Origin of the sequence: Parapedobacter tibetensis (genome assembly GCF_024704835.1) — a bacterium.
In the GTDB taxonomy this organism is placed as follows: Bacteria; Bacteroidota; Bacteroidia; order Sphingobacteriales; family Sphingobacteriaceae; genus Parapedobacter; species Parapedobacter tibetensis.
In genome coordinates, this window is record NZ_JAMXBE010000017.1 from 57,672 (window position 1) to 115,342 (window position 57,671).

General features: G+C 47.8%; 43 protein-coding genes (2 of these 43 cut by a window edge). 25 read left to right on the forward strand and 18 right to left on the reverse strand.

The genetic code is table 11. The annotated features are described in order from the left end of the window. Both glsB and glsA read right to left on the reverse strand, forming a co-directional pair. On the reverse strand, positions 1-101 hold the start of the coding sequence (gene glsB / locus NF543_RS21430; RefSeq protein ID WP_257670248.1) for a glycine N(alpha)-acyltransferase GlsB. It extends 856 nt beyond the left edge of the window; only the first 101 of its 957 coding nucleotides appear in the window; its start codon is at positions 99-101; the stop codon falls past the left edge of the window. A gap of 5 nt (positions 102-106) precedes the next feature. Continuing rightward, positions 107-931, reverse strand: coding sequence for a lyso-glycine lipid O-acyltransferase GlsA (gene glsA, locus NF543_RS21435; RefSeq protein WP_257670249.1), 825 nt, complete (start codon positions 929-931; stop codon positions 107-109). Positions 932-1,347: 416 nt separating this feature from the next. On the opposite strand from glsA, the gene NF543_RS21440 reads away from it, so the two are divergent. From NF543_RS21440 to NF543_RS21480, 9 genes are all read left to right on the forward strand, one after another. Continuing rightward, complete coding sequence (locus NF543_RS21440) at positions 1,348-2,010, forward strand: CBS domain-containing protein (RefSeq protein ID WP_257670250.1); 663 nt, start codon at positions 1,348-1,350, stop codon at positions 2,008-2,010. A gap of 6 nt (positions 2,011-2,016) precedes the next feature. Beyond that, complete coding sequence (locus tag NF543_RS21445) at positions 2,017-2,901, forward strand: NAD kinase (protein WP_257670251.1); 885 nt, start codon at positions 2,017-2,019, stop codon at positions 2,899-2,901. Between the two features lie 160 nt (positions 2,902-3,061). After that, positions 3,062-3,850: a type IX secretion system protein PorG gene (gene porG / locus NF543_RS21450; protein ID WP_257670252.1), complete on the forward strand. Its 789-nt coding sequence runs from the start codon at positions 3,062-3,064 to the stop codon at positions 3,848-3,850. 32 nt (positions 3,851-3,882) lie between these two features. Continuing rightward, positions 3,883-4,626 (forward strand): undecaprenyl pyrophosphate synthase, encoded by a 744-nt coding sequence (gene uppS / locus NF543_RS21455; protein ID WP_257670253.1) that lies wholly within the window; start codon positions 3,883-3,885, stop codon positions 4,624-4,626. Between the two features lie 105 nt (positions 4,627-4,731). After that, positions 4,732-7,284 (forward strand): outer membrane protein assembly factor BamA, encoded by a 2,553-nt coding sequence (gene bamA / locus NF543_RS21460; RefSeq protein WP_257670254.1) that lies wholly within the window; start codon positions 4,732-4,734, stop codon positions 7,282-7,284. 79 nt (positions 7,285-7,363) lie between these two features. Beyond that, a complete protein-coding gene (locus NF543_RS21465) occupies positions 7,364-7,900 on the forward strand; it encodes an OmpH/Skp family outer membrane protein (RefSeq protein WP_257670293.1) in 537 nt (178 codons plus the stop codon). Positions 7,901-8,026: 126 nt separating this feature from the next. Next, positions 8,027-8,593 (forward strand): OmpH/Skp family outer membrane protein, encoded by a 567-nt coding sequence (locus tag NF543_RS21470; RefSeq protein WP_257670255.1) that lies wholly within the window; start codon positions 8,027-8,029, stop codon positions 8,591-8,593. A 170-nt stretch (positions 8,594-8,763) separates the two neighbouring features. Continuing rightward, a complete protein-coding gene (locus NF543_RS21475; protein WP_257670294.1) occupies positions 8,764-10,059 on the forward strand; it encodes a 4Fe-4S dicluster domain-containing protein in 1,296 nt (431 codons plus the stop codon). Positions 10,060-10,118: 59 nt separating this feature from the next. Then, positions 10,119-10,913: a (Fe-S)-binding protein gene (locus NF543_RS21480; RefSeq protein ID WP_257670256.1), complete on the forward strand. Its 795-nt coding sequence runs from the start codon at positions 10,119-10,121 to the stop codon at positions 10,911-10,913. A 15-nt stretch (positions 10,914-10,928) separates the two neighbouring features. Here the strand turns inward: NF543_RS21480 and NF543_RS21485 are convergent, their stop codons facing one another. Further along, positions 10,929-12,896 (reverse strand): sialate O-acetylesterase, encoded by a 1,968-nt coding sequence (locus NF543_RS21485; RefSeq protein ID WP_257670257.1) that lies wholly within the window; start codon positions 12,894-12,896, stop codon positions 10,929-10,931. A 124-nt stretch (positions 12,897-13,020) separates the two neighbouring features. On the opposite strand from NF543_RS21485, the gene NF543_RS21490 reads away from it, so the two are divergent. Further along, positions 13,021-14,118 carry a glycoside hydrolase family 43 protein gene (locus NF543_RS21490; protein WP_257670258.1) on the forward strand — a complete coding sequence of 366 codons (1,098 nt, stop codon included), beginning with the start codon at positions 13,021-13,023 and terminating at the stop codon, positions 14,116-14,118. 231 nt (positions 14,119-14,349) lie between these two features. On the opposite strand, the gene NF543_RS21495 is transcribed toward NF543_RS21490, so the two are convergent. The 3 genes from NF543_RS21495 to NF543_RS21505 all read right to left on the reverse strand — a co-directional run bounded on the left by NF543_RS21495 (position 14,350) and on the right by NF543_RS21505 (position 21,355). Then, positions 14,350-18,369, reverse strand: a complete 4,020-nt coding sequence (locus NF543_RS21495; protein WP_257670259.1) for a two-component regulator propeller domain-containing protein — start codon at positions 18,367-18,369, stop codon at positions 14,350-14,352. Positions 18,370-18,653: 284 nt separating this feature from the next. Further along, positions 18,654-19,301, reverse strand: a complete 648-nt coding sequence (locus NF543_RS21500) for a glycosyl hydrolase family 95 catalytic domain-containing protein (protein ID WP_257670260.1) — start codon at positions 19,299-19,301, stop codon at positions 18,654-18,656. A gap of 290 nt (positions 19,302-19,591) precedes the next feature. Beyond that, the gene (locus tag NF543_RS21505; RefSeq protein ID WP_257670261.1) at positions 19,592-21,355 is read right to left on the reverse strand and encodes a glycoside hydrolase family 43 protein; all 1,764 of its coding nucleotides are present in this window, start codon (positions 21,353-21,355) and stop codon (positions 19,592-19,594) included. A 377-nt stretch (positions 21,356-21,732) separates the two neighbouring features. On the opposite strand from NF543_RS21505, the gene NF543_RS21510 reads away from it, so the two are divergent. After that, entirely contained in the window at positions 21,733-21,945 is a 213-nt protein-coding gene (locus NF543_RS21510) for a hypothetical protein (protein ID WP_257957544.1), read from the forward strand. Positions 21,946-22,295: 350 nt separating this feature from the next. Further along, complete coding sequence (locus NF543_RS21515) at positions 22,296-22,913, forward strand: fibronectin type III domain-containing protein (RefSeq protein WP_257670262.1); 618 nt, start codon at positions 22,296-22,298, stop codon at positions 22,911-22,913. 377 nt (positions 22,914-23,290) lie between these two features. Here NF543_RS21515 and NF543_RS21520 read toward each other — a convergent pair whose 3' ends face one another. From NF543_RS21520 to NF543_RS21535, 4 genes are all read right to left on the reverse strand, one after another. Further along, a complete protein-coding gene (locus NF543_RS21520; RefSeq protein WP_257670263.1) occupies positions 23,291-23,683 on the reverse strand; it encodes a hypothetical protein in 393 nt (130 codons plus the stop codon). 64 nt (positions 23,684-23,747) lie between these two features. Continuing rightward, complete coding sequence (locus tag NF543_RS21525; RefSeq protein ID WP_257670264.1) at positions 23,748-25,427, reverse strand: peptidylprolyl isomerase; 1,680 nt, start codon at positions 25,425-25,427, stop codon at positions 23,748-23,750. A 119-nt stretch (positions 25,428-25,546) separates the two neighbouring features. Continuing rightward, complete coding sequence (locus NF543_RS21530; protein ID WP_257670265.1) at positions 25,547-27,520, reverse strand: RagB/SusD family nutrient uptake outer membrane protein; 1,974 nt, start codon at positions 27,518-27,520, stop codon at positions 25,547-25,549. Between the two features lie 10 nt (positions 27,521-27,530). Beyond that, positions 27,531-30,590 carry a SusC/RagA family TonB-linked outer membrane protein gene (locus tag NF543_RS21535; protein WP_257670266.1) on the reverse strand — a complete coding sequence of 1,020 codons (3,060 nt, stop codon included), beginning with the start codon at positions 30,588-30,590 and terminating at the stop codon, positions 27,531-27,533. Between the two features lie 620 nt (positions 30,591-31,210). On the opposite strand from NF543_RS21535, the gene NF543_RS21540 reads away from it, so the two are divergent. The 4 genes from NF543_RS21540 to NF543_RS21555 are packed head-to-tail and all read left to right on the forward strand — an operon-like array spanning position 31,211 to position 38,331. Continuing rightward, positions 31,211-32,236, forward strand: a complete 1,026-nt coding sequence (locus tag NF543_RS21540; protein ID WP_257670267.1) for a LacI family DNA-binding transcriptional regulator — start codon at positions 31,211-31,213, stop codon at positions 32,234-32,236. Positions 32,237-32,252: 16 nt separating this feature from the next. After that, complete coding sequence (locus NF543_RS21545) at positions 32,253-33,341, forward strand: endo-1,4-beta-xylanase (RefSeq protein WP_257670268.1); 1,089 nt, start codon at positions 32,253-32,255, stop codon at positions 33,339-33,341. A 24-nt stretch (positions 33,342-33,365) separates the two neighbouring features. Then, positions 33,366-36,149: a glycosyl hydrolase 115 family protein gene (locus NF543_RS21550; RefSeq protein ID WP_257670269.1), complete on the forward strand. Its 2,784-nt coding sequence runs from the start codon at positions 33,366-33,368 to the stop codon at positions 36,147-36,149. Between the two features lie 10 nt (positions 36,150-36,159). Continuing rightward, complete coding sequence (locus tag NF543_RS21555; RefSeq protein WP_257670270.1) at positions 36,160-38,331, forward strand: alpha-glucuronidase family glycosyl hydrolase; 2,172 nt, start codon at positions 36,160-36,162, stop codon at positions 38,329-38,331. Here the strand turns inward: NF543_RS21555 and NF543_RS21560 are convergent. Continuing rightward, positions 38,328-39,344 carry a LacI family DNA-binding transcriptional regulator gene (locus NF543_RS21560; protein ID WP_257670271.1) on the reverse strand — a complete coding sequence of 339 codons (1,017 nt, stop codon included), beginning with the start codon at positions 39,342-39,344 and terminating at the stop codon, positions 38,328-38,330. The genes NF543_RS21555 and NF543_RS21560 overlap by 4 nt on opposite strands. 141 nt (positions 39,345-39,485) lie before the next feature. Here NF543_RS21560 and NF543_RS21565 point away from each other — a divergent pair, with 141 nt between their 5' ends. From NF543_RS21565 to NF543_RS21575, 3 genes are all read left to right on the forward strand, one after another. Then, the gene (locus tag NF543_RS21565) at positions 39,486-40,973 is read left to right on the forward strand and encodes a xylulokinase (protein WP_257670272.1); all 1,488 of its coding nucleotides are present in this window, start codon (positions 39,486-39,488) and stop codon (positions 40,971-40,973) included. A 34-nt stretch (positions 40,974-41,007) separates the two neighbouring features. After that, on the forward strand, positions 41,008-42,339 hold the full coding sequence (xylA, locus tag NF543_RS21570) for a xylose isomerase (protein WP_257670273.1): 1,332 nt from the start codon (positions 41,008-41,010) through the stop codon (positions 42,337-42,339). A gap of 77 nt (positions 42,340-42,416) precedes the next feature. Then, positions 42,417-42,998, forward strand: coding sequence for a HEAT-like fold family protein (locus NF543_RS21575; RefSeq protein WP_257670274.1), 582 nt, complete (start codon positions 42,417-42,419; stop codon positions 42,996-42,998). Here NF543_RS21575 and NF543_RS21580 read toward each other — a convergent pair. From NF543_RS21580 to NF543_RS21605, 6 genes are all read right to left on the reverse strand, one after another. Next, on the reverse strand, positions 42,969-43,715 hold the full coding sequence (locus NF543_RS21580; RefSeq protein WP_257670275.1) for a hypothetical protein: 747 nt from the start codon (positions 43,713-43,715) through the stop codon (positions 42,969-42,971). The two genes, NF543_RS21575 and NF543_RS21580, sit on opposite strands and share 30 nt — an antisense overlap. 101 nt (positions 43,716-43,816) lie before the next feature. Further along, positions 43,817-44,839 (reverse strand): Holliday junction branch migration DNA helicase RuvB, encoded by a 1,023-nt coding sequence (gene ruvB, locus NF543_RS21585; RefSeq protein WP_257670276.1) that lies wholly within the window; start codon positions 44,837-44,839, stop codon positions 43,817-43,819. A gap of 77 nt (positions 44,840-44,916) precedes the next feature. Next, positions 44,917-45,645, reverse strand: coding sequence for a polyprenol monophosphomannose synthase (locus NF543_RS21590; RefSeq protein ID WP_257670277.1), 729 nt, complete (start codon positions 45,643-45,645; stop codon positions 44,917-44,919). A gap of 112 nt (positions 45,646-45,757) precedes the next feature. Continuing rightward, complete coding sequence (locus NF543_RS21595; RefSeq protein WP_257670278.1) at positions 45,758-47,362, reverse strand: peptide MFS transporter; 1,605 nt, start codon at positions 47,360-47,362, stop codon at positions 45,758-45,760. 120 nt (positions 47,363-47,482) lie between these two features. After that, a complete protein-coding gene (locus tag NF543_RS21600; RefSeq protein WP_257957545.1) occupies positions 47,483-48,391 on the reverse strand; it encodes a hypothetical protein in 909 nt (302 codons plus the stop codon). A gap of 52 nt (positions 48,392-48,443) precedes the next feature. After that, on the reverse strand, positions 48,444-49,622 hold the full coding sequence (locus NF543_RS21605; protein ID WP_257670280.1) for an acetyl-CoA C-acyltransferase: 1,179 nt from the start codon (positions 49,620-49,622) through the stop codon (positions 48,444-48,446). Between the two features lie 119 nt (positions 49,623-49,741). On the opposite strand from NF543_RS21605, the gene NF543_RS21610 reads away from it, so the two are divergent. From NF543_RS21610 to NF543_RS21625, 4 genes are all read left to right on the forward strand, one after another. Then, positions 49,742-50,653, forward strand: a complete 912-nt coding sequence (locus NF543_RS21610) for a metal ABC transporter solute-binding protein, Zn/Mn family (RefSeq protein WP_257670281.1) — start codon at positions 49,742-49,744, stop codon at positions 50,651-50,653. A 71-nt stretch (positions 50,654-50,724) separates the two neighbouring features. Continuing rightward, entirely contained in the window at positions 50,725-51,513 is a 789-nt protein-coding gene (locus NF543_RS21615) for a metal ABC transporter ATP-binding protein (protein ID WP_257670282.1), read from the forward strand. An 18-nt stretch (positions 51,514-51,531) separates the two neighbouring features. Continuing rightward, on the forward strand, positions 51,532-52,818 hold the full coding sequence (locus NF543_RS21620) for a metal ABC transporter permease (protein WP_257670283.1): 1,287 nt from the start codon (positions 51,532-51,534) through the stop codon (positions 52,816-52,818). Positions 52,819-52,892: 74 nt separating this feature from the next. After that, positions 52,893-53,756, forward strand: coding sequence for a metal ABC transporter permease (locus NF543_RS21625; RefSeq protein ID WP_257670284.1), 864 nt, complete (start codon positions 52,893-52,895; stop codon positions 53,754-53,756). 79 nt (positions 53,757-53,835) lie between these two features. On the opposite strand, the gene NF543_RS21630 is transcribed toward NF543_RS21625, so the two are convergent. Beyond that, positions 53,836-55,074, reverse strand: coding sequence for a thioredoxin family protein (locus NF543_RS21630; RefSeq protein ID WP_257670285.1), 1,239 nt, complete (start codon positions 55,072-55,074; stop codon positions 53,836-53,838). A 215-nt stretch (positions 55,075-55,289) separates the two neighbouring features. Between NF543_RS21630 and NF543_RS21635 the strand changes: the two genes are divergently transcribed. Together NF543_RS21635 and NF543_RS21640 are read left to right on the forward strand one after the other, a co-directional pair. Next, on the forward strand, positions 55,290-57,530 hold the full coding sequence (locus NF543_RS21635) for an alpha-N-acetylglucosaminidase (RefSeq protein WP_257670286.1): 2,241 nt from the start codon (positions 55,290-55,292) through the stop codon (positions 57,528-57,530). Positions 57,531-57,614: 84 nt separating this feature from the next. Then, positions 57,615-57,671, forward strand: the start of a protein-coding gene (locus NF543_RS21640) for a DEAD/DEAH box helicase (RefSeq protein ID WP_257670287.1). It continues 1,245 nt past the right edge of the window; the window shows 57 of its 1,302 coding nt (coding positions 1-57); it begins with the start codon at positions 57,615-57,617; its stop codon lies beyond the right edge, outside the window.

Below are 57,671 nucleotides of genomic sequence, written 5' to 3' on the forward strand. Positions count from 1 at the left end.
TAAATCTCGTTGTTCCCATTATTAGTATAGCGTACAAACGCCTCTTGAGTAAGCTCCTTTTTTATGAAATTTTTATCAACAGGTGCTATTATTTCTTGCATATAGTCTAGTTTTCAGGAGCCAAGTTGTAAACCGTTTTTTTCATCTCCTCAGCCCACTCCTTTTCACTTTTGGAGCCGTCAAAATAGGTATAAGAAATTGGTTTTCCTATACATACTGTCACATTTTTGTTTTTCTGTGCAAACATTTCATCCGCAAGATAAAACATTTCGATATTGGCTTTTATGCCAAGAAATTCCCTGAAACGAGCAAAATTATAAAAAAAGCTCGAATTTTTTCCATCGATATAAACAGGAACAATATCTTTCTGGTACTTCTTCGCTTTGCTGATAAAGCTTTTTTTCCACGCTAAATCTTCGATTTTCCCATTCCGTTTGCGGGAAACTAAGCCCGCAGGAAAAACCAACAAGGCATGATCTTGAGCATAAGCTTCTTCAATCTGTTCCATCCCCTTCCGGCCCTGTGTCCCATGCTTGTTAATCCCTACGAATAGGGGTTCGAGGTTTTTAATATTCAATAGGATGTCATTGACGAGAAATTTGATATCCTGCCGGTATTTACCCAAAGCATGCATGAAGGCAATACCGTCTAGTCCGCCCAACGGGTGGTTTGAGGCGAAAATCATTCCCCCCTCACTAGGGATATTTTCCGCTCCTTCTAATTCAACAATCACCCCCAAGTCCTCAATCAAGGCATCTACAAACGTCAAGCCATGGAGATGCCCCATTTTGGCCATTATCTCGTTGATATCGTCTTCGTGTACAACCCGCTCGATATAACGCAAAATAAATCGAGGTATCCATCGGAGCAGTCGTGGATTCTTCCGCCGGATGATATCCCTAACTACAATATATTTATCTTTGTTTTCCAAAATAACCCTTAGAAGTTTAATTGCCCCCTTCTACGAGCGCCCATTTGTATATCCATAATGATTAGCAGCCAAAAGTAGTAAAACTTCGCTTATTGTTATGGATTAAAAACACAAGGGTGCATTCACATTGTCGTATAACACTTCTTATATCATATTAGGGCCGTACAGCATAAGGTTGAGGGGGCCGAACTGCGAAGCAATCGCATATCGTGATACATTGGATTTGTCATCGTTTTGTTTGATTACCGAAAAAAAAACCATGGACAAAAGAAAAAAAACCAAAATAATCGTTCATGTCACCAAAAGCCAGTAATTTTGGGCAAGCTTAATTAATGCCTGTCTATTAATTTGAAAGCGCTAATTAAACGATTGACCGTTTTGATTGTTTAATCTATTAAGGAGGTCGACAGAAAATCATGAACATAGGCCAAGTCATAGCAGATCGCGATTATGCGATAATTCCTACAGATAGCGTCCGATACACATTGGACAAAATGGCCGATTTCCAGTTGGCCCAATTGCCCGTGATAAAGGATGACCTTTTTCTTGGGCTCCTATCCTATGAAACGCTGGCCGAACACGCAAATGTGGATGACAGCATCGAACAGGCCGACGTAACCTATCAGCAGGTCCATGTTTATGATACCCAACACATTTATGACGCCATTCTATTTTTCCAAATCCATCAAGTAGATATCCTACCCGTATTGGATGACGAACATAGTTACCTAGGCGCAGTTACCCCGCTTGATTTGATTATTGCGTTGAGCCAAACCATGTCCATCCACCAACCCGGCGGAATCGTTGTGCTGGAAATGGGACATAATGATAATGCATTATCGCATATCGCGCATATCGTTGAATCGGATAATGCCCAGATACTAAACTCTTATGTGCAGGCCTCTTCGGATTCTTCTCGGTTAGAGGTCACTATAAAAATCAATAAATCAGACATCTCATCCATTGTTGCCGCTTTTCTTAGACATGATTACACGATCAAAGCTACTTACAACGATGAAAATAGTCACGACAACTCCCGCGACCGCTATGAGCAGCTGATGAATTATATCAATATGTAGTTATATATGAAGGTAGCGATTTACGGCAGGGAATTCCATCCATCGGTCATACCCTATGTACAACATTTATTTGATTCATTGGTTGCAAAAGATACGGAACTATGGATTTATGAAGATTTCCACCAATTTTTGGAACAACAGGTTGAATGTCCACAAAAACTAAACACCTACTCCATTCACCATCAATTGCCTGACGACATCGGTTTTATGCTAAGTCTTGGGGGTGATGGCACCATGCTGGCCGCGGTAGCCATTGTGGGCGATTCAGGGATACCTGTGGCAGGCATTAACTTTGGTAGGCTTGGCTTCTTGGCCAGCATCAACAAAGACGAAATCGAAACCTCCATAGATGCCATTCTGCATGGCGAATACAATATTCAAAAACGGACACTCTTGGCGGTACAATCCGATCAAACTGCGCTGTTCGACGGCAACCATTTCGCACTCAACGACATCACGCTTTTCAAGTATGACAGCTCGGCAATGATTACGGTAAAAGCCTACCTCGATGGCGAGTCCTTGAATGCCTATTGGGCGGATGGTATCATTGCGGCCACTCCTACTGGATCCACGGCTTATTCACTGAGTTGTGGGGGCCCCATCATCATGCCTGGGAGTGGAAACTTCGTCATCACCCCCATATCCCCACATAACCTCAATGTAAGGCCCGTAGTTATTTCGGACGATATGGAACTGGATTTGGAAATCGAAAGCCGTAGCGGTAAATTCCTGCTTTCATGCGATTCCAAGACAGCTGCCATTTCCACGGATGTAAGGCTTAAGATTACCAGGGCTCATTTCCAGGTGAACCTTATCCGGCTTAAAAATTACAGTTATTTCTCCAACCTACGCAACAAGTTACTTTGGGGGCTCGATGCCCGCAATTATTAAGTTATTTGCTAATTCGCTGTTCGTTTATTCCCATTGCGCAACAGTAAAATGCAAATTCGCGATTAGGCGAATAGGCAAATCAGCAAACAGCGAATAAGCAAACAGCGAGTAAGCAAAAAATATTCTATCTTTACCCCCTTTCAGTAAAACCGTCATCACTGTGCATAAGGGAATCGTCATGTTGCTTATCGCTCTCGGCCTCACAGCCTCACGTGTCAATGCACAGGAATGGGAATTCGGGGCCCTAGCCGGTGTTTCCGGATACATGGGCGACCTCAATCCCGAAAATCCGCTGGCTTATAATGATTGGTCCGCTGCTGCCTTTGTCAAATATAACCTCAATCACACTTGGGGCATAAGGGGAAATTTTGCATATGCGAATATCTTCGCTTATGATATCGACTCGCGGGTAGTACAACGACAAGAGCGTAACCTAAATTTCTTCGGAAATGTGATGGAGGCATCATTACTTGTAGACTTCAATTTCTTCAAGTGGTTACCACAACGGGGCCGCATCGTATATACCCCCTACATCTTCGCCGGGGTTGGCGGAACGCTATTTGAGCCGAAATGGTATGATTTCAACACCAATGTAGTGAAACTCCGGGAATATCAAACAGAAGATAAAGCATATAGTAATCGTTCGATAAGCATCCCGTTTGGTGCAGGATTCAAATACAACTTGCGAGGCCCTTGGTCCATAGGTGTAGAAATAGGGTATCGATTGGCATTGACGGATTACCTGGATGATGTGAGCGGTTTTTACCCTGACTTCAATTACGCCAATAAATACAATAATCTCCGTATCTATTTAGCAGATCCTTCGCCGACAAATATGGCCACCCCCAACACCCAACGTGGTGATGGACGTCCTTACGATTCCTACATGGTTGCCGGCCTCACGGTGTCGTATACGATCTTCAAAGGAGGATGCCCAGAATGGCGATAAAATTTTTCTATTAACTTTGCACAAAAATTGCAATGAATATCAAGGATACGATAGATAAGTCGCGCCTACCCCAACATGTAGCCATCATTATGGATGGCAATGGCCGCTGGGCAAAAGAACGGGGTAAGCTGCGGGTGTTTGGCCACAAAAACGGTGTGGCGGCCGTACGTGATACTGTGGAAGGTGCAGTTGAAATTGGCATCAAGTACCTCACGCTTTACGCGTTCTCCACGGAAAATTGGAACCGTCCGAAGTTGGAGGTATCTGCACTGATGGAGCTACTCGTAAACACGATTAATAAGGAGACTAAAACCCTCATGGACAACGGCGTAAAACTCAATGCAATAGGCGACTTGAAGCAATTGCCACCCAAATGCCATAAACAACTCCATGAAGCCATGAATAAAACTGCCGGCAATTCCAATAGTACACTGACCTTGGCATTGAGCTACAGCGCACGTTGGGAAATCACCGAAGCCGCGCGGCAATTGGCCAATCAGGTCCAATTAGGCCTCATCAATCCAGGTGATATCGATGAAAATCTTTTTGCGCAACACCTTACCATGCCCGATATACCAGATCCCGAATTGCTGATACGTACCAGTGGCGAACAACGCATCAGCAACTACCTGCTGTGGCAATTGGCCTATTCCGAATTGTACTTCACCGATAAAATGTGGCCAGAATTCAGGAGAAACGACCTGTTCGAGGCCGTCTATGCCTATCAAAAACGGGAGCGACGTTTCGGACGCACCAGCGAGCAATTGGTTCCTTAACCCCTGTACAGGTCATGATTGTGTCGAAGCAATTTTTTAAAAATAATGCCTTTTAACAAAAATTAACAACTGTTTGACGTACTTTAGCGGCGATAAATTAGTTAGATGAAGCGGATAATTTTTTTTGCACTTGTTACCCTATTTACAGCACAGGCTGTAATGGCCCAGCAGAACGGTAGACCTATAGGCGATTCAGATGAATTCAGCTACCTCAACCCCCAAAATTACATCATAGGAAGTGTTTCTGTGAGCGGTACGGAATATCTTGACAACGATGTAATCATCACCATCTCCAAATTGGTGGTCGGCCAACGGATAGAGGTGCCAAGCGATGCTACGTCCAACGTGGTGAAAAACTTGATGGACCAAGGCCTTTTTGACGATGTGGAACTCTATGCCGATGCGGTGAGGGAAGATTCCATCTTCTTCAACATCCATGTAGTAGAGCGGCCACGGCTTACCCGCATCGACATTGAAGGGCTGAGTAAAAGCCAAACCGAAGAAGTACGCAAACAGCTGAATGAAAATACGGGTAAAATCGTGAACCAGAATCTCATGAACACTACCCGGAATACCATTACGCGTTTTTTAAGCGAAAAAGGATACCTCTATCCAGAGATCACGATGGCGCCCACCAAAGATTCCGCCCAAGTGAATAATCAGATTTTGATGGTCAATGTAGACCGCAATAGCAAAGTACGCGCCCACCGTATTAATTTTACGGGCAATGAGGAGTTTACACAACCTCAACTCCGCAAGTTCTTCAAGGGCGTGAAGCAACGCACATGGTGGAGAATTACCGGTCCGGGCAAATTCAAGGAAGAAAAGTACAAGGAAGCCAAGGAAAACCTGATCGCCAAAATGCACGCCCGTGGTTATCGCGATGCAGAAATATTGAAAGATACGGTGTATAAATACAACAACCGGAATGTTATCATAGATATCGACCTTTATGAAGGGCCAAAATATTATTTCGGCAACATCGCTTGGCAGGGGAATGCTAAATTTTCGGATTCTATCCTGAATGTTATTTTGGGCATTGAAAAAGGTGAAGTATTTAGCGAGGAAAAACTGATAACCAAATTGATGGGTCCCACGAGGAACAGCGATGATATCTCTTCCTTGTACCTTAATGATGGTTACCTTACCTTCACAGTGGATCCCGTACAAACGAAAATATACAATGATACAATAGACCTGGATTTGCGCATTTATGAGGGTGCTCAATTCACCGTCAACAATATCATACTTAAGGGCAATGACGTAACCAATGACCGCGTGTTGCTACGGTCTATCTACACCAAACCAGGGCAGAAATTCTCCAAAGATCTACTCATGCGAAGTACGCGTGAAATCGCCCAGTTGGGTAACTTTGACGAACAGAAAACCAATCCGGTACCCACTAATCTTAACCACTCCGAGGGAACCGTGGATATTGAATACAATGTGGCCGAAAAACCCTCCGATCAAGTAGAGTTATCCGGTGGTTTTGGTGCCGGTCAGGTAATCGGTACATTAGGGCTCACTTTTAATAATTTCTCCACCCGCAACCTGTTTGACAAAAAAGCGTGGAAACCACTGCCCCGCGGAGACGGACAGAAGCTGAGCATCCGTGGGCAAACTAGTGGCAAACGATATCAGTCATATAGTCTCTCGTTTTCAGAGCCTTGGTTGGGAGGCAAAAAACCTATTTATTTTGGCGTTAGTGCTTTTACATCATCTTCATCTTACGGTGGCTTCGACCCGTATACAGGTAGGCAAGTCGTTGGTGACAGCCAGCTAAACCGAATCTGGATGAACGGGGTTACCGTAAGTTTGGGTAAACGCCTACAATGGCCCGACAACTATTTTCAGATCAATTATTCAGTTGGCGCCCAGCAATACAAGTTGCAGAATTACCCTGGATTCCTTTTTGAAAACGGCACATCTTACAACATCAATCTCACGCAAGAAATCAGTCGTAACTCGGTGGATGCACCGATTTATCCGACGTCGGGTTCGCATATCAAGTTTACCATACAGGTTACCCCTCCTTACTCGTTGTTCAACAACATCAACTACCCTACTGCTCCCGACCATGAACGGTATCGCTGGACGGAATACCACAAATGGAAGTTTGACTCCCAATGGTTTACCCGTATTACAGGCAAACTCGTACTTAAAGCACAGGCCCAATTTGGGTTCTTGGGTTCGTATAGCAGCGTCACCGGGCAATCGGCTTTCGAACGGTTCAAACTCGGAGGGGATGGCATGATGGGATTCGACTTCCTGCAAGGTTCGGAAATCATTGCCATGCGGGGATATGCCAATGGCTTTGTTATCCCAGAAGGTGTCGATGTCAATATTGCCCGCAATTCGGGAAGTCCCATCTACAACAAATACCAATTGGAATTGCGGCATCCGGTGATGTTAAATGACCAAGCTACCGTATTCGTATTGGCCTTTGCCGAAGGAGGTAATACGTGGAACAATTTCCGGGATTTCAATCCATTCAAGGTTCGCCGTTCAGTAGGTGTAGGTGCCCGGATCTTCCTCCCTATCTTTGGATTACTGGGAATTGATTACGGGCATGCGTTTGATCCCATACCGGGTGTACCAAGCAGTCAATGGAAGCAGAATTTCACCTTCAGCATTATGCAACAGATGGGTGGATTTTAATTAATATGGCTTACATTTAAAAAAATGGAATTACTTTTGTAGCAATCTAACATTACCATAATATAATTTGATTATGAACATAAAAAAATTGATAGGCATCATAGCGCTGTCCACCATGGCAGTATCAGCGACCTTTGCTCAACGGTTTGCCTATGTGGATACCGAATATATCCTAAAACATATACCGGAATACATCGCCGCACAAAAGCAATTGGATGCCCTGTCCGTACAATGGCAGGAAGAGGTAGACAACCGTTTTGCAGAAATTGAGAAATTTTACCAGTCGTACCAAGAAGACCAGGTACTGCTTAGTGAAGCGATGCGTAGGAAAAGAGAAGACGAAATCGTGAATAAAGAACGAGAGACAAAAGAATTCCAGCGTCAGAAATTCGGGTTTGAAGGCGACCTCTTCCAAGAGCGAATCAAACTTGTACAACCCATCCAAGACCGCGTGGCACAGGCCATACAAGCCATTGCCACGGATCAAAGTTTGGACATTATACTTGACAAAGGCAGTGAAGTAACGTTTCTTTATGCCAATCCGAAACTGGATAAAAGCAACGATGTGATTAGCCGGTTAGGATATAAGCCCGATCCAGCACTTGCGGAAAACTAATTCATTTCGTATCATTGCAAATTCTTGAAAACAAAAAATATACATATAATTCACAATAATAAACAATCACAAGAAGGGGTATAATAAAATAGGCTCCAACAACAAGTAAAAATCAAAATGAATAGCATGAAAAATTTGTTTAAAGGTGTAGTGGTGGTTGCGGTGCTGTTTTTATCAACCGAATTCGTAAGTGCGCAGCAGAAGATTGGCCATGTCAATTCAAATGACATCATCCAAGCCATGCCTGAATTTAAAACAGCACAGTCTGAATACGAAACACTGGCAAAGACCAAAGAAGGTGAGATACAACAGATGGGTGCCGAATACCAGAAAAAGCTGACGGTAGCGCAGGATTTGCAACGTAACCGGAGCGAGGCCAACAAGGACTCGGTTGACACCAAATTGCAAACATTAACTGTCGAACTACAGGAAATAGAACGCCGCATTAATGAGTCCCAGCGGATGGCGCAAGAGGAAATGGGCAAAAAAGAGGAAGAACTCTTCACTCCTATTTTCCAGAAAGCGAATACCGCCGTACAAAGCTTAGCAAAGGAAAAGGGATATGCGTATGTGTTTGATGTTGCAAATTCTTCAATCCCATATTTTGCAGGTGGCGATGATCTTACAGCGGATGTAAAAACCAAATTGGGCATCACCAATACTACACCAGCTGCCACGCCTACAAACCAGTAGCTTGAATAACAGCTCAAAAAACTTTAAAGCGGAGTGTATAAACAAACACTCCGCTTTTTTTTGTCAAATTTATTTCATTCAATCTACCAAACCTTAAAATCCATCTAAATAAATTATTATGCTTGCATAGTAATTTTAATTCCGTAATTTCGTGGTAAACCTTATGTATGATGGTAAGCCAAGTCATTTTTGGGATTCTGTTGCTCGCTGCTGTGGCATTTGCCTCATACAATGCGCGGAAAATCATCCGCAATATCCGGTTGGGTAGAAATGAACAGCGTGCAAACCAACCTGCAAAGCGTTGGCGTGCGATGCTACTGGTAGCCTTTGGCCAAAAAAAGATGTTCAAGCGGCCTTTCGCTGCACTCCTGCATCTATTCGTTTACCTTGGGTTTTGCATTATCAACATCGAAATGCTCGAAATTGTCATTGATGGCCTCTTTGGTACCCATCGTGCATTTTCGGGTTTGGGCGCCTTCTATGGTTTCCTTATCGCCTCTTTTGAATGGTTGGCGCTTAGTGTGCTGTTAGGATGCGTCATATTCCTAGCCAGGCGCAATATTGTCCATATCAAGCGCTTCTTCGGCACGGAGATGACACCTTGGCCGCGGACCGATGCAAACCTTATCCTCATCGCTGAAATCCTGCTTATGGCCGCTTTCCTTACCATGAATGCAGCTGATCATAAATTGCAACTATTGGGAGCATCGCACTATACGCAAGCTGGGGCATTCCCCGTAAGTTCATGGCTCCTTCCTTTACTGCCCGATGGCATCACACCGCTCATCAACATCGAGCGGTTTAGCTGGTGGTTTCATATCATTGGAGTACTTGTCTTCCTTAATTACCTCCCCTATTCCAAGCATTTGCATATCCTATTGGCATTTCCAAATACCTATTTTTCTAACCTGAAGCCCCAAGGATACTTCAGGAATATGGATAGTGTAACTAATGAAGTCAAAGCCATGCTTGACCCTTCATATACTCCAGAAGCGGTGGATGCACCATCGCGCTTTGGGGCAAAAGATATCCAAGACCTTACTTGGAAAAATCTGTTGGAGGCTTACACCTGCACCGAATGTGGTCGATGTACAGCCGTGTGCCCGGCCAACATCACGGGCAAACTGCTTTCCCCCCGCAAAATCATGATGGATACGCGCGACCGAATGGTGGAAATGGGAGAAAATACAAGAAAGAATAAAGGCTTCCAAGACGATGGCAAATCCTTGCTTGATCATTACATTTCCAGGGAGGAAATCTGGGCATGCACTACCTGCAATGCCTGCGTGGAGGCCTGTCCTGTAAATATCAATCCATTGGAAATCATTGTGGAGTTGAGGCGGTATGCCGTCATGGAAGAATCCCAAGCCGCTGCCAGCCTCAATGCGATGTTTGGCAATATGGAAAATAACGGTGCCCCTTGGAAATATGCACAGGCGGATAGGGCAAACTGGCGGGAAGGATGAATTGAATGGACCAGAGGCCAACTGCTTATTGCTAATTATCAACTAAGTACTAATGACTAATGACTAAGCTAGAGATACCAACGATGGCCGAATTGGCGGCCAAGGGAGAAGCACCGGATATCTTATTTTGGGTAGGTTGTGCCGGTAGTTTTGATGAACGTGCACAGCGCATTACTCGTGATATCTGCAAAATATTACAGCATGTAGGACTGAAGTATGCCATCTTGGGAACAGAAGAGAATTGTACCGGCGACCCGGCAAAACGCGCTGGCAATGAATTCTTGTTTCAGATGCAAGCCACGATGAACATCCAAATCCTTGATGGGTACGAAATCAAAAATATCGTTACCGCATGCCCGCACTGTTTCAACACACTCAAAAATGAATACCCAGATTTAGGAGGGCATTATGAGGTCATCCATCATACGCAACTTATCCAACAACTTATTGATGAGGGCAAACTCAAGGCCGAAGGGGGAGAATCTTTTAAAGGAAGACGTATCACCTACCACGACCCCTGCTACCTAGGCCGGGGCAATGGAGTCTATGAAGCCCCGCGTAAGGCTCTGGAAAGCCTCGATGCCCAATTGGTGGAAATGAAACGCTGCCGAAGCAACGGCCTATGTTGTGGTGCCGGTGGTGGCCAAATGTTCAAGGAACCAGAAAAAGGCAAGAAAGATGTCAACATCGAACGCATCGAAGAAGCCTTGGAAACCCAACCCGAAGTCATCGCAGCAGCCTGTCCCTTTTGCATGACCATGCTGCGCGACGGTATCAAGATCAAGGAAAAGGAACAGGAGGTGCAGGTGTTGGATATCGCTGAAATCACGGCACGTGCTAATGGTTTGACGTGATATGTATCCTTGCCATCAATCCGTCCGAAAAGGCGATGCCGGCAAGCCTTCCTTGTTATAAAGGTTTGCACACTCCGGATTGTCGGCCCACGCGTATCTTACATACAGAGGTGCAGGCACATCGTCATTCCACAACACTACCTTATTTCCTTCAATACGGGTATTTGCCCAGACAAACTGTTTATCAGCACTGGCGATAGCAAAATGGCAAAGTTCACCCCCATTTTCGGCTACCAAGCCGCCTCCAATATGGCTGAAGGTTACGATAATGTGATTGTCTTTCACTTTAGATGATTCATAGATGGGACCGGAATGGACGAGCTGAGAATTTCCGTAAGCCAATTTTTCCGCGGCCAAGGCCATACGTTCACCGACATCCTGTTTATTCAGCGGATGGATATCGTTCCACTCGCCGAGGTCTATGGTTACAGCCATCGCGGTATTGTGCACAGCCAAAGCCCGTAGTTGCTGTTCCCGCAGCGCGGCCCATTGGCTCTCTTCGGGGGGAGAAAAATCTACTTCCATGAAGTTGGGAAGCTGTGCATAAATGAATGGAAGCGCCCCCAACCCCCACTTCTCGCGCCAATCGGCTATCAATGCGGTCATCAGTTCGCCATAGTCGCTTGGATGGTTAGCATTGGTTTCGCCTTGATACCAAAGGAATCCTTTGATCGCATAATCCACGGCCGGAGCTACCATGGTGTTATATAGTCCCGTGGGTTCGTTTTGTGGGTTTACCCGTGGCACATCCCGCGTTGACTTCACGTCGCTTCGGGGAACAGGCTGAACCATCCCCACCTGATATAACCAGTCGCCACGGAGATCAATCGTATCCATGCCATCCGTCAATGAATAATTCTTATCAGGGACGAATCCTCCCTTGCTGGAGGTGTTGGTAACGCGTACAGTGATGACATTCTCGCCTGGTTTAAGCAATCCAGCAGGCACTTCGTAACGTCTTGGAGGATAACGATAGGTTATACCACCGACTTTGACACCATTGATATAGGTCTCGTCGGCATCCACAATGCATCCGAGATATAGTTTTGCGGCTCGACCTGCCATGGTTTCCGGGATATCAATCTCCTTCCTAAACCATAGTACACCATGCAGGTTTCTCGTCCCTTGATCGTCCCAGTAACCCGGCATCCAAAAATGACGCCAGCCCTCAGGCTTAAAATCCGGATCAAACCACGCTACCGTACCTGACGTTCCTTTACCCATAAGCTGCGAGGCTTCCGCGGCCGGTTGTGCTTCACGGGGTGCAATCGACGACTGATAATACGCAGGGTCCTCAAACTGTGCAATGTGGGAAGCGTAGGGTTCAAAATGCTTCAGCCCATTCGCGCTAATCCAGGCCTGTGCCGGTGTGCCACCGACACTGGAGTTAATGATGCCAATCGGCACCCGGTATTTTTCAAAAAGCTGTCTAGCAAAAAAATAGGTGACGCCACCCATTGAAAGGACACGCTCCGGCGTGACGGTCGCCCACTCTCCCAGAGGTAAGTCCTCCTGCGGGTTAAGGATATCAGCGGCGGTAGGTACAAAAAAATTACGGATCGCCGGGTAATCCGCCCCGGCTATATCCTTTGGGTACCGCTCTTTCAAACGTTCCATGGGTAATACCATATTCGACTGTCCGGAACAGAACCAGACATCGCCAACCAGGATATCATGGATAACAAGCCGGTTATTCCCCTCAATTTCCATGTCATAGGGCCCTCCAGCATTCATAGCCGGAAGTTGTAAGTTCCATTTTCCATCCGCATCGGCGATCGCATGATGGGTACTACCGGCAAACATCAGTGTAATGGATTCCTGCGGATCAGCCCATCCCCAGATTTTCAAATCCACCTGTCGTTGTAGCACCATCCCATCACTGATTAGTTGAGGGAGTTTCACGTCAGCGCAGGCAGGCCACACGAGTCCTATCACTAATCCATACATTAGCAAATACTTAATGGCCAAAATTATTTGCGTCATTTTTACACTAATTTAGTTAATTTGTCAGTTGGTCAATAGCAAAAGTAAGGAATTTTATATAGTTTTGCAATCGGTTGCACAACCAACTTAGGCATTTTATAACCGTTTTAATCCTATTTTAATCATGAAAAAAAGTTGCTATCCTCCCGTCTGCACCGTGCTGTTAATCAGCCATACCCTATTGGTAGGTTGTCAAAACCGGCAAACCGAAACAGCTAACACCGATCCCCAATTTTCTGGAGCCATTTCTCAACCGCTCGTATCACATATATACACTGCTGATCCGTCAGCTCATGTATTTGCCGGGAAACTATACATTTATCCTTCGCATGATATCGATGCCGGAACACCCGAAAACGATAATGGCGACCATTTCGACATGCGCGACTATCACGTATTTTCCCTAGACAGCATAGGAGCTGAAGTGACAGACCATGGCGTGGCGTTGAAGCTCGAAGACATCCCATGGGCAGGTCGGCAATTATGGGCACCCGATGCTGCATACAAAAACGGTAAATATTATTTCTATTTTCCAGCCAAAGACAAGCAGGACATCTTTCGTATCGGTGTGGCCATAGCTGACAAGCCTCACGGGCCTTTTGTCGCCGAATCCGAACCCATCAAAGGTAGTTTCAGCATGGATCCCGCGGTCTTTACAGATACGGACGGCACATCGTACCTCTACTTCGGCGGTATCTGGGGTGGCCAACTCCAACGTTGGGCTTCGGGCGAATATGATCCAAACGGTTCAAATTCCGACCTTGGTATAGATAGCCTCCCAGCGCTCACCCCGAAGATGGCACGCCTGACTGATGACATGCTCCAATTTGCCGAAGAAGTAAAGGATATACTCATTCTCGATGAACATGGCCAGCCATTGCTCACTGGTGATCACGACAGGCGTTTTTTCGAGGGCTCGTGGGTGCATAAATATAATGGTACTTATTACTTTTCCTATTCCACGGGCGATACGCATCAACTTGTATACGCAACGGGTGACAACCCTTATGGGCCTTTTACCTATCAAGGGGTCATCATGACCCCGGTCGTTGGGTGGACTACCCATCATTCTATCGTAGCGCATAATGGAACATGGTGGCTCTTCTACCATGACACCCAAATATCGGGCGGGAAAACCCACCTCCGCAATATTAAGGCGACCGAATTGCATTACGGCGATGACGGACACGTTATAACAATAAACCCGTATGGGCAAGAATAGCATGATTTTTCTAACCAGAAATAACCATCAATTCATGTTCTATTATTCCTCCGGCAAAATGGTTGACTATGCAGGTTTTTCCTGCAATTGATTGCGCTGGTCATTATCCGTGCCCATGCTGGAGCTACGGGTGAATTGAAAATCACGGCGAAATCCCCGTGGCTGGCCCCGGCGCAAGCCATGGTAGGCCTGCTGGACCGCTGACCATCACACCCTGTTTAGCGGCACCCTTTATTGGTAATCCGTAGGAGCCACACCATGGAATTGTTTGAATGCCACGGAAAAACTGCCCACATCGGCATATCCCACGGCAAAGGCGACCTCCGATACATTTAAACCCTTTTGGCTGATCAACTCCGCGGCCTGCTTTAACCGGATATCCCGGATCAGGTCACGAGTGGTCAAACTGGTCAATTCCTTCAGTTTACGGTGTAGATGTACCCTGCTGATACCGATTTCGGCGGAAATCATTTCAACGCTTAACCGTGGATTATTCAAATTATTATTGATGATCCGATGTACTTTCTCCAACAATATTTCGTCTGCACTTTTCAGGTTGATTTTGGAAATAAACGCATCCTGCAATCGATGTTCGCGTTCGTTATTCCTTACAATCTCTCTATTCCGGATTAAACTCTTAATATTCTTTTGCAGCACACTGATATTGAACGGTTTGGTAACATAGGCATCTGCTCCGTATTCATACCCTTCCATACAATCCATTTCTTCAGTTTTTGCGGTCAGCAATACAACTGGCACGTGGTTAACCAGTGGACTGCTTTTCAATTTACGGCAAAGCATCATCCCATCCATTCCGGGCATCACCACATCGCTGACCACCAGATCGGGGGCTTCTTTTAGAATACCGCGGTATGCATCCTCACCATTCGCATAGGCAACAACCGCATAATCAGCGGCGAATTCACTTTTCAGGTAATTACGGATTTCGGTATCATCATCCACGATAACAAGCCTTTTCGCTTTCTTCGCCGCAACACCATCGGTTTCGTTGTCCACAGCCAGGGTCCGGACATGGTCGTGGATAATCGATGGGGACTGGTGGGTTTCTCCAGATTGCCTGTGAATAGCACCCGGTATCATCAACACAAACCGGCACCCAATGCCTTCGAGATTTTCCACATGGATGGTACCGTTGTGCAAAGCAACCAACTGTTTAGCTAAATAGAGGCCGATACCTGTTCCCAATCCCTGGTTTCCTCTTTCCGACTGGTAAAAGCACTCGAATATGCTGTCCATCTCTTTTTCGGCAATTTGCGGCCCCGAGTCAGCTACCGAAATCATCAAACATGGCTGGCCCGTATTTTCAGGTTCCTGATTGACGAGATCCAATGCCACGTGAATCGATCCGCCGATAGGTGTAAATTTGCAAGCATTTGACATGATGTTGATCAGTACCTTGTCAAAATTTCTGGGATCAATGTTTGAAAAGACCTTTTCGACACGGTGGTCTATGGCGAAATGTATATGCTTTGCCGCGATTTGCTCTTCGAACAACGAACATATCTCGTCTGTAAACCGGGTCATCTCCACACGTTCAAACTGCAAATTCATCAGCCCCTTTTCAATTTTCCTGATATCCATGAGCTGATTTACCAAATCCAGGATCCGCTGCACATTCCGGTCCATGATGTTGTATAAATGCCTTGGTTCACTTTCACTTTCCCGATCCATGAGTTTTTTCAATGGACTCACGATGAGGGTCAGAGGCGTCCGTATCTCGTGCGCGATATGGATAAAAAACTGCAGCTTCGCCTCATTCATCTCTTCAGCCTGCTGGTGGGCCAGCATCTGCTGCCGGATACGATGGCGATTCCTGATTGTTTTGACAATGAAGAAAGCGAGCCCCAGCGCCACCAACGCATACCCCCATTTGGCCAGGGGCGATTGGAACCATACGGGATGGATAACAATCCGGGCTTCTTTCACATCGGAGTAGGTATCATTAGACCGCGCCCGGATACGCAGCTTATATACGCCTGCTTCCAATTTATCGAACGTTACCCGGTTATTTCCCGGCCTCAGTGCAACCCATTCGTTGTCATTCACGGTATACTGGAACACCACACGTTCGGAATCGGAAAAGTCCATCGTCGAAAACTCCACGCTGAACGAGTTGTCGTGATAGGCCAGGTGAAATTCCTTCGCATGGTTCACCGCCGTATCGACAATGGCACGGTTACCGGATTTCGTCCCTTTCTTCACGGCCTTGTCGTGAATGTAAAAATCGACGATATGTACGGTCAGCTTTTTGTTCTGTACACGGATCTCACTGGGTTTGAAACGGGTGATGCCATTTATGCCGCCGAAATACAGATCGCCATCGCCCGCCGTGAGCGAAACCCGTTGGGTAAACTCATTACCTTGCAACCCATCGCCCGAATAAAAATTCAAAAAACGCTTTTCATCGACTTCCATTTTCGCAATTCCACGATTGGTGCTCACCCAAACATTGCCTTGTTTATCTCCCTCGATGGCGCAGATCACGTTGCTTGGCAAGCCATCATCTACGTCATACGCCGTGATTTGTTTCGTGGCTACATCCAGGTGCATCAATCCTTTGGATGTACCCACCCACAGGTTTCCCTGATTATCATCATACAAGGAATAGACCACCAGCCCCGCCAACAACTTGTTGGTGCCGAGCGGCGTCACGAAGCTCTCCGTTTCCAGGTCCAGGCAAGCCAATCCGTCGTAGGTACCGACATACAATTTGTTATTTCTCGACAGCAAGAGGCAGTTGATCCAACTGTTGGGCAGGTGGTTGCCCATTGGATTCTCCCATATCCCTTCAACGGCATCGAAATGCTTGATTTCGTCCGTCTTTGGGTCAAGACAGAACAGACCTGAACCCATGGAGGCTATCCACAACCGCTGCTGTTCATCTTCTTTGATGCTGAAGATGCGTTGCACGTTGTCGCCACGTTTGTCAACAAGTCCCGTCACGTAAGTGCTTTTACCTGTTTTCCGATCAAATTTGGCCAGTCCATCCAAGTAGGATCCCACCCAAAAGCCGCCTTGGGAATCTTCGAAAATCGTCATGACCGTGGATGGCACCGACGAGCCGCCGTTCCGGCATTTGTAATGTGTGCTCGCCTCACCTCCCGGCATTACGGCATACAATCCGTCGTTGTCGGTCCCCACCCAAATCGTCCCTTTGCTGTCTTCAAAAACTGACATCACACAATTCGAACCGATCAGGTTCTTGCTCGTCGACTTATGGCCGATGTATCCAAAACTGTTTTTATACGGAGGAAGCAGGAACACACCCCTTTGGAAAATACCCATCCAAATGTTGCCTGCGTTGTCTTCCAAGATTGAATTTGCTTTGGATGTGGCAAAATTGAACGCCGATACGTTCAATTCCAGATCCATAACTTCGTCACTCCCCGCATCGTAGTATTTCACCCCGTTCCCGTTCGTAGCGATGTACAACCGGTTCGTCGAGCTGACACGCAAATAGGCCACCGGGAGGTTTGCGTGACCACGATAAGGGATATGGATGAATGAATCGGTAGCGGTATCGTAGCGGTGCAACCCGCTGTTCATACTGCCAACAAATAGGATTCCATACTTGTCTTCACATATACTCGAAATCACATTGTTCTGGACGCGTTTGGACGCGAAATAAGATACAGGTTTTCTATCGCCTAGTTTGAACAGGCCCATGTCTTCGGTCGACACCCAAAGCCGTTCTTCTTTATCTTCAAAAAGCGCTACGACCATGTTCGTCGGAACCGGTATTTCACTTTTCAGGCCATATGGACCATCCTTCCCATCATGCAGTTCAAATAGCCCATGCCCTGAAGTTCCGATGAGCACCTGGCCGTTTTTCCGCTGCAGGATAGCCATCACATGGGCTCCGACCCGGTCGCCATTCTCGTAAATCAATGGAATCTCATGAAATGAGTCGCTCGCAGCATCGTAATACTGCAATCCATTGATATATCCCACATACATGCGTCCATGCCTGTCCTCCGAAAGCACCCAAACAATGTCATTCAACATCGAATTAGGGTCGTGTTTGTTATGCCTATACACCATAAATTTGATGCCATCGAACCTATTCAGGCCATCCTCGGTGGCAATCCAAACATAACCATTCCGATCCTGGTGGAGATCGGACACCATACTGCTCGACAAATCCGAATCCACGGTAAACAATTTCCCCGACTGCGCATATAGGATAGCCGAGTATATCATCGAAAGGAGAAGGAGGACTGGCTTTGACATGATGATTTACAATTTGGTCTTGGAGAGGGCATTATGCTCACCCCTGATTAGCGGATACAAGTTAGCGTTTAAATCCGATAAACGTCAAAAAACCATTAAAAAAGTGGCCCGGCTTCATTATAGTCAACGCAATTCACGAGCACCTACACATCCTTAGGCATATCTCAAATAATCCGGTAACTTTTGCCTCTTTCTGTTTCCAAATCGGCTTCATACACCTTTGGCAAATCCAGGCTTCCCGTTTCAGTTTTATCCACAATCAATGGTTTTTTCACATCAGGTGCTTAGAAGAACCCATTCGGATTGATCGGGTTGGCCACCGATGTGAGTTTCTTATTTCTGATGGGTTCCCGTGTCCTCAGGCGGAGATTGCCCCCCACGTCAGACTTGATTGTCAAATGCACGATTTTTCCTTCCTCCCATGCTAATTCTTCAATGATGAATTCCCCTATAGCCCTAAGCCCACTTACACTACCTTTTGACTTCCAAGCGTCTGGCAAAGCAGGCAATAAGTGCATGGCGCCGTCTTGGCTTTGCACCAGCATGTCAGCTATTCCCGAAGTGCAGCCGAAATTACCATCAATTTGGAAAGGAGGATGGGCATCAAACAAGTTCGGATAGCTTCCACCTCCGTCTTTATTATCGGTAACCGACGTAAGCTGATCCCTGATCAATTTCCACGCGCGATTTCCGCCTAGCATCCTAGCCCACCAATTCACTTTCCAACCCATGCTCCAGTAGGCCCCGTTTAATAGGTGTTCGTATTGTTGGCTCCGCGGAATTTTTCTATCCATTTGCTTCTGCATTAGAAAATCAAATTCATCTTGAGATAGCGTGAAATCACCAACTTGAAGGACAACATTTTCCTTGAATGAAGTACCACAGTTCCACATGCATAGTAGCGCTTTGACGTAGCTATATAATGTTTTCATCTTTCAGTAAAACATAACCTAATGGAGAAGAAGAAGAGCTACCAGAACCAGCGTTCGTTCCGGAAGCCCCATAAGTCTTTCCAAAATCTTTTCTGATAAAAAATAAATATCATGTTCATTCAATTAGTTTGATTAACATTGATTTGCTGAACTAAAGGATGTAATCTCCTCCTCCACCGCAATAGCAGAGTGGATGATTTATACAAAAAAATCGGTTTTTGTCAGTCTGGGTATTAAGTTGGTCTTCTCATCATAGTTTTGAATTGGTTAATATTGGTTAATATGATATGCTATCTATTGTCTCGTTCATCAAGTTTATTCATTTTAATGGCGTACAAACCGATGGTTGTGCCCGTAAATCCGAACGAGTTTGCTGTGGAAAGATGGCGTGCATCCACCCCATCAATCACGGCCTGCCATCCCCCGTTCCCATCGCCGACCTGGAAATCGAAATGCGTACCCTTGGAATCGACCTTCAGATCGAACGCGCTGCCCGTTGTAGCCAAGGGTTGTTCCGCCAAGATCTCCACCTCATCCGGGCCGGTTTTTTCCAGAAACGCCACGAAATGGCCATCGTCCCGCCGGATGCCGAAAAAGTACTGGTGCTTTTCATCCTTAAGCAAAAGGATCCCCGCGGCTTCGGTTCCGTCAGCGGGATCGAATACGAGCCGTGTCGTAGCCTCGTAGCTGTGGTGGTGCACGCGGCGGCCAACGAATGCCGGCGTTTTCAGTTCCCGCACGCTGACCGGCACGGGGGTCAGTGCCAGATATCCCCGCTGCCTATCCAGGGCGTACAGCTCGGAAGCCGGTGTACGTAATGTAAACCAGTCGTGGGAAAGCTTACTTGACATGAAATCGTCAGCAATGGGAAAATTCCCCAGGCGCGAATCGGGATCACGTGTTACGCCATCGCGTTTCAACACCATGGGGATGATGTCTTCACCCTGCGTCAAGTAGGGGAACCCATCCTCACTCCACGTTACCGGCATCAGGAATGTCTCCCGGCCTAGGTTTTCAAACTGTCCATCTATTGGGCGGCAGGCTAGGAACACCGCCCACCAATCGCCTTCTTTGGTCTGGATCAGGTCGGCATGGCCCGCACTGGTAATCGGATTCGGCCGCTTGGGGTCGAGGTGCCGCTGTGTCAGGATGGGGTTTCCACCCCAAGGGCTGAACGTGCCCATGGGCGCATCCCCCTTGAATATCACCTCGGAATGCTGCACACTGGTTCCCCCTTCGGCAGCCATGAGGTAATATTGCCCCTTGATCTTATAAATATGCGGTCCCTCAATCCATATCGGTTTTTCGGCAAGGTTGACGCCACCGTTGACCAACATGTTGTTTTCCCCGATTGTCCTGTCGGCATCGACGTCAAATTCGATGACGCGGATGGCACGGTGCCCTTCATAAAGCGGGGGGCCATCAGGCGCATCATTGTTTAAGATGTATGCCCTGCCATCGTCATCAAAGAAAAAAGAGGGGTCGATGCCCTTCACATCGGGCAGCCATATGGGATCCGACCACGGGCCGAATGGATCCTTTGTTTTGACATAGAAATTACCTTTCCGGATGTTCGTCGTAATCATGTAATAGGTTTGGTTGTATGGATTATAACTGATTGCAGGTGCAAAAATACCCTCGCTAATCCGCTGCCCGGAAAGCTCTAACTGCGAGGGGCGATCCAGCACGTGTCCGATCTGCTTCCAGTTCACCAGATCCCTACTATGGAAAATCGGCACGCCGGGAAAATAGGAAAATGTGGAGGTAACGAGGAAATAGTCATCGCCATTAGTGCATATACTAGGATCCGAATACCAGCCCGGCAAAACGGGGTTATAAAAGTACTCCGGCCCGGGCAATGCATGCGCTTCGTAGTAAGCATCCTTACCCGCATAATGGAAATAATCGAAGTATGCAACCGACTTTTCAGGTGTAAACGGCGGTTCGCCCGGTGCGGTTTGTGCGCTGGACAGCATCACCGGGCCCAGCAAAAGCACGAGAATGCCACTTGCAGACTTGCAACATGACAAGATATCGGTTATCCTATTTTTCATTCGATTCCATTTGTTCCGGCCCATGGAATCGTCGGAGAAAAACATATAAAGGTTATCAATACATTTGTAAAGCGTTAGAAAGCAAACGTTGGCATTCATAATTTAGCTTAGACAATATAGGTTATCAATCTTGGCCGTTATCCTTGGGCATATCCGCCGGATAACTTGGATGCAATGATACATCATGGTTTCAAAAACTCAAAAAAACCATGTTACAGAAATCATTGACTATGTTACATACACCATTAAATAACAATAAACCAGCCAGTTAAAATACAGACAAATACTTGCAATCGGTTGCACTGATTCAGATACGGGAGTGTTTTTCCAGATTGGAGAAGAAAGGTCGGCCCGGAAATCCGGCTGTAGCGAAGTAGTTGAAGCTTGCGGTTCTGGTCACGGAGCGATCGCCCCGCTACCTGTACCGGCTGTTCGAAAACCAAGGGCAGCCTATGACCCATACCGATAACCAGTTACAATTCAGTCTTTTAAATAGATATGTTCGTTATCGTGCCAAAAAAGGCCCCATCCTGCTCGAAAAATGGCACGATAACGAACGTCCTTCCCGTGCATTGTACCGACCTTTATAATATGGGGGGCCCCCAAACGGATCCGGTAACCCCACGTTCTTTGACATACCATCGCACCCCTTTCTGGGGACCTCCGCTCCCGGAAAATGCGTTTTTGCTCGCGTGCAAAGGTTCCTTGCAAGTGTCCAAAAACCTTTTGTAAGCTTTCAACGCTTCTTTGCAAACGTTCAAAAACGCCAAAAACCCACCCGGAATGACGTTCCAGCATAACAATCAACCCCGAACCCCCGGATATCTCCGGTAAAACCAGACCCATCAACCCGAACCTGCGGATTAATTCACGAAGTTATTGGTACCTGTTCGGTTAACTGGTGCCAATGCAATTTTTAAACACTTAAAATTCAATGATTATGTATTACAAACCCAAATTCAGTTTCAAGCGGAAGAGTTCGGAAACACTTGACCACGCCGCGGAGAAAGTATTCACCAACATGGGTGGCAACAGCCTGTTTGCTGACCTAGCGGAGGAAGTGGCCGGGTTGGGAACCGAGTTGGCCGACTACCGCGAGGTGGTGGCAGAAGCCATCCGGGGCGGCAAACGGGACACTGCGGTGCGCAACCAGGTACGGGGCATCCTGGAAGGCCGACTGCAGTTGCTTGCCATGGGTGTGCAGCGGGTGGCCAAGGGCGACCCGACCATCATCCTAGCCGCCGGATTCGACCATACCAAGCCCCGCCAGCCCAAGGGAACCTGCCCACAGCCAACGGACGTACGTGCAATCAACGGATCGCTCGGTTCGAGGCGGATTACGCTGAAAGTCGCCCCGGAACGCACGGCGCGGTCGTACCGCTTTGCCTACCGCAAGCTGGACAGCGGCAACCCGTGGATTGAGGTGGACTCCCATGGCTCTTCACGTATACTGGAAGGCCTAGAGCAGTTCGCGGTGTACGAGTTCCGCTGCACCTACATCGGCAACAACCCCGATGTGCTGAATTACAGCGACAGCGTAACGGCCACGGTGATTTAAGGCCTGCCTTGTACATTTTCCATCCGCCGGCTGGGCGGACTGGACAGCGGCACTTCCGAAAGGAGGTGCCGCTTTTTTTATTAGCCAGCCTTATTTTATTTGCTTAGTTGTAACCGGGATTCTGGTAAGCTTGCTTCTCCGATGTACTCATTTCCAAGGCACCATAGCCATCACAACTTTTTCAAAGAATCTGATGTACAATTTTATACGCAGGCGATCAATCAATGGAGAGCCTCCCAAGGCTATGCTTTCGGTCAGGCATCAATGAACTTGAAAAAAACTAACTCCCAAGAAGTATTAAATATGTACTAGAAAAAGTAACTTGAGATGTTGCACATCATTAACCATATTATGATGAATCAACACATTATTTCAAATTACCACCCAACTGACGCAAAAGACTGTGCATTACTCGCCTGCACATAGACCTCAATCAATTGTTGTCCAGAAGTGCTAAATGTACCGTTTTGGGCTTTAGAACCTTCATTGTTGCTTTGAAGAATATAGCTTCCTCCATAATACAATATCCAGATATATCCACTATGGTAGCCCGTATAAGCTGTAATAGAAGCGCTATAGTAAATACCTGAAGAAACCGTACCGTAAAACCCTGCATTTGCATCTTGCATATCCCAACCTTGGTGTGAGGTAGCCACACAAAAACGGTAATAGTCATCACAATACGTCCCAGTTTGTGCTTTTGCGGATGTGAAGTTTACCGTTAACAATAATAACGGCAGTGCCAAAATTGAATAAACTCGTGTTTTCATAGTTTCTAATTTTTAAAATTTTGTCAATAATTAATTATGGGAGTTAGTCTTTTGCAGTTAGTATTTAAAGGTATTGCCGATATTTTTCGGGCGTTATCTTATTGATGCAGGAATACTTAGCTTTCAAACCCGGTAGTTTCCCCCGCTTGATTTCCAGCAGTTTAAATGCTTCCATTTCCCGAATAATTTCCGCCCTCACTTCATGCAATGGCGTGGCCTGTTGTCCGTAATCATAATTTTTAACAATCACTGAATAGTTATCGCCCAGCTCATGGGGAGGCAAAACCTGGTCATTTTCCATAAACAGCAGCCTTTGCATTACCTTGGGAGGGAAAAAAGGTTGGCCATATCCCATGTTGGTATTCCATTGGATATCCCGCAGGCCTTTTAGTGAAGTTAGTCGAGCTGTATCGCGACGGTTTTGCATGATGTCCACGATTCCCTTTCCTGCATTCTGCAGGTTGTCAAAAGAAAAAATCGAAACATTTACACCATCCGGTTTGACATACCTGCTTTTGTTTGTGCCGTACCAGTCAGCGATTGCTTCATCGTACAGCTTGATTGACTTTTTTAATTCCTCCGTTTCATAATAACTGTAAATAAGATTCTTGCGGTAATTCTCACGGTCTAGTATGAACTCCGGATCATTGGTTATGCCCAGCTTTTCTGCCTTCGCGTATGAATACTCACTGTAAACCCATGATCGTATAATATGCCCTATTTGTTCCGTACTCCTTATTTCCTGTTTAAAGGGCAAGTAGTTATAATAATCTATGAAATCAGCTATTGAATGTTGGGCTTGCTTTTCTTCTACAATGAAAGTAAAGGCATTTTCCGACAAAATCTCATGAAAGTGTTGTTTTTCAAATTCATGGAGCGGGACTAGTTTAGAAAGTATCTTGTTGAATTTGGAAAGTGCATCTGGATTATAAATAATATGAGTATTACCATTAACTTCATTTTGGTAGTCTGCAACTATTTCTACTTCCTGCTGAAAGTTGAGCTTTTGGATGATTTCATCGGTCGGCGCAGGCTCATCCGCTATTGCCGTATCCTTGATATAGAACAAATAAGCCCCATGTTGAAACATCAGTATCGGGGTCAGTTCGCCTTTCTTCATACTGAACAGGTACTCGCCGTACTCCCAGAAGTCCACAAAAGGCCACTCGATCACCGCTTCCCCATGGATAACGTTTTGATGTCCAATGCTGCGTCCAATGGCCTCATCGAATTCCGCCAACCCCTTTAACTGATTCCCGCCGATAAAATGCGTGGCGGTATTGAAGTCTTTAAACTTCAGGTATGCTATGCTGATTTTCTTCCTGTTCCGTTCGCGTGCCAGGTCAATCTCTTTTTGGTCCAGAGGTTGCATCTTATCGATCAGAAACTGCTCCAGGATACCCCTCCGTTGCGCTATCATCAGTTTTTCCATGCTTGCTACCCCGCGAGCCACCTCCGCTTGTTCGTGATACCCCCTTTCATAAGCGTCTGCCAGGAAATAGGCCCGGTTAATAAACTCCTGTATCCATTTTTCAACGTCATTCTCGCCAGGCTCCATGCTGGCCGTATCTTGGTAAGCTTCCTTAAACCGCTTGAGGTTTTTTTCCAGTTCGTATGCCGTTATACGGACATCGGCGACCTGCAGCACCACGTTATCGTTAATGGGACTTTTGTCCACTGTACGATGCGTACATGAAAAAACAACAATGGCAACTGCGATTAAAGAAAATCCGATGTTTTTCATAGTTGGCATCTGTCTGTAAAACGGTGTACAGGCTAGCATAGCAGATAAGTAAAAATAAGGCCGCTACAAAAGCAGCCTTATTTTACATCATTAGCTTAGTAAGACATTTAATGCGCCGTCTAATACCCCGGGTTCTGATAAGCTTGCTTCTCCGCTGCACTCATTTCCAAGGCATCAATCTGATCTCGCGGAATGGGGCGTAAATAATGATACGGTTGGATGCTACGTGTAATGGTTTGTGGAGTATGATCTCCAAAATTAGCTCCGCAAATCTCGTAGGTAGTAGCAAGTGCATTCCACTTTTGCGTCCGGATCAGATCAAACCACCGGTAACCTTCACCGAAATATTCGCGTGAAAGCTCCGCCAAGATATAATTGATATCAATGGTTGCCGGTGTAGCCACTACCATCGCCGCACTGTTATCTTCGATTTTCCCCACATTGCCGTTGTTATGCCAGCGCCATTTTCCGGCTCGCGCACGAACAACATTTATGAGTTCACGCGCATTCTTGCCCGCTACCGTGGATGCGCCCTTTACTGCGGCCTCAGCGGCCACGAAATACAATTCGGAGAACTTCGCGACTTTGAACGGACGGGTGAGGTTGGCGTTCGGTTGCCCAACGCCACTGCCATTGTCCGTACGGTAAGTACCTATCTTCCAAAGCCCAGGAAACACGCGGCGACCGATGCCACGGGGCGATATCACAAAATCGGACCTGCCAGGTAAAACCCCAGCCCCGACACCCGAGTAGTCCTTTCCCGGGAAATTTGCACCTGTCGGATAAACGATATCACCTGCTTGTGATTCATCATCCAGAAACGTCAAGATAGCATCCTCTGGGTAAACTGGCAAATCATTAGCATTATACAAGACCGTATTGGTTGTTCCGCCCTTTGGCCAGTTGCCTCTGTAAACGGTTGCAAAAGTTCCATCGTAACGTGAATCAAGTGTCTTATCGGCAAACGTATTCTCAATCGCTCCGATCGTGGGCGCCATGCGGGTCCAAGGCCGTCCCAAGGCCTGTGCCGCCTCACGTTCCACAGAAACTACGCCGCCACCAGTTCCATCGGGATTAGCTGCACTTTTGATTTCCGTGTAGTTCCACGTCACCATCCAAGCGGCGGCATTCCCCCCTGCATCGGTGCCAGCAAAACAATTGATGCAAGTACCGTTGTAAAACTCACTATCCTGGGTATGGTCAGCGTACAAGAGCATTTCATTGTTTCGGTCGTTGCCACCCACATGTAAATCATAAAATGTTTCCACCAAACCGAAAGGTCCAGGATCATCAATCGCTTGCGTAGCGATATTATATGCTTGCTGGAAATACCACTGGGCATCATGTCCATCTGGATCAACCCGGGCAGCTTCAGGATATGTCGGGATATTATTCGGGTTTTCCAACCACCAAGCGTAGGTCAAATAGGCCTTTGCCAAGTAAAGACGAGCCAAGGTTTTCGTAGCGCCACCGGTCACACGTCCCGCAACAGGCAAATCGTTGACTGCCGTCAGTAAATCGGGGAATATCGCCTTTGTGTAAACTTCGGGTACTGTATTGCGCACGGAAGTAGTCGATGCGCTCGTATTGAACATCAGCTCTCCAGCGCCCAAATCCAACGGCACACCGCCAAATGTCTGTACCAGCAGGAAATAGTCGAACGCACGGAAGAACCGGGCCTCGGCAATCAGCGCGGTAGGAATCGTACCTACTGATTCCGCATTTTCGATAATGCCGCTAGCGGTATTGATGTTGCTAAACGTAACCCCCCAAATGGCATCGGAACGACTATCAGCGGGTGTGATTTCCCCCTGTCCACTGATATCCATTACAAGAAAATTACCATCTGCACTTTGTCCATATGTATATTCATCTGTACCAGTTTCCAAGGTATTGTAATAGTAGGGCTGTCCGTAAATCCAGCGCAAGTGAGCATACATAGATGTCAACCCACCATAAACACCTTTTTCTGTCGTGAAAAAACCGGGCTCAAAAATGTGGCGCGGCTCCTCCTCCAATATCTTGGTACAGGAAACCATAACCAACGTCATCAACGCTGTTGCAAGATAAGAAGTGATATGTATCCGTTTCATCGTTTTTCTTTTAAAATGTAAGGTTAACACCAAGTAGGTAGTTGCGTGTACTGGGCGTATTCGTACCCAAGGTAAGGATGCGGCTCACGCTCTGGGGCAAGCCAACCGCCGCATTCTGGTCTCCAAATGAGTTCGTTTCGGGATCCATGCCCGATTCCCGGTGGTAGGGCGAGAACATGACGAACGGGTTCTGGGCGGCAAAATATAGTCGCAGATTGATATCCGAACCCCTAAGCTGGCTGAAATCATATCCTAGTGTTATGGTGCGTATCTTCAGGTACGATGCATCGAAGTACCCCATGGTACTCATATATTTGAGGTTATCTCCGCTTCTGTAGCTTTCGGGATTGGGGTACTTAGCCCCTGTATTGTCCGGTGTCCAGTAATCGACAGCCATGTTCCCGTTTCGCCCATTCAACAAATTGAGATATCCACCTGATCCGTAAATGGTACTATTGAGAATACCCCCATTTTTAAATACTCCCACAGCGCTCAAGTCAAACCCCCTATAGGACACACGCGTGTGAAACCCACCTTGAAAGTTAGGTTGTAAGCTAATAACTTGCCTATCATCATCATTAATCTGCCGAGTGGGTACTCCGCTTGCATCGTAATCTCCGGTATATGTCACTTTAATCATGCCCAGTGAGTTCACATCCGGTTCGAGGATACCCCGGTGCGGGTCGTCCTCCTGCCAAAGCCCGATGCGCTCGAAGTCGAAAATCACATCGATGGGATGGCCAACGAACCACCAGTTGTTTGTATTTCTGTCCATTCCTGAAGCTAACGACACTAATAAGTTACGGTTGGCGTAAAGGTTGAAACCAGCCTCCCAAGTCCAACCGTTGTGATTGTCCAAAATCGTACCGTTCAGCGCAAGCTCAATCCCTTTGTTCTGGGTGCGACCTACATTTTCCGTTATCGAACTCACGCCTGAAGTAGCAGGCAACCCCTTGTTCAGCAACAAATCTTCGGTTTTTGTAATGTAGTATTCAACCGTTCCCGACAGTCGATGGTTCAACAGCGAAAAGTCTAAGCCGAAATTCGCAGTATTGGAAAACTCCCACCCCAAATGCGGGCTAGGCAATTGTGATACAAAATTACCAACCGCGAATTCGCTTCCAAAATTATAGGGTCGAGTAGCCAACAACCCAAGAGTTGCATATGGGTTAACAGCCTGGTTGGAGGTTTGACCCCAACCCACACGCAACTTTAACATATTGACCTTATCCATACCCTCCATGAAAGACTCCTGCGCAATATTCCAACCTGCGGATACCGCTGGATAAATATGCCATTTGTGACCAGGAGCTAGCCTAGACGAACCATCGGAGCGTAGGGTGGCCGTCAACATATAACGGTCATCATAGCTGTACATCACGCGCCCCATATACGACATCAACCCCCATACTTCATACCATTGATCGCCGGGCGGGATAGTGATCTCACCTGTGGCATGCCCCAGGTTGTAGAACTGGAAATGGTCTGCGGGGATACCCGTGGCCACGACACGGGAACGGTTGAACTTGTTCTGCTCGGCCGAATATAAGGCCACCACATTTAAATTATGGGCTCCGCCGAACGTCCGGTCGTAAGTCAACAGGTTTTCAACCAACCAATGGTAGGTGTGCGAGTTGCTGATCGATGCGGAGGAAATGGTAGTGGGGTTGGTGCTGTTTATCCCCTCCCCGGTGTACGCACCTCCATTGTTCTGGCGATAATCCAAACCGAGGTTGGCACGGAACTTCAAGCCTTCCACCCAGGGAATTTGCACTTCGCCGTACAGCGAATTGAAGCTCGCAAATCCCCTGGATTCGCTCAACCACTGGTCCTTCAGGCTTTCTACAATTTCCCTCGAATATACCCACGGCTCATCGATAGCCGTCCTTACGGTCCGCTTCCATGAGCCGTCTTCATTGAACGGGTTGGCAACGGGTGTCATCCTTAAGAGGCCTCCCACATTCACCTGCGTACCTTCCGTAAGGTTATAATTGTTGTTAGTGGTGATGCCGAAACGGAAGTGTTTGCCCACCTCCTGGTCGATACTTCCACGTAGTGCGTAACGGCTGAATTGCTGTGTAGGTATTACGGCCTGATCGAGCAGGTAGCCACCACCGAAGTTGTAGCTGCCACGTTCGGTACCGCTTGAGATGCTCACATCATGGCTTGTCATGGTAGCGGTCCTGTACAGCAAGTCCTGCCAGTCGGTGTCCACATCCTCGCCTTCGTCTTGCCCATAGGTCGTGTAAGGTATATTCAACTGTCGGAGCTTTACCATATCAGACCCACTCATCATGGGGAACTTGCCAAACACCTTTTTCGCGCCTGTGAAACTGTTATAGTTTACCCGTGCTTTCTGCCCCATTTGCCCTTTGTTGGTAGTAACCAAGATCACCCCATTGGCACCACGCGAACCGTAGATGGCTGTCGCGGAGGCGTCCTTCAAGATATCGATACTTTTGATGTCGTTGGGGTTAATGTCATTGAGGGATCCCACAAAGGGGATTCCATCAAGTACGATCAAGGGATCGTTACTGGCTGTCAGCGAGCGCGAGCCGCGGATGCGGACCTGCATGGTACCACCCGGCTGGGACGAGGTCTGCGTTAGCTCCACCCCCGGCAAGCGCCCTTGCAGTGCCTGCGAAAAATTAGCCGATGGCACCTCTCGCAAATCCGCTCCACCGATAGACGCCACCGAACCCGTTACCGCTTCCCTGCGTTGTGTGCCGTAACCCACCACAACGACTTCTTCCAAAGCACTTGTTTCGGCAACAAGTTGGATACGAATGATGGTTTCATTTGTCACCGCGACCTCCTGGCGTACGTAGCCGAGGTTTGAAACCACGAGGACCGCGCCCGCCTGTACACTCACCGAAAAGGCTCCATTGGCATCGGTGGTCGTGCCGATATTTGTTCCTCTCACCTGTACCGAAACCCCCGCCAGGGGTTCACCGGTTTCGGTGGTCACCTGCCCGCTTACGGTCCGCGTTTGGCCTAATGCCGACGATGCATTGAGCAGTGCCGAGAATGCGAACACAAGCGTGAATACTAGTTTTGTAATGCTCTTCATCATTGTTCTTGGTTTAATAAAGGTTCATCAATTGGTAATCGGACCAGCCCAAAGCCGGTTCATGCCAACGTTGGCGAAAATACCCTCACTGGGCGATAAATGTTTCAATGGTTCCATCATAAATTTTAGTTTTTTGGGTTTACCTTATTTGGTTATTGGCAGAATGGCATCCTTCATATCAAGGAGGCTCACTTTCTGGCCGAACGTCATTATTTGAGAATCCTACCCCGTTTATAATTGCACAAATTATTTTGGCATAGCTAATATCGCAACAAAGGCGGTTTTCACGAAAAAACCATGTTACAGAAATTATTGCCTATGTTACATCACGATACAATCGTCAGTAAATCAATAAGATAAAAAATTAAACTTTATATGCAATCGGTTGCAATATTCAATAGGAATATTCATTTTTGCTGGAACCAATTAATCAAAGACACCCTAATAATGGCATCCAAGCATGAAACATGACCCATACCATTTCGCGCAACTAATTTTCAAACCGATGAATCCCTCATTACTTGCCAAGCAACATGGGACTACGGATACAAATCCGTAATCGGTTGCACCGAAAAACACTACTTTTGTGTCGATTACATGCATTCAAACAAACATCGACAATGAATAGAGAGGCCACCATCTATGACATCGCCGAACGGCTGAACATCTCGGCAGCCACGGTAAGCAGGGGACTGAAAGATCACCCCGCCATCAATAAAGAGACCAAGAAGCGGATCGCTGCAGTGGCCCATGAACTAGGTTATCGGTCAAACAAGTTCGCCAGCAACCTCCGGGGACAACGTACGCACACTATCGGTGTCATCGTGCCGCGGCTGAACAGCCTGTTCATGTCGTCTGTTTTGGCGGGGATCGAAACCGTGGTCAACGAAAGCGGATTCAACATCCTGATCAGCCAATCGCTGGAACAGCAGGCTAAAGAAAAGTCAAACGCCATCACCCATTTCAACAACCGGGTGGATGGACTCATCACCTCGCTTTCTTATGAGACCGAAGATTTCAGTCATTTCGATAGCTTCATCCAAAAAAAAATCCCTTTGGTTTTCTTTGACCGTGTGCCGGATACCATCAATGCCACCAAGATCGTGCTGGATAATTTGAAGGCGGGTTATGAGGCGACGAAGCACCTGATCGGACAAGGCTGCCGGGATATCGTGCACATTACCGGCAACCTGAAACGGAATGTCTACCGTGACCGGCTCCAGGGCTACCGCAATGCATTGGAGGAAAACGGCATCCCGTTCGCTGAACACCGCTGCATTTCCAACGACCTCAGTGAGCAAGCCATGGCCGATTGTATCCACAATCGCATCTTCAATGTCTCGCAATTGCCCGACGCGTTATTCATTGCCAATGATTCATCCGCCGCATTTGCCATATCGATTTTGAAAGAACAAGGCTACCGGATCCCGCAGGAAATCGCCATCGTTGGGTTCAACAATGACCTGATTTCGAAAGTAACCGAACCGGCCATCACCACCGTGAACTACCCCGGCTACCAGATGGGGCAGCATGCGGCACGGCTCATTTTAAATGATATCAGCGGGCAAAACGATGCCAACGTAAGTAGTACCGTCATCCTAAATCCTGAACTTATCATCCGGAAATCATCATTGAAACAATCTTGAAATGAAACTGACTGCCATGCATACAACGAGACGCCATACCCTGCATATCTTGCTAACTTGCTTTGCTATGATGTTCGGCGCTTCATCCGTCCCTCCAGAACCCGTCACCGGGTTGAAGGACTACTACACTGACTTCTTCCCCATCGGAGTGGCTGTTAACCCGAGAAGCCTCCATGGCGACGAAGCCGACTTCATTAAACGGCATTTTAACAGCATCACGGCTGAAAACGCGATGAAAATGGCTCCCCTCCAACCCGCGGAAGGGAAATTCAACTGGAGGCTCGCCGACCGGATCGTCGATTTTGCCGTAACCAACAACATGAAAATCCGCGGCCATGCGCTATGTTGGCACCAGCAGGCCGGCAACTGGCTCTTTGAGGACAGCCAAGGACAGCCGGTTTCCAGGGACGTGCTCCTCGAACGGCTGCGGACGCACATCCACACCGTTGTTGGACGTTACAAGGGAAAAATATTTGCTTGGGATGTGGTCAACGAGGCCATCGATGATAACCCGAACAATTTGTTGCGCCCTTCGAAATGGACAGAGATTATCGGCGATGATTTTGTCGAAAAGGCTTTTGAGTTTGCCCATGAAGCTGACCCAACAGCCAAATTGTTTTACAATGACTATAACTGCGTACGACCGGAAAAAATGAAACGGATCTACACGCTCCTGAAACGGCTGAAGGATAAGAACATCCCGATACATGGTGTGGGCTTGCAGGCACATTGGTCGATTTTCGAGCCCTCAGAATCCGAACTCCGCGCGGCGCTGGATCAATATGCATCGCTTGGCCTGGAAATCCACATCACTGAACTGGACATATCTGTTTACCCCTGGGAAAAAGAACGGCGCGCAAAACAGCCTGATGAAGCGGATGCGTTCACCGACGGAATGCGGCAAGCCCAAAGCGACCAATATGGTATGGCGTTCCATGTATTCCGCGAATACCGGAACGTGATTTCAAGCGTAACCTTCTGGAATGCGCATGATGGGTATACCTGGCTCGATTATTATCCCGTGGCAGGTCGGAAGAACCACCCTTCGCTTTTTGATGCAAACAGGCAGCCGAAAGATGCATTTTGGCAAGTCGTGAACTTTTGATAGCATGACAAAAACTTTTGACTTATGAGAACATTCCTCCTCTTGTTGATTGTATCTGCCGCGGTCTGCGCCGATGCATCGACCGCGGAACGCATCGTAACCACCCGCTACGTCCGCTACGCATTCCCCATCGTGAGTAATCAGGCTACGGCGACCATCATTGTTGATGACCGTGACCACAAGGGTGTCCTTCGCGCCGCCCATAGCCTGCGCGAAGACATCGAACGGGTCACGTCGGCCAACGTGCAGCTCAACGGGCACGACCGTGCCTTCGCCATCATCATCGGCACCATCGGCCGGGCGCCGTTGATCGACCGCCTGGTTGAACAGGGTAAAATCAATGTGGCCGGTATCGCCGGAAAATGGGAAAGTACACTCATCGAGGTGGTTAACCACCCAACGCCCGGCATCACCCAAGCGCTGGTCATCGCCGGAAGCGACAAACGGGGAACCATCTTCGGCATTTATGAGCTTGCCGCCCAAATCGGCGTTTCTCCCTGGCACTATTGGGCAGATGTACCCGTACGCCGGAGCGAAACGCTTTACGTGCGGAAAAGCCGCATGGCCATCCAAAGCCCAGTCGTCAAATACCGGGGGATATTCCTCAACGATGAGGCCCCTGCCCTATCGGGATGGGCAACGAAAACGTTCGGCGGCTTCAACCACCGGTTCTATGAAAAGGTTTTCGAACTGATCCTACGCCTGAAAGGCAATTTCCTATGGCCTGCGATGTGGGGCAGCGCATTCAACGATGACGACCCCCTGAACCCCGTCCTTGCCGAGGAATATGGCATCGTCATCGGCACTTCGCACCATGAACCGCTGACGCGGGCGCACGATGAATGGCGCCGCTACGGCAACGGCCCCTGGGATTACCAGAAAAACGACGCCGCCCTGCGCAACTTCTGGGAAACCGGGCTGGAACGCGTGAAAGACAAGGAAATCGTCGTTACGCTCGGCATGCGAGGCGATGGGGATGAGCCCATGACCGAAGGCACGGCGATTGCACTATTGGAGCAGATCGTGCGCGACCAACGGCAAATCATCGGAAACCTGACCCAAAAACCGGTGGAACGCACGCCCCAGGTATGGGCACTATATAAAGAGGTGCAGGACTACTATGACAAGGGCATGCGTGTACCGGACGATGTGACGCTGCTGCTCTGCGACGATAATTGGGGAAACCTGAGGCGGTTGCCCCAACCGGGGGAACAACCCCGGGAAGGAGGCTACGGCATATACTACCATTTCGATTACGTGGGTGGCCCACGTAACTATAAATGGATCAATACTAACCCTATAAAGAAAATATGGGAACAGATGACACTCGCACACGAGTATGGCGCCGACCGGTTGTGGATCGTCAACGTGGGCGACCTGAAACCCATGGAATTCCCCATTTCGTTTTTCCTCGACCTGGCCTGGAACCCGGATGCCCCTGAAATCGCCTACCTGATCGATCAGTATGGCAAATACGCCGGACGTATCAAACCCGAATTGCTGAACGCGAATACCTACAGCCTCGTCAATTACAATGAATGGGGCCGCATGGTTCGCGACTACGACGATCTGCTTTCGCGCGCGGAATACCTGCGAACGGTATTGGACGAGGCGCATCAAGATGCCTTCTACCAGCTCGTATTCCATCCCATCCAAGCCATGTGCAACGTATATGCGCTTTATGAAGCCCATGCGAAAAACAAATTGTACGCGCAACAGGGTCGGAACACGGCGAATTTTTATGCCGACGAGGTGGCCCGGATCTTTGACCGAGACGCCGGGATTACCAGGTACTATAACGACACCCTTGCGGGCGGAAAGTGGAAACACATGATGGATCAAACCCACATCGGTTACACCTATTGGCAACAGCCGGAAAAGAATGTGATGCCCGATGCCCAGCGCATTCCCGTGCCGCAAACAGGCCGGCTCGGCGTTGCCATCGAGGGCTCCGGAAAAGCTTGGGCCGGGGCTAACCGCGTGGACGATCGCTTTCCGAGGTTCAACAGCCTGAGCCGTGGAAACCACTACGTGGAACTATTCAATACCGGCAAAGAGCCGATCACCTACCACATCGATGCGCCCCCATTTGTGCTGCTCCCGCAACGGCAGGGAACCATCACCGACCCAATACGCCTGCCCATCGGCATCGATTGGGAGCGGCTGACGGACTCCATTATCGTTGCAACGGTAGAAATTTCAGGCAATGGCAACAGCCGCATCGCCTTACCCATTGAAATCGACAACCGTTTCCGCCGAGAAGAAGCCGCCAACACCTTTGTCGAAAGAAACGGCTACATCGCCATGGAAGCACTAAATTACTCCAGCGCCGCCAAACGGGCTCCGATATCCTGGAAAACGTTGGACAATTACGGCAAAACGGCTGGAGGCATTACCGCCCTTCCGCGGGCAACCGGCGACCAGATCTTGGATGAGCATACCCCACACCTGACATTTGATGTGTTCGTTGCCGATGCAGGGGAATTTAACTTGCACGCGTTTGTCTCCCCTACCCTGGATTTCAGGGACTCCGGGGGGCTCCGGTTCGCGTTGTCGGTAAACGGCGGGACGCCTGTCACCGTCAATCTGGAAAATACAACAGTCGACGACCGGTCGTGGGGCCGATCGGTGTCCGAAGGCACGCGCATCACCAAGACACCGCTTGGCTTCAAGCGCGGGAAAAACACGATCAACTACTGGCTCGTCAGCCCGGGGGTGGTCCTCCAAAAACTGGTACTGGATTTGGGTGGGTTGAAACCCAGTTTCCTCGGGCCGGAAGATACGTTCGTCGGCAGCCGAAACAATTGATGTAATGAACATGATGTACAACGTGAAGCCCTACATACACCTATTTTTCATCACCATAATGGTTGTTGCCTGCATGCCGTGCATTTTTGCGCAATCCGGCTATCGGATGTGGCTGGATTACCGGCCCTTGGACAACGACCTCGCCATCCGTTACCGTGAACAACTCCGTACACTGGTTTTTCCGATAACAGGTGAGACTGACAGCGTCGCCCATGCAGAGCTACTGGAAGCCCTAAACGGCTTGCTGGGCCATGAACCATCGCACGCCGATACGTCCAATGGACCTGGCATCCTATTGGTGGGCTCCGCTTCCACCCTTCCCGCTACCGGGCCAGTCAGCGAAGCACTAGCCCTATTGCCGGAGCATGATGATGCCTATGTCATCTACAGCGGCGTTTATGGAGAGAACCCCTGCACGGTGATTTTAGGTGGATCGGATAAAGGCGTACTCTACGGTGTATATGCATTCATCGCCTCACTCCAATGCGGTGAGGATATCACCCAGCTTTCAAAAGTTGCATGCCCGAAAATCCAGCTCCGCCTGCTCAACCATTGGGACAATTTGGATCGTACGGTTGAACGCGGCTATGCCGGATTTTCATTGTGGGATTGGCACCGGCTTCCCGGATACCGCGACCCGCGTTATACCGACTATGCAAAGGCCAATGCATCACTCGGCATCAACGGGACGGTACTCAACAATGTCAATGCCAACGCCCGCATACTCACCCAGCCGTATCTTGAAAAAGCCGCGGCTTTAGCCGATATCTTCCGCCCTTATGGCATTAAGGTTTACCTGTCCGCGCGCTTCAGTGCACCGGTGGAATTAGGTGGACTGGCCGATGCAGACCCCCACAATCCAGCTGTGCAGCGCTGGTGGAAGGAAAAGGCTTCAGAAATTTACCGGCATATTCCCGACTTCGGTGGGTTTCTAGTGAAAGCCAATTCCGAAGGCCAACCAGGGCCACAAAATTATGACCGGAACCATGCGGATGGCGCCAACCTATTGGCCGACGCACTCAAACCTTACGGCGGGGTAGTGATGTGGAGGGCATTCGTGTATGAAGACACTGAACCCGAAGACCGGGCAAAACAAGCCTACAATGAGTTTGTGCCGCTGGATGGCCAGTTCCGTGATAATGTCATCATACAGGTAAAAAATGGACCGATCGATTTCCAACCCAGGGAGCCATTCCATCCGCTTTTCGGTGTCATGCCCCAATCGCAGCTCATGATGGAATTCCAAATCACGCAGGAATACCTTGGGTTTGCGACCCATCTGGTTTATCTAGGCACGCTGTTCAGCGAAGTGCTCCAATCGGACACACATCGCCATCGCCCGAATTCCACGGTGGCTCAGGTCATCGACGGATCGATGAATCCCCAACCGCTGACAGCCATTGCTGGCGTGGCCAATACGGGCACAGCCATCAATTGGACCGGTCATCCCTTCGCGCAGGCCAATTGGTATGCATACGGACGCCTTGCCTGGGACCCCGATGTCGATGCAAGTGCCATCGCCGAGGATTGGCTGCGGCAAACCTTTGGCAACAATGATACATTTGTCCATGACGTATTGCCGCTGATGATGCGATCGCGCGAAGCGGCAGTCAACTACATGACCCCACTCGGCCTCCACCACCTGATGGGTTGGGATCACCATTATGGGCCAGGCCCTTGGATCAAAGATAAACCGCGTGCCGATTGGACTTCCGTTTATTACCATCAAGCCGACAAGGATGGAATTGGCTTTGACCGTACAGCGATCGGAAGTGATGCGCTGGGCCAATACGCCCCGGAAGTCCAGGCAAAATTCGAAAATCCGCAGACTTGCCCTGATGAATACCTACTATGGTTCCACCACCTCCCATGGGATTTCCGTATGAAATCCGGACGTACACTGTGGGACGAGCTCTGTCATCGGTACTATGGTGGTGTGGAAACTGTAGCCGCCATTCAGGCCACATGGGCCGCGCAAAAGAACCGGGTGAATAACGACACGTTTCAGGAAGTAGCCGATTTACTGGCCATGCAATACGAAGAAGCCAAGATATGGCGTAATGCCTGTGTACTGTATTTCCGGCAGTTTTCGGGTATGCCCATTCCAGATGGCCTTGAACATCCCGAACATCCGCTGGAATACTATGAAAACCTACACGTTCATGTCATACCCGGCATCTAACGCGACGAACTTTCGCGTACCAAAAGGCGGGGTTCCAGCACGATCTTTTCTGGCCTATGCTTATAGTAGTCGCCCTGCTTAAGCAATTTAAGGAACAAATGTGCCACCTCTTCCCCCATTTCCACAGTACGCTGGTCAACCGTGGAAATCGTGGGGCTCACTAAACTCGTAAACGCCTCATTGGCGAATCCCGCTACGCCAACTTGCTCGGGGATGCGTTTTCCAGCGGCCTTCAGCTCTTGTACCACCCCCATGGCTGTAAAATCCTCCAATGTGAATATGGCATCGAAATCAATTCCTTCCGCAAGTAAATCACGCACACATTGGCGACCAAATTCCAGCGAGAAATCTCCTTTGATAATAAGGCTTTCATCTACGGGAAGACCGTACTGTTTCAGTGCACCAAGGTAGCCCCGCAAACGTTCATTGAAAATATTGATGTTTCGGTATTGGTTGATGTGCACAATCCGTCGGTAGCCCGCTTTTATGAGGTGCTCTGTAGCCATGAATCCGCCCCGATAATCGTCGATGGTCACAGAAGGCACATCAAGCCCTTGTGGTACCCTATCAAAAAAAGCCAAGGGAATGTTCCGTTTCTTGATTTCATCGTATGCTCCATTGTCTTCTGTTTCCAGGGAAATAGAGGCAATAATACCATCCGCTCGCGAGCGAAGGAAGGTGTCTATCCCTTTGCTTTCCTGTTTAGCGGATTCCTGCGATTGGTAGAGTAGAATGGTATACCCATTTTCATTCATCACCCCCTCTATGCCATGTACAACCGAGCTAAAAAAACTCACGTCGAGTCGAGGTACCAAAATGCCGATGATCTTTGTTTTGCCAGAACGTAAGGATGAGGCTACCTTATTTGGGCTGTATCCAAGTCGATCAGCTGTCTCACGCACGGCCTTTTTGGTAGCGACACTAATGGCCGGATGGTCGTTGAGCGCCCGGGCTACGGTGGAGAATGTAATGTCAAGTTCCTTAGCGATATCTAGAATGGTAATTTTTTTCAAGGTACAAAGTGGTTATACATGGTTGGTGAAAGTACCATCCACAAAATTCAAACAAAAATAAAGATAGATTTTGGAAATCGGAAGGAATATCTTACCTTTATGCCAACGTTAGCATTATTATGAAACCTAGTTGATTTTGCCATGTTGTTATTAGGTATTGATATCGGTACATCGTCCATTAAGGTATCTGTGGTGGATGCAAACACCCAGACGTGCATTGCAGCCGCCCGTTATCCAGAAGACCACGAGAATAGTATCCGTTCCGTTTTACCAGGGTGGGCCGAGCAAGCACCCGACATGTGGTGGGAGCAAGTGGTACTCGCCATCCGTAAACTTACTTCCAACGCTTCCTTCAGGGCGCAAGACATTGGAGCCATCGGAATAGCCTACCAAATGCACGGACTAGTGGTGGTCGATAAAAATGGGGACGCCCTAAGGAACTCCATCATCTGGTGCGATAGTCGCGCAGTGGATATTGGGGAAGACGCTTTTGCCAAAATCGGCCAACAGCATGCCTTGGAGCACCTATTGAATTCGCCTGGTAATTTCACGGCCTCAAAGTGGGCATGGGTAAAGGCAAATGAACCTGAAACCTACAGCAAAGCCCATAAAATCATGCTTCCCGGCGACTATATCGGCCTGCAATTGACCGGTTCTGCTACTACTAGCATATCAGCCCTCTCCGAGGGTATTTTTTGGGATTTCAAGGACAACCGCATTTCCGCTGATGTCATTCAGCATTTTGGTTTTGATGACGCCATATTCCCAGAAATCAAACCACTATTTGGCGAACATGGCACTTTACGGCGGGATGTGGCCGCAACACTGGGTTTAGCGCCGGGCATTCCCGTATGCTACAAAGCGGGCGACCAGCCCAACAATGCACTATCGCTTAATGTCTTACAGCCTGGGGAAGTAGCGGCCACGGCAGGCACGTCAGGCGTCATTTACGCAGTGAGTGACCAGCTGGTATATGACCAGGCATCTCGCATAAACACCTTTGCTCATGTAAATCATACACCCGATGTAACGCGGACAGGCGTACTATTATGCATAAACGGCACAGGTATACTCAACCGATGGGTAAAGGAGCATTTTGGGCATGGTATAGATTACCAACAAATGAATACCCTGGGAAAAGCGGTGAGCCCCGGAAGTAATGGCCTTAAAATCCTTCCTTTTGGCAATGGTGCCGAACGCATCCTCAACAACAAAATTCTCGGTGCCCAATTCATTGATCTCGATTTCAATGCTCATGGACGCTCGCATATCTTCAGGGCATCACAGGAAGGCATTGCTTATGCCTTCCGTTATGGGCTGGATATCATCCGAGAAAATGGCATGCACCCATCCATCATCCGCGCCGGACGCGCAAACATGTTCCTCAGCGAACTATTTACGGATATTTTCGTGAATGTGACCCGCATACCTGTAGAACTTTATGAAAATGATGGCAGTGTGGGGGCCGCGCTGGGGGCTGGTATTGGTTCGGGTATCTTCACTTCGACCGCCGAGGCATTCAGCCAGTTGAAAGCCTTGAAAACCGTAGAACCGCAAGCATCCAGCTTTTACGAAGATCTTTACCACGAGTGGCAGGAATTGTTGGTTAGCCAATTAAATCGCGCATAAAAAATAATCTATAAACTCATAAACATAAAAACTCATGTCAAACGTACTTATCGGAGATAGCGAATATTTCAAAGGAATCGGTAAAATCGTATACGAAGGCCCCGAATCGGACAACCCTTTTGCCTACCGCTGGTATGATGCTAGCAAGGTCGTAGCAGGTAAAACCATGGAAGAACATCTGCGGTTTGCTGTAGCTTACTGGCATTCGTTTAATGGCGATGGTAGCGATCCTTTTGGCGGACCGACATTATTTTTCCCCTGGAACAAAAGCAATGATGTCATCCAACGCGCAAAAGACAAGATGGATGCAGCTTTTGAATTTTTCACCAAAATTGGTATGCCTTATTATTGTTTCCATGATGTCGATGTGGTGGACTACGGCGATGATGTGGTTGAGAATGAGAAAAGGCTCCAAACGTTGGTAGACTATGCTAAAGAAAAACAGGCAGCTAGTGGAGTAAAGCTGCTGTGGGGTACGGCCAACCTGTTTTCGCACAAACGCTATATGAACGGGGCGGCCACCAATCCGGATTTTGCCGTGGTGGCGCACGCGGGTGCACAGATCAAAGCGGCCTTGGATGCTACGATTGCGCTCAATGGTGAAAATTACGTCTTCTGGGGCGGTCGAGAAGGATATATGACATTGCTAAACACCGACATGAAGCGGGAACAGGAACACCTTGCCCGCATGCTGCACGTCGCCAAGGACTATGCGCGTGGCCAAGGATTCCAGGGCACATTTTTTATCGAGCCCAAGCCTTGTGAGCCCACCAAGCACCAATACGATTACGATGCGGCCACCGTCATCAGTTTCCTGCGGCAATATGACCTACTCGAAGACTTCAAGCTCAACCTCGAAGTGAACCATGCCACGCTGGCTGGGCACACCTTCCAACACGAATTGCAGGTGGCAGCCGACGCCGGTTTGCTTGGATCGATGGACGCCAACCGTGGTGACTACCAAAACGGCTGGGATACCGACCAGTTTCCGAACAACATCAATGAACTGACCGAATGCATGCTCATCATCCTTGAAGCGGGTGGTTTCACAGGCGGAGGAATTAACTTCGATGCCAAGGTACGCCGCAATTCCACGAATCGCGCCGACCTCTTCCACGCGCATATTGGAGGCGCTGATATGTTTGCCCGTGCGCTGATTGCGGCCGATAATATCCTTCAAAAATCAGACTACCGCAAATTAAGGGCCCACCGTTACGCGTCATTTGACGCCGGAAAGGGCAAAGACTTTGAAGAAGACAAGCTCACCCTATCCGACTTGCGAAACATCGCGGCGGCATCGGGCGAACCCGAAACGATCAGCGGCAAGCAAGAATTCTTTGAGAATTTGGTGAATCGTTATATCTAACCTGTTTGAAACCCCATAGGTTTGCCCTGAACAGTTGCCAGTGCATAAACCTCTGGGGTTATGCTTAGCCGATTATCATGGACAAGCAAACACTCATCAATCGGTTAGCTACCACATTGACCAAGACCAAAGTGCCGGATTTGGCAACCTTGGGTGAAGATACGATTCCTGTCGTTTTGCTGCATGAGGTGTGTTTCTATGAAAAAAACGAATCCATTGCTTTTCGTGCTGCTTGGGTATTGGAGTACATTGCCATTCAGTATCCCGAAAGCTTCATGCCTGCTTTCCATAACTTTATCGATCACCTGCATGATCAGCGAAACAGCAGCTGCCAGCGGCATTTCACCAAAATATTGATGCAGATTACCCATCCAAGAACCTCAATGCCATTTCAAGGTGTTTACAAGGGAATTGACCGAGCGCGTTTGGTGGAGATTGTTTTCGAATGGCTTATTGATCCCGATACGCCAGTGGCCGTACAAGTGAATTGCATGGATATCCTGTTTAATATGAGCAAGGAATTTAGTTGGATAAGAGACGAACTGAAAAACCAAGTTGAATTCTTCATGCGAGACGGTTCGGCAGCCATGCAAAGCCGGGGCAAAAAGATATTGGATAAACTAAAAAAATCAAAACCGGAGGTTGACCCCAATGGTTAGGAAGCTATACACATCCTTACTGTCATTTCCTGGATAGGTGCCACTATAGCCATCCAGCTCATCATCCAAGGAAAAGTTGAGCTGACCACAGATGATCAAATTCCATATATAAGAATCAAGGAGATTGGGTTTCAGGCTATGGAGTGGGAGTTCCAATCCAACATTGGTGCTCATGATATAACTGAGTCCATAATCCTTCCCTTGATGGGTTGGCGACACACTACTACTTCCGTTTGAATTGGTATATCCGGCCCTGTCGTTGTCCCATTGCAGACTATAAACCGCCCCTACCCCTGCTCCTGCATATACGCTGTTGACCACACGCTTGCCATACGATTGGCGGTACTCAATCCGCCGCAGGTGGTCGTCTTGGAGGTATTTAAACGGTTGGAAATTGACCCCGATGATAGCGGCATGGAAGAGGTTGGTACTTCTGCGGCGCAAGCCATCAACGCTAGCATTGTCTTCTCCCCGCAATAAGCCTTCCTGCAACTCCAGTCCTATACTTACTCCATGGGTGAGAAAATAATTCCCCCTTAAGTATACTCCCCCACCAAGTTGCCGATTATCCAAATCGCCATAGAGTTGGGTAGCGCCCAATCCCGCCGTAACCGAGTAACGGAAATACGGAATGGGTGATTCATTTCCAAATTGGGCTTTTGTAAGAAGGGGGAAGGTTAGGATGCAGAAAATAATATACGGACAGTTTCTTCTCATCGTTACAGTGTAAGGGTATGTGGTTAATTACCAAAGCAATCACCCATCAATACTTATACCAGTTTTCAGCTTTTTATAAAAAAATAAATGGATACCCCCAATTAAAACAAGGTATTTCCCTTCGAATGACTGGTTTTTCCTAAATGTTTGTATGCTAATTCGGTGCATTCTCTCCCCCGGGAAGTTCGCATCAGGTAACCTTCCTGTATAAGAAAAGGTTCATATACTTCCTCAATAGTACCTTCATCTTCCCCAACGGCCGTAGCGATGGTTTTGACACCGACCGGCCCGCCCTTGAATTTGTCAATGATGGTGGTCAATATCCGGTTATCCATTTCATCCAAGCCGTGTTCATCCACATTTAGGGCATTCAACGCATATTGAGCAATAGGGATATCAATTTTTCCATCGCCCTTTATCTGGGCAAAATCACGTGTGCGTCGTAGTAAGGCATTCGCTATTCGGGGTGTTCCCCTACTCCTGCGGGCAATTTCAAAAGCCCCTTCGTCTGTAATGGGGGTACGGAGAATCTCGGCCGACCGGAGCACGATGGTAGTAAGTAGCTTGGCATCATAGTATTCCAACCTTGCATTGATGCCAAATCTTGCCCGAAGCGGCGCTGTGAGCAATCCTGAGCGGGTGGTGGCTCCCACCAAGGTAAACGGATTGAGCGTAATTTGTACTGACCGTGCATTAGGCCCGGTTTCAAGCATGATATCAATCTTGAAATCTTCCATAGCCGAGTATAGGTATTCTTCGACCACCGGACTTAGACGGTGTATTTCGTCGATAAAGAGAATGTCCCCTTCTCCTAAGTTGGTCAATAGTCCCGCTAGATCGCCAGGCTTATCCAATACCGGGCCAGAGGTGATTTTGATTCCTGCCCCCATTTCATTGGCGATGATGTATGAAAGTGTAGTCTTGCCGAGGCCTGGTGGGCCATGAAGCAATACATGATCCAACGCTTCACCCCGTAATTTGGCCGCCTGCACAAATACCCTGAGATTTGCCAAGATTTTTTGCTGCCCAGTGAAATCTTCAAATACCTGTGGGCGTAGCACTTTCTCCAGCTCACGCTCAGTATTAGATAACCTTTCGGGATTGGGATCCAAATGTTCGTTCATTTTTTCTGCTTGCTGATGCGCGAAATTGCTTACCTGCTGATTCGTCTATTCGCCAATTTGCCAATCCACGAATCAACCTATCTTTTATATTTCCTAAACCAACTACTCACCTTCATCTGTATTACGCCAAAAAAGGCTTCCCTGAAAATATGCGTACTCATCTTAGATGTGCCTTCCGTGCGGTCCGTAAAGATAATCGGTATCTCTACCACATGGAATCCATACTTGATGGTCGTGAATTTCATTTCGATTTGGAACGCATATCCTACGAACCTTATTCGATCAAGCGATATGGTTTCCAGCACGTTACGTTTATAGCATACAAAACCTGCTGTCGTATCCCTTACGGCTATCCCCGTGATCCATCGCACATATGCCGAAGCAAAGTATGACATCAACACCCTACTCATTGGCCAGTTGACCACATTCACACCTTTGATGTACCGCGACCCAATGGCCATGTCTGCACCAGACGCACAGGCATTGCGGAGTCGCGGCAAATCATCAGGGTTATGCGAAAAATCCGCATCCATCTCGAAAATGTATTCATATTTCTTCGCAACACACCAGTGAAACCCATGGATATAAGCGGTACCTAAACCTAATTTGTCTCTCCGCTCCTCCAAAAATAATTGGCCAGGAAATTCCTCCTGTAATCGATTCACAATAGCTCCGGTACCATCGGGTGAACTATCGTCTACCACCAGTACATGAAAAGGTTCGGCTTGCGAAAACACCTTTCGGATAATCTTTTCAATGTTTTCTTTTTCATTGTATGTAGGGATGATAACGATACTGTCTGACACTGCCGATTATAATTTGTCGGGTAAAGGTAACGAATATAAGCAAAAGGTTGAATACAAAAATACCGTTACAGTATGTAGACTGTAACGGTATTCCAAGCATCACTGCAATACGCTAGTGGATACCGTGCATCATACGCCTCAACAATGGAGAAACCGCAATAAGTATCAATCCTGCAATACCGGGTATGACTGCAAAAATTAAGAAGAAGGTCGAGAGGGAATATGCTTCGCTAATTTTATCAATAAGGCTTCCCGACATACCTGCCAACCAGTTTGCGATCGCGGTGCATAGAAACCATATGCCAAAAATCAGCCCAACGAACTTTTTGGGAGAAAGTTTGCTCATATACGATAATCCAACAGGTGATACACATAACTCACCGGACGTGTGGAAAAAATAAGCAAGTATCAGCCAAATCATACTTACTTGAGCTGTCGCCGCGCCTTGGGGAATATCCCTGCTCCCATAAGCTAGAGCTGCGAAGCCGATACCTAAAAGGACAAGGCCAATCGCAAATTTTATCGGTCCGGTTGGGTTAAACACCTTTTCCCAAACTTTGCTAAATGGCGCAGCCAGTGTAATTATAAAAAAAGAATTAAGGATTTGAAACCACGATGCAGCTACTTCAGTTTCCAATGCATAAAATTCGCGTTGGACTTTCCAGATGCCTAAAACCCAAATCACGACGAAGCTTAACGCGGTGAAGAATATGGATAATGGATATTCGGAAAAAATTTTCTTCGCCAGCGAAAAAAGCACCCACGAAACAATCAGCAACGGAAAAATTGTCAAGGCAGCGTCCACCCACTTGAAGGTAAGCGCAGTATTTCCCATCAATACGCGTTCCGTATAATCTTTCGCGAAAATGTTCATGGATCCGCCGGCCTGCTCAAAGGCCATCCAAAAGAAAATACTTGATAAGGAGAGTACGAAGATGACAATCAGCCTGTCTCTAACCACATGATGAGGCAGGCCCTTTACTTCCACATCATCATCCAGGCTGCTTGCAGCATCTCCTGTTTCCTCGCGTTTAAGCGTTTCTTTGGGTGATTCGCCCAACACCCCGAAAATACGCTGCGCAAAATAAAACTGAAGCATCCCGAAAAACATGAAAACACCAGCCAATCCAAAACCATAGTGCCATCCTATTTTCTCACCGATATATCCGCAGAGCAGCATACCGAGGAATGCACCAGCATTGATACCCATATAAAAAATGGTATAGGCAGCATCCTTCTTCTTGCTATTGTCCGGATAAAGTTGCCCAACGATAGAAGAAATATTCGGTTTGAACAGGCCGTTGCCCAAAATCATGAGCGCTAGCCCCATATAGAAAAAGCTCGTCCCTACCGTTTCCAACGCCATGGACGCATGGCCAAGTGTCATGATTAATGCCCCCAGGATGACCGCCTTACGGTATCCCGTTAGTCGATCTGCGATAAACCCACCGATAAGCGGCGTGAGGTAAACCAAGCCGGTATACCAACCATACAACTGCATGGCATCTTCCCGTGACCATTCCCACCCCCCGCTACTCAGCTCGGACACCAAAAAAAGTGTTAAGAGCGCTCGCATGCCGTAGTAACTGAACCGCTCCCACATCTCCGTGAAAAACAGCACGAACAACCCTACTGGATGCTCAAATATAGACTTAGTACTTACCCTGTTCTTAATGAGGTGTTCGTTCAATTGTTCATCTTGTTGTATTTGTTGCATAATACGATATTAGGTGTTATTATCTAAATGGTCTCTGTTAAGGCCTAAGCTGCAAATAAAACAAACTTTTTGGGATTTTTCCTGAAAGTTATTGAAAATAATAGTCTATCAAATCGGTATTTATTGTGGGGGAAGGCCACTTTTCGGATGGTTTGAAGGTTTTCTTGGATCATTATACTGTTCATCCTTTGAATCGGGTAGATTCATCAATGGTATATCCGAAACAAGTACCAGCCTGCCTTTTTCCAATTTCCAGGCATCGTAGGTCATATCCGGTCCATACTGCTCGTACTGTTCTTTGTATCGGACATCGGCAGGCGCCAAGTGGTCCATCACAATTCGGTGTTCCAATGTATCATAGTCGAGATGCATACTGGCCTGTCTATTATACCGATATATCATACGGGTATTTTGCCCAGTATCACCGCCTTCAAAGATGGATTTGCCCAGTCGCGCACTATCGCTCCCTATATGCAGCACCTCGATTACCTTCTGCGTCATGTTCGGCGTATATCCTTTCCAGCCAAGTAACACATAGTCATTACCAAGTGGGATTATGCGGTAGTACTGGGCACCGTACCATTCACTGCTAGCGGTAATCGCCATTTCAGGCGCCTTCATTTCATAGGTCTTGTCCAGCAGCGGATACATCTTGAGGCGGCCATCTGTTGTGTTTAACTGGATGGTTCCATAATAAAGGAAGGAGCCATCATTCAGTTGGATATGCCAGGAGAATATCCTGAATTTGTCATCAGGAGATTTGAGAATAGAGACCATATCTACGGAATCAAACGGAAAGGAATAGGAATGCGGTGTTTGCAAGGCTGACACCAAGGTTTTGACAAAAGTGAAATTGGCTTTCAGCCGTTCTGGTTCACTGGGTTCATTATACATGATATGCCCCAATTTTACGAGGCTGTCTTGAAGTATATGAACTTCCCCGCGATTATCCACCTGCCCATTGGCATAGAGCACCGTAACACATGCAAATAATACCGTGGAATGAATCCGTCGCATCAATATACCCATTTCTCTCTAGACTGTATGCATATCGGGCATCTCGTAAATCTAAAATCGTAAATCATCCCATCCTTTCCACCACCAAGGCACTCGCCCCTCCCCCGCCGTTGCAAATACCGACCACACCAATCCGGCCATTGTTTTGTGCTAACACGGAAAGCAAGGTCACCACGATACGTGCGCCCGAGGCACCCAATGGATGGCCAAGGGAAACTGCACCGCCATTGATGTTGACCTTATCCGGCGATAATCCTAACGCTTGGTTATTGGCGATGGATACCACCGAAAAGGCTTCGTTTATCTCATAGAAATCCACTTCATCGGCGCCAATGCCCGCATGTTGCAATGCACGGGGGATTGCTTTGGATGGGGCCGTGGTAAACCATTCGGGAGCCTGCTGCGCATCCCCATATCCACGTATACGCGCCAAAGGCTGTAGCCCCAACTCCTTGAGTTTCGCTTCGCTTACTAATACCAATGCCGCGGCCCCATCGTTGAGCGTAGAGGCATTGGCAGCCGTGACCGTTCCATCCTTTTTGAACACAGGCTTTAGATCCAGTATTTTATCGAATTTCACGGCGTGAATTTCTTCGTCCTCACCTACTAATGTCACCTCTCCCTTTCGGCCCTTGATTTCCACGGGGATAATTTCACCGGCAAACTTGCCTGACTGCTGCGCGGCCTGCGACCGCTTGTAGGACTCGATGGCATAGGCATCCTGCTCATCTCGACCAATGCCACATTCCGAGGCACAAAGTTCTGCCGCTGAACCCATGTGATAGTCATTGTACACATCCCAAAGCCCATCTTTCACCAGTCCATCCGTCACTGCACCATGCCCAAGCCGATAGCCCGTCCGCGCCTTATCCAAGTAATATGGCACATTGCTCATGCTTTCCATACCACCGGCCACCACGATGTCATTTATGCCCAACGCGATACCCTGAGCCGCCAACATGATTGCTTTCGCACCAGATGCACATACTTTATTCACCGTTGTTGCAGGGATATCGGGCAATCCGGCAAACTTAGCTGCCTGCGTGGCGGGTGCCTGTCCCAAGCTAGCCGATAATACATTGCCAAAATAAACTTCCTGAATATGATCAGCAGAAAACCCGGTACGACGTACTGCTTCCCGGATTGCAATCCCGCCCAATTGGGTAGCAGACAAGGTCGATAGGCTGCCCCCGAAACTTCCGATGGGTGTCCTTACAGCCGAAACAATATATACTTCTTGCATAAGAATCCTAATTGATTAGACAATTCAAAGGTATGAAAATAACCCCATACTCCCGAATAGTTAAAAATAACTTACAAAAAATGTTAGATTAGTCTAAATTTTGTATTTTTGCTTTTGATATGGAGAGAATTTGTTATTTCCTTACTATCGTATGGCTATTCGGTTGCCTATCCTGTCGACCACCATTGAGCAGCAACGTACCTGAAGGGAAACCTCATATATTGGCTACCACAGGAATGATAGCCGACATGCTTCGCCATATCACAGGAGATTCGGCCATTGTAGAAGCCATCATGGGTCCCGGTGTCGATCCGCATTTATATAAGGCCAGCCAAGGCGATTTGCGCAAAATACTGGATGCAGATTACCTATTTTACAATGGGCTACACCTCGAGGGTAAACTGGGTCGTATCCTTGAAAAGCAGCAACGGGTCAAACCCGTGATTGCGCTGGGCGATGGGCTTCCGGATTTGATTGAAGTGACGGAAAACACCTATGACCCCCATATCTGGTTTGATGTATCGCTTTGGAAGGCGGCCACGGCCGGTGCAGTGGCGCAATTGGTTAAGCTCGATAGTAAGCATGCCGTTTATTACGAAGCTAATGCCTATGCATACATGACCCAATTGGATTCACTGGATAACTGGGTACGTTCACGCATCAATACCATACCTGAGGAAAAAAGAGTGCTCATTACAGCCCATGATGCCTTCAGCTACTTTGGCCGCGCATACGGCATTGAGGTAAGGGGATTGCAAGGCATTTCCACCCTCTCGGAATTTGGGTTACGGGATGTATCCGGTTTGGTTGATTACATCGTGGCACACCAGATTCCGGCAGTATTTGTCGAAAGTTCGGTATCAGACAGGTCATTGAAAGCCGTATTGGCTGGTGTAAACGAGCGTGGAGGCCGTGTACGTATCGGAGGAAACCTGTTTTCAGATGCCATGGGCAAACCGGATACCCCTGAAGGCACTTATATTGGCATGGTAAAATATAATGTCAACACGATTGTGGAGGCACTAAAATAATTAGAACGCTGATGATACAGATTAAACAGCCCATCCCGTGTCATCTGCGTTCCATTTAAAAAAATCGAGCTATGATTATACATGCAAAAGAACCGGTATTGGAGGTACATGACCTTACCGTAAGTTATTCACGCAAACCCGTGCTTTGGGGTATTGATTTCACCCTTCCATCAGGCTGTATAGCGGGTGTTGTTGGACCCAATGGGGCGGGCAAATCCACTTTACTTAAAACAATCATGGGGCTGATACCACCTTCGAGTGGATATGTCAAACTCTTTGGGCACCCCTTGGAAGAGGTGAGACATCGTGTAAGCTATGTGCCGCAACGCGAATCAGTCGACTGGGACTTTCCGGTTTCCGTATTGGATGTGGTACTGATGGGCCGCTATGGTAAGATGGGACTGCTACGCAATCCAGACCGGCAGGATAAAGCCATGGCCATGGACTGCCTGGATAAAATGGGGATGTCAGCATTTGCAAAAAGACAAATATCCCAGTTATCGGGTGGGCAGCAGCAGCGTGTTTTTCTAGCCAGGGCATTGGCACAAGAGGCCGATATCTACTTCATGGACGAACCTTTTGCCGGCGTGGACGCGGCTACCGAACAAGCCATCATCACTTTGCTTCGGGACATGGCAGCTGCCAACAAAACCATTATCGTAGTGCATCATGATTTACAGTCGGCACGCGATTATTTCGACTGGATTATCTTGCTCAATATGCGCTTAGTGGCTGGCGGACCGACGGGCGAGGTCTTTACGGATGAAATGATACAACAAGCCTATGGAGGTAGGCTAAATTTACTGGCGCAAGTGGGTGACATGATGGAAAAACGGGCTTTCCCCACTAGAGAACCCTAATTAAATCGTGATGGAGCCATGCAAAATTTAATAGACTTCTTTTCCTTTTCGGATCCCAATGTACGATATGTGGTGCTTGGCACCATCCTGCTGTCGTCAAGTGCGGCCATGGTGGGTGCTTTCATCTTGCTTCAAAAGAAGGCATTGGTAGGGGATGCCGTGGCACATTCCGTATTGCCGGGCATTTGTGCCGCATTCTTGTTTTCAGGTTCCAAAAATATTGTACTCATGCTCGCTGGTGCTTTTGTCAGCGGTTGGCTTTCCCTAGTTGCTATCGATTATATTACCGCCAAGTCTAAAATCAAAAAAGATGCGGCCATCGGCCTGGTATTGGCTGTGTTTTTTGGTGTCGGCATGGTGATGATGACCTTTATCCAGCAAACCGGCAACGCGGCACAGAGTGGGTTGGATCATTTTATCTTTGGCAAAGCCGCAGCCTTGGTGGGCGACGATCTACTCATTTTTAGCATCCTTGCAGCTGTTATATTGATTACCGTTGGCCTATTTTTCAAAGCATTCACATTGGTTGCATTTGACAAAAATTATGCCCAGGCATTGGGTTATCCGGTACGGAGGTTGGATTTGCTACTCACCAGCCTTACCGTATTGGCGGTGGTTACCGGCATTACGGCAGTGGGTGTGGTATTGATGGCTGCCATGCTCATTACCCCTGCGGCAGCGGCGAGGTATTGGACAAACCGTATCCGGCATATGGTTGGAATCGCCGTTGCATTTGGTGCATTTGCTGGACTAGCGGGGGCATATATTTCGTATGTAGCACCCTCCATGCCCACCGGTCCCTGGATGGTGGTGGTATCCACTGCCATCGCCTTCTTTTCCTTTTTCTTTGCCCCAAAGAAAGGTATATTCCCGAGGATGTATACACAATACAAAAACCAATGGATCATTGCCGAAGAAAACACGTTGAAAATATTTTATCATCTCGGCGAACGGAATAGCCATTTCAATGGCATGCGTGGACTAAACGAATTAACCAGTACACGTGAGATGGAAAGGGCGACACTGAAGGCGACCTTGAGGCGCTTGGCCACCAAAGAATTGTTGGTGACACGCAACAACCAATGGGGGTTGACGGATAAAGGCTATCAACAAGCGGCAAGGGTAGTTCGGCTGCACCGGATGTGGGAATTGTATCTCACCAAATACATGGATATCCCTGCTGACCATGTGCATGACGATGCTGAAACCATCGAGCATATCCTTACCCCGGAACTCGAACGCGAACTCGAACATCAATTGGACTACCCCGATAAGGATCCGCATAATACAAAAATCCCAAAATAATTGGAGGCCCGAAGTTGGAAGTTGAAATGAAAAAATCTAAAATCGCAAATCTAAAATCGTAAATCTAAAATCATATGATCGCCTTTTGGATTATACTTACTGGATTTTTGGTTGCCTCAGCATGCGGCCTCTTGGGTTGTTTTCTTGTCCTGCGAAAAATGAGCATGGTGGGCGATGCCATCAGCCACGCCATTTTGCCTGGCATTGTCATTGCTTTTCTATGGAGCGGCAGCAGGGAGCCAGTGTCCATGTTTATCGGAGCCAGCACTACTGGTTTGGTGGCCACGCTGCTCATTGAGTTTTTCCACCATAAAGCAAGGTTGCAATCTGATGCAGCCATTGGGGTAGTTTTTACCTTTATGTTTGCCATAGGTATTATTCTAATCAGCATCTTTGCTGGGCAGGTAGATGTCGACCAGGATTGCGTGCTGTATGGCGAAATCGCTTATACCCCCATTGATTTATGGATACTAGATAGTGGCATCATTATGGGGCCGCGTCCAGTCTACATTGTAGGTACGGTACTGATACTGATTATTTTATTCATTCTTTTAGGATACAAGCAATTAAAGCTTACTTCTTTTGACCCCGCTTTTGCTTCCGCAGTGGGCATTTCCACCGCGGTTTGGCATTATTTGCTGATGGCCGCAGTGTCCATTACAACTGTCAGTTCTTTCGAATCTGTTGGTGCTATTTTAGTGATTGCTTTTCTCATCGGCCCGCCGGCCACTGCCTACCTGCTTACGGATGACCTTAAGCAAATGCTCAAAATCACGGTGATCCTGGGTCTGTTTGTATCCCTTACCGGCTATGGACTGGCCTATTGGCTCAACGCCTCCATTGCGGGCTGCATGGCCACGATGACTGGTGTATGCTTTGCCGTAGCTTTTGCCCGCCATCGATGGGCATCATCGCGATATCGAGCTAGACTCGTGTAGTAACGGATAACGAAGTTGAAAATAATAAAGGCCGAACGAAACCGCCCGGCCTTTATTTACAATCCGTGGAAAGGATTGTCTATTGTTCGGTTTTCCAAGTAGAATCTCCGTTTTTCATCTTCTCCAACGTGGCTTGATATGTTTCTTTTTCGCCATCAGGGGCTAAGTCAACCGCTTGTTGTTGGTAAGCGATTGCCTCTTCTATACTCCCAGATTTGTATAGGAGGTTGGCGTAGGTATCCAAAAACGTTGGATTTTTCCTTTCAGTTTCGTCAACACTGCGTTTGCTCCAAGCAATGGCCGAAGCAACACAACTGGGATCTTCACAATTTTCGAAAACGGCCCAAGCGAAACTGTTGAGCATCTGCGGGGAGACCTCTGAACCGTATTTTTCCATATAACCCAATACCGCAGGTTGGAAGTTTGCCCAATCCTTGTTTCGTTGATACCACTGGATTTCAAGCATCTCGCTTTGTTTGCTGATATCCACTTTCGGGTATTTGGCTTTTGCCTCATTGATCACCGCTGCAAAATTTACATCCTCTCCCCTCAACTTAGCGTAGACCTCCTCTTGCATCACAATGGAAGCCACTAAATCGGAGGCTTTGCCTTCGCCCAACACGGCATTTACCTTATCGGAATTGTTCAAAAAGATATCAAACCCTTTATCTTTGCTGCTCCTGGTGGTCTTGGCTAAAAACTCCAGGTTTCCCTCAGTATACAAGTCCGTTTGCGTTTCCAGGTATGCCTCCGCCATTTTGCTGGCGTTTTCCATATCGTAAGCACTCTGGGCACTCAAGGCCATATTTTTTAAAAATTCAGGTGAACGCTCCCCTGCATCATATTTCCGGAGCTGGGTGTAATATTGTGTTTCCGGTTGGAGTGCTTCTTTGGCACGGGCGATGAACTGCGCAGCCTCACCTCCGCCTACAAGGCGATGTACGATTTCCCCATCGGGCGAAAAAACCAAAAATGTGGGATAGGCCCGTACACTGTATTCCTCCGCGATGGCTTTGGCATCGGCCCGCCAGCTTTTTACTTCCTCATTGTCTTGGTCGGTCTCATCCATCTGCACTTTTACGTTCACAAAGTTTGTATTAAAAAACTTACCTACCTCCTCTTGGGGGAAGATCGTATTGGTCATGTGTTTGCAGGGACCGCACCAAGTAGTGAAGCAATCCACAAACAAATACTTGTTTTCCGATTTGGCCTTTTCCTTAACCTCCGACCAGCTAAGCCCATGCTCGAAGTAGGTTCCTTGGTCCTGTGCTATACCAGCCATTGGCAATAACACCATGAATAAAGCAATTATTCTCATGTTTTTTGTATTAAGTTTAATGAACTTATTTAAACTATACCAATCCTTTGTAAATGTAGTTCGAAAAATTGAAAACTGAAAATTAAAAAAGGAAAAAAGCCATACACCGGCCTAACTATTTATACAAAAACATTTGCCAACTATTTTTGTGTTTACAATTAATTGGTTTTCTTAGGGGAATTATGGAATCAAACGATCAAATCAACATTCAACATATGGCTCGACAGCAAGAGTACCAACAGGCGGCCGGAAAACTGCTTGCCCGCATCATTCCTCGCTTTGCGAATTTTTTTGACATTGAGATCATTCCATCTGAAGGAAACGATGTCTTTGAAATCGAAAGCGATCAGGATAGGATTACCTTGCGAGGCAATACCCCTGTATCCATTGGGTCGGCGCTTAACTGGTACCTTAAATACCATTGCCATTGCCATGTCTCTTGGAATGGTGATAACCTAAATCTCCCCACCCCACTACCCCCGGTGAAATCTAAGATACGGCATGAGACTCCATTCAAACACAGGGTATATCTCAACTTTTGCACATTTAGCTACAGCATGCCTTGGTGGAACTGGGATCGTTGGCAACGGGAGATCGATTGGATGGCTTTGCATGGAATCAACATGCCGTTGGCGGTGACTGGCCAAGAGGCTGTTTGGCAAGCCACGTTGCGTAAATTGGGCATGGAAGACCATGCCATCCGCCGCTTTTTGGCGGCTCCCAGCTATTCGGCCTGGCAACTGATGGACAACCTGGAAGGCTGGGGAGGGCCATTGCCTCAAGGGTGGATAGACAGCCACCTGGAGCTCGGGCAGCGCATCCTCACAAGACAGCGAGAGCTGGGCATGACTCCCATTTTGAAGGGGTTTAGCGGATATGTACCATTGGCATTGGCGGATCTATATCCTGAAGCGAAAATAGAACGGGCTAATTGGATTTCGACTTTTGACACGGCCAATCTGGATCCATTGGACCCGGCTTTTGCAGAAATCGGGAAAACTTTCCTCCAGGAGCAGTATCGCCTTCTGGGCACGGATCACTACTATTCGGTTGATCCATTTCATGAAAGCACCCCACCGATAAGTGGCGTTGGCTACTTGGAAAAAGCCGGAGCAGCAATTTTTGAAACCCTCCGCCAAGCCGACCCACAGGCTATGATGGCCATACAAACTTGGTCTTTGCGCGAAGGATTATTACGCAGTGTGCCCCGAGACCGCACCCTCATGCTGTCCATCACGGGTACCAACTGGAAAAAACATGATGGCTATTGGGGGCGCCCATGGATCGTGGGGATGATGCATAATTATGGCGGACGGACTTATACTGGCGGAAATCTTCGCCATTTTATCAGCCATGCTGGTTCACTGATTGGCAATCCAGCTGCGGGAAACGTTCAAGGGATTGGCCTTTTTCCCGAAGCAATAGAACACAATCCCATTATTTACGAAGCAGCCTCCGAAGTGGCGTGGCACAAGCAAGCACCGGACCTTTCGGAATGGGTGCAGCAGTACGCCCGGGCACGTTATGGACAGCTGCCCGAAATGGCGGCAAAAGCATGGGAAATTTTGTTGGACACGGTCTATCAACAGAAAAAAGTGAAGATTATCTCCATGGAAAGCCCAATATGTGCAAGACCTGCGTTGGAAATCATCCGCGTATCCATGAATGGAGAAATGGTCAGGGACTACGATATGCTCCGCTTATGGGAAGGATGGCAATACTTGCTCGAATGCCAAGACACCTTGGATACACTCGATACCTACCAGTATGACCTGGTAGATGTGGCCCGACAATGTATGGCAGACTTGTCTATCCTGCTACATGAAAAAATCACTTTGGCCTACCAGCGTGGTGATCGCGCGAAACTCCAACATGTCGGACACCGCTTTATACAATTAATGGACGATATGGATGAGCTGTTGGCAACAAGGCCGGAATTTCTGCTGGGAAAATGGATTGAAGATGCGCGGAGCTGGGGGGAAGATGATGCCGAAAAAGATCAGTACGAGCGGAATGCCCGCAGTATCATCACCGTATGGGGCCCGGAAACACCGAACGCCTTATTTTTTGATTACTCCAACAGGCAGTGGGCTGGCCTTATTGCTGATTTCTATAAACCGCGATGGGAAAAATTCCTAGCTTGTCTCCTGCAACAACCAGCGGAAGGTGAAAAGCGTTACCGGGAAAAAAGATTGCGCAAATCATATAACCGACCTGCCAATGATGCCAATGACTTTTTCAAAGCGCTTTCGGCTTGGGAACACGCCTGGACCCATGAAACCAAGCCATTCTCCGCAGTACCCACTGGGAATCCCATCAAGGTAGCGACGAGACTTTATGATGAATGGTTTACGGTGATGAGTAAATTGATGACAGACAGGCCATTCATCCAGCAAGCAGATTATCTCAAAACGATACATGTTGATGTTGAAAAAATCGATAATTTCGGGTTGTAAAGACCTTAGCCATGGGTGGCCGGGGGTGCAGCAGCTTGTTATGCCATAGTTTTACCTTATCTTTGTAGCCAACTCATCCTGCACATGGTAAAGCAAGCGCTCCGCAATTTAAAAATTAATGCCCTCAACGAAATGCAGCAG

What these genes read in the sequence shown, in the direction of transcription:
- NF543_RS21440 (WP_257670250.1), top strand. Translation starts at nt 1,348, where the DNA reads ATGAACATAGGCCAAGTCATAGCAGATCGCGATTATGCGATAATTCCT.
- NF543_RS21445 (WP_257670251.1), top strand. Translation starts at nt 2,017, where the DNA reads ATGAAGGTAGCGATTTACGGCAGGGAATTCCATCCATCGGTCATACCC.
- uppS (WP_257670253.1), top strand. Translation starts at nt 3,883, where the DNA reads ATGAATATCAAGGATACGATAGATAAGTCGCGCCTACCCCAACATGTA.
- bamA (WP_257670254.1), top strand. Translation starts at nt 4,732, where the DNA reads ATGAAGCGGATAATTTTTTTTGCACTTGTTACCCTATTTACAGCACAG.
- NF543_RS21470 (WP_257670255.1), top strand. Translation starts at nt 8,027, where the DNA reads ATGAAAAATTTGTTTAAAGGTGTAGTGGTGGTTGCGGTGCTGTTTTTA.
- NF543_RS21475 (WP_257670294.1), top strand. Translation starts at nt 8,764, where the DNA reads ATGGTAAGCCAAGTCATTTTTGGGATTCTGTTGCTCGCTGCTGTGGCA.
- NF543_RS21480 (WP_257670256.1), top strand. Translation starts at nt 10,119, where the DNA reads ATGACTAAGCTAGAGATACCAACGATGGCCGAATTGGCGGCCAAGGGA.
- NF543_RS21485 (WP_257670257.1), bottom strand. Translation starts at nt 12,896, where the DNA reads ATGACGCAAATAATTTTGGCCATTAAGTATTTGCTAATGTATGGATTA.
- NF543_RS21490 (WP_257670258.1), top strand. Translation starts at nt 13,021, where the DNA reads ATGAAAAAAAGTTGCTATCCTCCCGTCTGCACCGTGCTGTTAATCAGC.
- NF543_RS21495 (WP_257670259.1), bottom strand. Translation starts at nt 18,369, where the DNA reads ATGTCAAAGCCAGTCCTCCTTCTCCTTTCGATGATATACTCGGCTATC.
- NF543_RS21500 (WP_257670260.1), bottom strand. Translation starts at nt 19,301, where the DNA reads ATGAAAACATTATATAGCTACGTCAAAGCGCTACTATGCATGTGGAAC.
- NF543_RS21505 (WP_257670261.1), bottom strand. Translation starts at nt 21,355, where the DNA reads ATGAAAAATAGGATAACCGATATCTTGTCATGTTGCAAGTCTGCAAGT.
- NF543_RS21515 (WP_257670262.1), top strand. Translation starts at nt 22,296, where the DNA reads ATGTATTACAAACCCAAATTCAGTTTCAAGCGGAAGAGTTCGGAAACA.
- NF543_RS21520 (WP_257670263.1), bottom strand. Translation starts at nt 23,683, where the DNA reads ATGAAAACACGAGTTTATTCAATTTTGGCACTGCCGTTATTATTGTTA.
- NF543_RS21525 (WP_257670264.1), bottom strand. Translation starts at nt 25,427, where the DNA reads ATGAAAAACATCGGATTTTCTTTAATCGCAGTTGCCATTGTTGTTTTT.
- NF543_RS21530 (WP_257670265.1), bottom strand. Translation starts at nt 27,520, where the DNA reads ATGAAACGGATACATATCACTTCTTATCTTGCAACAGCGTTGATGACG.
- NF543_RS21535 (WP_257670266.1), bottom strand. Translation starts at nt 30,590, where the DNA reads ATGAAGAGCATTACAAAACTAGTATTCACGCTTGTGTTCGCATTCTCG.
- NF543_RS21540 (WP_257670267.1), top strand. Translation starts at nt 31,211, where the DNA reads ATGAATAGAGAGGCCACCATCTATGACATCGCCGAACGGCTGAACATC.
- NF543_RS21545 (WP_257670268.1), top strand. Translation starts at nt 32,253, where the DNA reads ATGCATACAACGAGACGCCATACCCTGCATATCTTGCTAACTTGCTTT.
- NF543_RS21550 (WP_257670269.1), top strand. Translation starts at nt 33,366, where the DNA reads ATGAGAACATTCCTCCTCTTGTTGATTGTATCTGCCGCGGTCTGCGCC.
- NF543_RS21555 (WP_257670270.1), top strand. Translation starts at nt 36,160, where the DNA reads ATGATGTACAACGTGAAGCCCTACATACACCTATTTTTCATCACCATA.
- NF543_RS21565 (WP_257670272.1), top strand. Translation starts at nt 39,486, where the DNA reads ATGTTGTTATTAGGTATTGATATCGGTACATCGTCCATTAAGGTATCT.
- xylA (WP_257670273.1), top strand. Translation starts at nt 41,008, where the DNA reads ATGTCAAACGTACTTATCGGAGATAGCGAATATTTCAAAGGAATCGGT.
- NF543_RS21575 (WP_257670274.1), top strand. Translation starts at nt 42,417, where the DNA reads ATGGACAAGCAAACACTCATCAATCGGTTAGCTACCACATTGACCAAG.
- NF543_RS21580 (WP_257670275.1), bottom strand. Translation starts at nt 43,715, where the DNA reads ATGAGAAGAAACTGTCCGTATATTATTTTCTGCATCCTAACCTTCCCC.
- ruvB (WP_257670276.1), bottom strand. Translation starts at nt 44,839, where the DNA reads ATGAACGAACATTTGGATCCCAATCCCGAAAGGTTATCTAATACTGAG.
- NF543_RS21595 (WP_257670278.1), bottom strand. Translation starts at nt 47,362, where the DNA reads ATGCAACAAATACAACAAGATGAACAATTGAACGAACACCTCATTAAG.
- NF543_RS21600 (WP_257957545.1), bottom strand. Translation starts at nt 48,391, where the DNA reads ATGGGTATATTGATGCGACGGATTCATTCCACGGTATTATTTGCATGT.
- NF543_RS21605 (WP_257670280.1), bottom strand. Translation starts at nt 49,622, where the DNA reads ATGCAAGAAGTATATATTGTTTCGGCTGTAAGGACACCCATCGGAAGT.
- NF543_RS21610 (WP_257670281.1), top strand. Translation starts at nt 49,742, where the DNA reads ATGGAGAGAATTTGTTATTTCCTTACTATCGTATGGCTATTCGGTTGC.
- NF543_RS21615 (WP_257670282.1), top strand. Translation starts at nt 50,725, where the DNA reads ATGATTATACATGCAAAAGAACCGGTATTGGAGGTACATGACCTTACC.
- NF543_RS21620 (WP_257670283.1), top strand. Translation starts at nt 51,532, where the DNA reads ATGCAAAATTTAATAGACTTCTTTTCCTTTTCGGATCCCAATGTACGA.
- NF543_RS21625 (WP_257670284.1), top strand. Translation starts at nt 52,893, where the DNA reads ATGATCGCCTTTTGGATTATACTTACTGGATTTTTGGTTGCCTCAGCA.
- NF543_RS21630 (WP_257670285.1), bottom strand. Translation starts at nt 55,074, where the DNA reads ATGAGAATAATTGCTTTATTCATGGTGTTATTGCCAATGGCTGGTATA.
- NF543_RS21635 (WP_257670286.1), top strand. Translation starts at nt 55,290, where the DNA reads ATGGCTCGACAGCAAGAGTACCAACAGGCGGCCGGAAAACTGCTTGCC.